Origin of the sequence: Alteromonas aestuariivivens (assembly GCF_003367475.1) — a bacterium.
In the GTDB taxonomy this organism is placed as follows: Bacteria; Pseudomonadota; Gammaproteobacteria; order Enterobacterales; family Alteromonadaceae; genus Alteromonas; species Alteromonas aestuariivivens.
Genome location: NZ_QRHA01000016.1, coordinates 1 through 57,671, shown reverse-complemented (window position 1 = coordinate 57,671; position 57,671 = coordinate 1). Strand labels below are relative to the sequence as shown.

The window sequence follows — 57,671 nt, the reverse complement described above, 5'->3', positions numbered from 1 at the left end:
ATAAGATCCGGGACCTGCACGCCTTCCATTTGGCTGATAAGCCCATTGACCAGTACATAATAATCCTGCTCACTGGCCAATTTCCCCTTTGCGCGTTCCATAACATCCATCATTTTATCGAGATACTGGGAAACAGGGCGAACAGAACTACCATAGTTTCCTTCACCTGGTTTGCCTTCCCGGTAATGCCGGACGTCTTCGTAGGCCTGCACAACTTGGCTACGTTGCTCTCGGGTTAGTTGCAAGGCATACCCGGTAAGCTCCTGATCATCAAACCCCAACTCCAGCGCCCGCTCAAAGGCCATATCCAAATCACCAGCAAAAAAGGTTTCCGCCAAGTCATGGGTTTGACTGACTAAATCGGCTATTGCTTCCAATTCTCCCTCATCCAACTCACCGTTGAGTGAGAAATGTATACTGCCGGATTCATAATGCTGATGGCTGTATTCCGCAGCGATGTACTGTTCGTTTTGATTTGTACCCTTTTCCTGCGATGCAAGTAAGTTTCTGGCATTGAGTTCAAATTGCTCAAAGCTTTCAAACCGTAATTGCAACTCATCACCATCCCTGGTTTTTATACGCAGGCTTCCCTCTTTCGAATCGCTCGCCAAAACCTCAATCTCAGCCCGGGTAATGGTATCAACTATTTCATCAGGAGAATCGCCTGCAAGTTGCTTTTCCAACTCATCCAGTTGCCGGGCGAGCAAAGAACGACTGCGCTCAATGCCTTCTGCAATCTGCGAATCCAGCAGGCCCCCTAGGTCTTTTTCTGCCATGGCAATCCCTCTTGCCACACCGGATCTCGCCTGTTCAAATAACCCGCCCAACTTTTCCGAATTTGCGCCATTTTGCGCTGCCGATCGAATCACACCACCGACAAACTTCATGACGTTACTCGCAACCTTCTCAAAATCAAACAACGAAGCCGGCTTTTCTTCAGGCTCAGTCTTCTCAGCGGGTAGCCGTTTTTCGTCCACTACCACTGAGGTTGAAAGCGAATGACTTAACACTTTCAGACCAATAACCGTTTGGGTACTGGTAACCTGGACAGAGCCAGCCTGACGATTCTGAAATTCCGCCGCCTGTTTCAATCCTTGTTCCTGTAACTGTTTTTTAAGCGCAATGTCCGGGTGTACGGGCGCCTTCGTGTTTGCTGGCGCAGCCTTAATCTGGTCCAAGTTCATATTCAGATCCTCACTATCCTCAGCATGGTTATCGGCGCGAGAACCAAATTGTTTAATTTTAATGCAATAATATAGAGGCTGAACGGATAGTATTGCAGATGCCTGCAAAGCCTCTACAATGCCCAGCCGTCCGAATACGCCAACCATGAGGTATGTATGTCTAACCAAGCCAAAATCGATTATGCCGAGCAGCTTGAAGAAAAAGTTCAGCGCTTGTCTGCCCTATTGGCCCCATTCAGTGCTCCGGATTTATCGGTATATGAATCCGCCCCGCAACATTATCGTATGCGCGCTGAATTTCGTGTTTGGCATGACGGCGATGACCTTTACCACATCATGTTTGATCAGCAGAGCAAAGAGAAATATCGGGTTGATCATTTTGCTCCGGCGAGTCGGACAATTAATGACATGATGCAAGCTCTACTGGAGCAGTTGAAACCCTCCCAGGTACTACGTGGTAAGTTATTTCAAATCGACTATTTGACTGGTTTGTCGGGTGAAATTGTCGTCAGCCTGCTGTATCACAAAGCGTTGGATGAGAATTGGATAGCCGCCGCACAGACGCTAAGAGCACAGCTCAGCAAAGATTTTAACGTCAGCATCATTGGCAGAGCCCGTAAGCAGAAGCACATCATTGGCAACGACTTCATCATTGAAACCTTACCCATTAACGGCAAGGACTATCATTTCAAACACATTGAAAACAGTTTTACCCAACCCAATGCCGAGGTTAACTGCCGTATGATTGAATGGGCGCTTTCCGTTAGCGCCCCTTCAAGCAGTGATCTTCTTGAACTTTACTGCGGTGCTGGAAATTTCTCCCTGCCAATGGCACAAAATTTCCGTAAGGTGATTGGTACTGAAATCGCCAAGCCCTCAGTTAACGCAGCTCAATACAATATCGAAACCAACCACATTGACAATGTGGCTATAGTACGGCTTTCTGCAGAAGAGTTTGTTGAAGCCATGAAGGGTAAGCGGCAGTTTTCACGATTGGGGGAAATCGACTTGAGCAGTTACAACTTCTCTACCGTGCTGGTTGATCCTCCCCGCGCAGGTTTGGATGAGGAGTCGGTTAAAATGATTCAAGACTACGATGAAATCATCTATATCTCATGCAATCCGGAAACACTGTGCGAAAACCTAAGAACATTAATCCAGACGCACCGCATTTCACACGCGGCGCTGTTTGACCAGTTCCCCTTTACCCACCATATGGAAGCGGGTGTCAAACTGGTCAAAAAATAGGGCAAGTGACCCTGTTGAGCACAGGTCAGCATTTAAATGACTAATTTAGCCTTGCCTATAATGTGGATTGCGTTCATTTAGGTTTGAAAACAGATGCGCCCATCTGAACCAGTCTTAATTGCATTTTAACCCGGTCACCGATTTGTTGTCGCTGAGCCGGGTCAGACTCCAGCGCCTCCGCCCCAGCGCTGAATACCAGCCTCACCATGGCTTCAGCCTGTAAATTTGCCATCTGGTGTTTTACCGATAGACGAGCGACGATGTAATCGGTCAGTTCTTCGGTAAAATGCTGGATTTCCCGCAACACCGCCATGCGATAAGCGGCAGAAGTACCGGTATGTTCTCTCAGCAGCAATCTAAACACGTTGGAATTAGCAGCGATGAACTCCATAAAGGTATCAACCGATGTATCTATGACACCGCCGCCCGAATCGATGCGCCTTCTGGCCTGACGCATCAGTTGCCTGAGGGTTAGCCCTGCCTCGTCCACCAAAGTGAGACCCAACTCATCCATGTCTTTAAAATGACGATAGAACGACGTTGGTGCAATACCTGCTTCGCGAGCAACTTCCCGTAAACTAATGGCCGACAGGCTGCGATTTTCATCCAGCAAACCAAAGGCAGCATTGATAATATTCTGACGGGTTTTTAACTTCTGTTCTTGACGGCTCACAAACATCGCCCTTTAAAACGGAACGGCTATCATACTCCAATTGGCTTTGCTTGTGCGATTTTAACTAAAGCCCTGTTTAGCACCTCCAACCAGGTCGCAAAAAAGACAATTCGACACCTATTATCCTTGCCTAAATTCGTTGAAAACGCTAAATTAGCGAACAGTTGTAAGCTGAGTTTTCCGTAATGAACAAACCCCCCTTAATATTAACCAACATACTGGTATTTATTATTACCACGGCTATCGCAGTGATTGGCGTGCCTCTATGGGCTCTGACTGTCGGAGTTGACAGCGCCGAGATCATCACTGCCATTGTGCTGTTTTTCTTCACCGGCATGTCCATCACAGCAGGCTATCATCGGTTGTGGTCACACAAAACCTATGATGCGAATATTGTTGTACGGGTCATTCTGGCAATTGGTGGTGCCATGGCGCTACAAAACAGTATTTTGCACTGGTCTTCTGACCACCGTATCCACCACCGCCATGTAGACGACAATGATAAAGACCCTTATTCAGCAAAGCGCGGACTCTGGTTTGCTCACATTGGCTGGATGCTGAGGGAATATCAGGCCAACCGGTACAGCGATTACAGCAACTGCCGTGATCTGCAAAAAGACCCGGTAGTCGTTTGGCAACACAAGCATTACCTGGCTATTGTACTGGCGGCCAATTTTGGTATCACCGGCTTTCTGGGCTATCTGAATGGAAATGTTCTGGGCATGATTCTCGTGGCTGGAGTTTTTCGGCTGGTCATGGTGCATCATGTAACGTTTTTTATTAACTCCTTGGCTCACTTTTGGGGCAAGCAACCCTACACCGACAGCAATACTGCCCGGGATAATGGTATCCTCGCCCTGTTTACTTTTGGTGAGGGCTATCACAACTACCACCACATCTTCGAATACGACTACAGAAACGGTATTCGTTGGTGGCAATACGACCCAACAAAATGGCTAATCCGCGGTCTTTCATTCTTTGGCCTCACTCATAATTTACGTCGCTGCCCGGAAGAGCGGATTGAAAAGGCCCGTGCGGCCATGCAACTTCAACGCGCCAGTGCACAGTTTTCACATCTTCCGAATGCTGAGGAAATCCTGCAGAAAATTCAACATGAGTACGATGTGCTGATGCAAAAAATGTCTGATTATTACGCCGCTAAAAAGCGCCTGCTGAATGCGCGAAGAAATGCACTGGCCAAGAGCGTGGAACAGTTAGAACTGGATTTCAGATACAAAGAACTGCGCAACGCATTACTTTTACAAAAGCAGAAGTGGCTCAAACTGCAGGATCTGTCTCTGCAGTTTGCCTAAACCTATGCCTGACCGCTGTGCGATAGTTTGTCCCACAGCGGTTCATTTTCAGTTCCCCCCGAAATCTTCATACTGTTTTACTTATTGTTTCCCCTCACAATCTTGCTAGACTGAGCCTCTGAAGATGCTTCAGTGTGATGTGACCCCCACCTTTTACCCTAATTATTAGGTAGTTAAAATCATCCATTGATGTGCCAGCAACTTTTACAGAGCGATCCTGATCGATGACTAAAAAAAACTCCCCTCCGCCAAAATCTAAATTTCAGTATGACGCAATCGTAATCGGAACCGGCCCCGGGGGGGAAGGCGTTGCTATGCAATTGGCCAAAGCAGGCAATAACGTCGCTGTGGTTGAAAAATATGAAGCCGTGGGCGGAGGATGTACCCACTGGGGAACCATCCCTTCAAAGGCGTTGCGACATTCCGTCAGCCGTATGATCGAGTACAACAACACCCCTTTATTTTCTGAAAACTATCTGGTTCGTAACCTGACTTTCTCTGAAATCATGAAACACGCCAGTGGCGTAATTCGTAAACAGGCCCGCTTGCGTTCCTCATTTTATGACCGAAACAGGGTTTCGCTTTACCACGGTGAAGCCAGCTTTGTTGACAGACATACGCTTAAACTGGTGCGCCCCGACGGTTCAACCGATACCCTTACGGCGAAGCAGATCGCCATCGCCACAGGTTCCAGGCCTTACTGCCCGAGCGACATCGACTTCAACCACCCACGCATTTATAACTCTGATACCATTTTGGATCTGGATCACGATCCTAAATCCATCATCATCTATGGAGCCGGGGTTATCGGTTCTGAATACGCCAGTATATTTCGCGGTATGGGTGTGAAAGTGGATTTGGTTAATATGCGCGACCGCCTGTTGTCCTTCCTGGATGCAGAGATTTCCGACGCCTTGAGTTACCACCTGTGGAATAACGGTGTCATGATCCGCCACAATGAAGTCTACAAGTCGGTAGAAGGAAGGGATGACTGCGTCGTCATGAACCTGGAATCAGGCAAACGCATGCGTGCTGACTGCCTGTTGTTTGCCAATGGACGAACGGGTAATACGGATATGCTGAAACTGGAAAACGTGGGGCTTAAAGCAGACTCCCGAGGCCAGTTAACGGTCAACAAAAATTACCAGACTGAGGTGGACAACATTTATGCCGTTGGGGATGTCATTGGATACCCCAGTTTGGCATCAGCTGCGTACAATCAAGGCCGCTTTGCCGCAGAAGCCATGATTGCGGGTAAACCAAATGCCGATTTGGTGGATGACATCCCTACCGGGATTTACACCATTCCAGAAATCAGTTCGGTCGGCAAAACTGAGCAGGAACTGACACAGCAGAAGGTACCTTATGAGGTTGGGCGCGCCCAATTCAAGCATCTCGCCCGAGCCCAAATAGCGTCAACCCAGGTTGGAAGCCTGAAGATCCTGTTCCACCGTGAAACCAAAGAAATTCTCGGCATCCACTGTTTTGGTGAACGGGCATCGGAAATTGTTCATATTGGCCAGGCAATCATGCAACAAAAAAACGGTGGCAATACCCTGGATTACTTTGTTAACACCACATTCAATTACCCTACTATGGCTGAGGCCTATAGGGTGGCTGCACTGAATGGCCTTAACCGAATTTTCAAGGATTAGTGCGACTTGCCTGCTTTTACGAGGCAAAAAAAACCGGCTTATCAGCCGGTTTTTCTTTGAAGTAGATTTGTCGTCGCATTATTGGTTACGAAATGCAGCCAATGTATTGTTTGCCTGTAACGCATCACGATGGGCCACAATATCAATCTGCATCTTGCGAGGATCGAAAGTCATGGTAGCAATGGCGTAGTCGCCATTATTTTCGCTGGCTACCTGGGCAACTTTGTCCTGGGCATCACGGTATCGCATGTTGCTGCTGATTTGATCAGCCACACACTGATTGTTCATTTCGAAGGTTTTCGCATCCATACAATTGAACAGCTGGTTTTGACCAGACTCCGCATGCGCAACACCAAATGAGGTCATTAACAAAAGACCGAAAACTAACTTACGCATGAATATCCTCCTGTGGTACAGTTCAAATGCTGTACTGTATGGATAAGCATACTGTAACCCCAGACACCGGTCAAATACAGATCATAGCTTTATGACATTAGTATGACAGTGACAAAAAAATCTAAAAAAAGCCTTAGCGACTTCCAACAACTGTTACAGGAAGTTCAACGTTGCGCTTTGTGCCAGCAACATCTACCGTTCACCGCAAACCCCGTTATCTCTGTAGGACAGACGGCAAAAATTATCATTATCGGGCAAGCGCCGGGTATTAAAGCCCATCAAACTTCTACTCCCTGGAATGACGCCAGTGGTCACCGCCTTCGCGAATGGCTGGGTATCGGCAATGAAATTTTCTACAACCCGGATCTGGTAGCGTTAATGCCAATGGGTTTTTGCTTTCCTGGCTATATAAAGGGAGCCGATGCCCCTCCGCGACGAGAATGCGCTCCCCAATGGCACAGCAAACTACTCGCGCACCTTAGCCCTGAACTTACGTTGCTGATTGGACGCTACGCTCAAAATTACTATTTGCCGCAATACAATAACCTTACCGACGCTGTGCGCCATCAGGGAGAGGAGTTCATCGGGCCATTTGTCCTTCCCCATCCTTCTGGCCGCAATAATCGCTGGCTTAAAATAAACCCATGGTTTGAAGAAGCAATCCTTCCCGGAATACGCAAAAAACTGCAAGCAAGCCTGAAGAACCAGGACACATTTTAACTATCCTGCTTGCTGTTTAGATAATCCATCAGTTCGACAATCGGCATAGGTTTGGCAAACAAAAACCCTTGAGCCTCATCGCACCCCAACTTGATCATGTAGCTGGCCTGTTCACGTCGCTCCACGCCTTCAGCAATGGTTGAAAGTCCCAACTTATTGCCCAGTGTCACGATGGTTTCAGCGATCACGGCACTTTTTCCGGGTTTGATGTCACTGACAAATGAACGATCCACCTTCAGCCTGTCCAGCGGTAACTTCTGCAGGTAACTCATTGAAGAAAAACCTGTTCCAAAGTCATCAATCGCAATTGCCACGCCATGTTCTTTAAGTGCCTTAAGCGCATCAATCACAATCTGAGGTTCATCCATCACAACACTTTCGGTTATCTCAAGCTCCAGTCGGTTGGGAGGACAGTTGTAAGTTGTCAGAGCATCTTTTACCCTCTGCACGAAGCCCCTATCACGAAACTGGGGAATGGAAATATTCACCGCAACTCTGAGCGTGTCATAACCAGCCTGCTCAAGCTGATTGATACACCGGCAGGACTCTTCCAGAACCCATTGACCAATATCCACAATTAACCCGGAGTATTCCGCTAACGGAACAAATTCTGAAGGGGGGATATAACCGCCGTTCCCATCCGGCCAACGCAGCAAACCTTCCATGCCCACAACGTTTTCAGTCACCAGATCGACCTGGGGTTGAAACCACAACTCTAGCTTTCGCTCGGCAAAGTCGGTTCTCAGACGACGAATCATATCCAGTTGACGAGTAGTGCGCTCCTCAATCTCCGGCGCAAAGTATTCGAAATTTTCGGTCAGCTTACCCTTGGCCCGGTTCAGGGCGATGTTGGCGCGCTTCAGCAACTCAACGCCTATTCCGCGTTCCTGCCCCAATTCACACAACCCAACGGTTACATTAACCGGTAACGTATGCTCACCGGTTTGAAATGACGACTGGAACACGCGACTGATAGCCTGGGGGTTGACCAGTTCTTTGGCACCAATCAAACCAAATACATCTGCGCCAATTCGGCTTTTCTTCACAGCCGTGCTGAAAGACGACTCCAACCGGTTTGCAACCGCCCTCAATAATTCATTGCCTGCCTCATGGCCAAGCCCATCATTAATATCGGAAAAATGATTAATGTCCACCAATGCAATGCAGCAATCTTCTGCGCCATACTGCGATGGCCTGTCGAGCATATTGATAAACTCATTGCGGTTGGGAAGGCGGGTCAGCCAGTCGCGAAACGCGGTATTGCGTAATTCATGGAACAGATTTACGTTTTCGTAGCCGATTGAAATACTTGATAAAAATATCTCAAGCAGTTGTTTGTCCAGCTCATTCAGCTCACGACTCATATTGACAAACACGGCTGCCTCAAATCCCGAACTGTTGATAAACAACACCGAACAGGAAGGTTCAAAAATATGCTTCTTGATTTTCAGACAACGGCTGACGTTTTCAACAATTTCAGGATGATGCAAGGTAGCAAGGGGCTGATTAATATAGCCTGCGAAATCACCGGCCGCGCCGAGGATATAAACCCCATTGTCATCGTGGTCCAGAACCGAACCGGCCCGGGCACACACCAACCCTTCCGCATTAAGACCGATCAGCGAACTTATTTGGGTCACAATTCCTTCACAAAACCCCTTAATAGAATGCTCTTCCAGCAAATTAGCGGAAGATCGAATGATTTTTTGTAATCCAACCCGGGCCTGATTGATCGTTAAAATCTGCTGATAGGAACGAATGGAGGAAATGACCGTTGTCAGCAACTTGCTACGGGTAAGTTCTGTCTTAGTCTTATAGTCATTGATATCGTAATTTTTGATGACGTGCTCTTCCGGGGCATAACCCGGCTGACCGGTACGAAGAATGATTCGCGGTTCTTCCATTCCCAACGCATCACGAAGATATTCTACAACGCCCAAGCCAGCATCATCGGTTTCCATCACCACATCGAGTAAAAGAATGGCGATCTCACGTTTGTATTCGTTGAGTATCACCTTGGCCTGAGCCGCGGAATAGGCATGTAAAAAATTCAGCTTGCGATCATTGATTACCAGGTCGGCGAGTGCCAAACGGGTGACAGTATGTATCTCTTCATCGTCGTCAACGATCAGAATATTCCAGTGCTTGTAAATTCTGGTATCCGCTTCTGGTTCGTCGCTTTCTTCCAGATACACCATTTCATCGTTTTCATAATCGGCTGGCGACATACTGCGAGAGACCTCCTACCCCAGTCATTTATAATTTATCCGGATTTGAGCTATCACGAAGCGGAACTAACAATGAATTTTCGCCCAAACGTCACCAAGTAATGGGAGTTGTACCAGCGAACAGTAATTAAGTCTAGATCTTCATACCTAATAAATCGACTTCTCCGACCATTAAGCCACTAAAACCCACAAAAGGTGGAATTTGAAGCACAAATCGGCAGAAACGACACCCTTGACCTGGTCGCTAAATCCATTTGAGGCGGGCAACTTTTCGCCCGAAGGATAGGTGATTTTTGTTTGGGTATCAGGCACTTGCTTGCAATAAAAAATTTACGTTGACCATACTTCAGGTCACCGTCAAACAAGTGCTGTTACCCGTCTCTGACATGCAGCAAAAGGCTATAAAGAATTTAGATCCCGTCGCCGAACTCGTGAAGACCACATTCACGTTTCAAACCGAAGAACCGGGTGTCCTGCTCATCCATTCCGTCCTGCAGTGACTGCGTAGTATGCCAGTCCCCAATGGAAACATAGCCCTGCTCCCACAACGGATGGTACGGCAAACCATGCTCTTTAAGATAGTAATGCAAATCCTTGTTGCTCCAGTCAATGATGGGATACACCTTGAACTGACCATTAACCTTTTGAACAACCGGTAATTTTTCACGAGAGTCAGACTGGCTTCGACGTAAACCTGCAAACCAGGTTCCGGCTTTCAGTTCAGTAAGCGCACGTTGCATCGGCTCAACTTTGTTCAAACGGTTATAGCGTTCGATACCTTCCAAGCCGTTTTCCCACAGACGACCAAAACGGGCCTCCTGCCAAGCAGCGGACATCTCCGAACGATACACTTTGAGGTTCAGCGACAACTGCTCAGTCAAATCATCGATAAACTGATACGTCTCGGGGAACAGGTAACCGGTATCCGTCAGCACTACCGGAATATCGGCTCGCGCCTGCGTTAACAGGTGCAACATCACCGCCGACTGAGCACCAAAGCTTGACGATAATATGTGATTTCCCGGCAGCGCTCTCAATGCCCAGCCAATTCGGCTCTGGGCATCCAGCTTTTCAAGCGCCAGGTTTATGGCCGCCAACGCTTCCTGACTGATATCAGCAGCAAGCGGAGCGTCAATATCCAGAACGGTGTTAGTCATAGAAATCTCGGGCAGAATCAATAACCGGCTTGATGATCTCAGTTCGGATCACAAAATCCCCAAATGCTTCGTCTGGCTGACGTTGAGCACTCCACTTACCGAGCAATTCATCCAGATGCGCCATGATTTCCTGCTCACTGATGTTCTCACGATACATTCGTGGGATCCGGGTTCCCTCACGGTTGCCCCCCAAATGCAGGTTGTACTTGCCCGGCCCTTTACCCACCAGCCCAACTTCTGCCAGCATGGCCCGCCCACACCCATTCGGGCAACCGGTTACGCGAAATATAATGCTGTCATTCGCCAAGCCGTGTTTATCGAGTAAGGCTTCAATTTCAGTCACTGCATCCGGCAAATAGCGCTCAGCCTCAGCCATAGCCAACGGACAGGTTGGCAGCGCCACACACGCCATTGAATCAAGCCGCTGTTTGGAAACAGAAGGCTGCATCAGGCCATATTGCACCGCTAAGGCTTCAATTTTGTCTTTCTGGTCAGCAGGGACGCCAGCCACAATCAGGTTCTGGTTGGCGGTAAGACGGAAATCGCCCTGATGTACTTTTGCAATTTCGGCACAACCGGTTTTCAGCGGCTTACCGGGGAAATCCAGAATGCGGCCGTTTTCGATAAATAAGGTAAGGTGATGTTTACCATCAATGCCTTCAACCCATCCAAAGCGATCACCACGACCGGTAAACTCGTAAGGTTTGCTGGCAGCAAAAGTAACCCCGGCACGTTTTTCCACTTCGGCTTTGAAATTCTCAACACCAACTCGCTCAAGGGTGTACTTGGTTTTGGCATTTTTACGGTTAACCCGGTTTCCCCAGTCCCGTTGTGTTGTTACTACCGCTTCTGCAACCGCCAGCGTATGCTCCAGTGGAATGAACCCAAAATCGTCTGCTTTACGGGGGTAAGTTGAGGTATCGCCATGAGTCATCGCCAACCCACCACCAACCAGCACGTTAAAGCCAATCAGCTTGCCGTTTTCAGCAATCGCAACAAAGTTCAGATCGTTGGCGTGCACATCCACGTCATTCTGGGGAGGAATAACCACAGTAGTCTTAAACTTACGCGGCAGATACGTATCGCCCAGAATAGGCTCCACTTCCTGCTCGGTTGACTCCACTTTTTCCCCGTCCAGCCAGATTTCGGCGTAAGCACGGGTTTTTGGCAGTAAGTGCTCACTTATTTTGCATGCCCAATCCCAGGCTTGCTGATGCACTTCTGATTCCACCGGGTTAGAAGTACACAGTACATTACGGTTTACGTCACCTGCTGTGGCAATAGAATCAATGCCGGTTTTGTTCAGCGTCTGGTGCATCAACTTGATGTTGGGTTTTAACACACCATGAAACTGAAAGGTTTGGCGCGTAGTCAAACGAATACTGCCGTAAATGGAATGCTCTTCGGCAAATTTATCGATAACCAGCCACTGCTGCGGAGTGATTACTCCTCCGGGCAAACGGGCACGCAACATCACGTTGTGCAAAGGCTCCAGCTTTTGCTTGGCCCGCTCTGCGCGAATATCCCGATCATCCTGCTGGTACATACCGTGAAAGCGGATCAGCTGGAAATTATCAGCGGTAAACCCACCGGTCAACGGATCCTGTAAGTCCTGTTCAATGGTGCCACGAAGATGCCGACTTTCACGCTTTAATCGCTCGTTGTCAGCCAGTTTACCTTCAACGACAAATGGGGATTTTGCGTCAGTCATTAATACACATCCTTCTGATAACGTTTTGCTTTACGTAGCGCCAACAAATACGCCTTGGCATCTTCTTCAGACTTTCCACCGTGCTCCTGAATGATGCTCAACAACGCAGCTTCGACATCTTTTGCCATGTGCATTGCGTCGCCACACACATAGAAATGCGCGCCTTGTTCCAGCCATTCAAAGACTTCTTTGCCATGCTCCACAAGACGATGCTGTACGTAAATTTTGTCAGCCTGATCGCGGGAAAATGCCAGACTGATATTGGTCAGCAGGCCAGACTTAACATACGCCTGCCATTCAACCTGATAGAGGAAATCCTGGGTAAAATTAGGGTTGCCGAAAAACAGCCAGTTTTTACCTTCAGCCCCCTGGGCTTCGCGTTCCTGCATGAATGCACGGAAAGGCGCGATGCCAGTGCCAGGCCCAACCATAATCACGGGTGTTTGCGGATCTGCAGGCAGGCGGAAATTGTCATTGTGCTCAACAAAAACTTCAACCTCGCCACCTTCCTGAAGGTACTCGCACAGGAAACCGGAAGCTCCGCCCTGATGACGGGAACCAAACGCCTGATAATCCACATGGGCTACCGTGAGATGCACTTCTTCCTCAACCTCTGCCTGGCTGGAAGCAATGGAATACAGGCGCGGATTTAGCGGGCGAAGTGCGTCCACCAGTTGCTGCGCAGTGATGGTCCCTGGATGATCACGCACAATATCAATGATCTGACGTTCTGCCATGTAAGTGCGCAATGTCGCCTTATCTTCCATCAGTGCAGCCAGCGATTCAGAGCCAGTGGCGGCCTGATAGGCCTTGATGAAATTGGGGTAACTCAAAGTCAGTTCCAGCTTGCGCGTTAAGGCTTCTTCAAGCGACAATTCCTGCTCGCCGACAGTTACAGTTTGCGATCCGTCAAGTTCCACCAGCGCAAGTAAGTCTGCTACCAGCTTGGCTGAATTCAGAAACCACACACCCAAAGCGTCGCCGGGCTGATACTGAATGCCGGAATCTTCCAGGCTGATTTCAATATGGCTAATGTCTTTTACCGAGTCACGGCCAGTAATTTTTTGCGACTCAATCAAGGACGCTTTAAAGGGTGATTTTTTGCTGTAGACCTGGCCTGCAACAGCCTGAAAGGAGGCTCCTGGTTGAGCAACCAAATCGGGCCCGCTAGCGGCGGATGCAAAATCGGTTTTCAGAGCTTCAATCAGTTTTTCGCCCCAAACCTTCGCATCGGTTTCATAATCCACATCACAATCCTGGCGGGGAACCACTGCTGCAGCACCCAGCTTACCGAGACGCTCGTCGAAATCCTTACCGGTTTGGCAGAAAAATTCGTAGCTGCTGTCTCCCAGCCCCAGCACGGCATATTTTAAGCCCTGGAGTTTCGGGGCCTTTTTACCGCCCAGAAACTCGTGCAATTCCGCAGCGTCATCAGGTGCATCACCTTCACCATGAGTACTGACAAAAACCACCACATGCGTTTCACTTTTCAACTGGCGAGGCTTGTAGTCAGCCATACTAACCAACTTGCTGTTGTAGCCGGCGGCCTCAGCCTGTGCCTGAAAGTTCTGGGCCACACCCTTTGCATTGCCGGTTTGTGAACCATACAGAATAGTCAATTGTGCCGCGCTGGAAGAGGGAGCCGGGCTGATTGCCGGAACAGCGGCACCAGCAGGTTGGCCTGCAGCCATGCCTGCAGCATAACCACTTACCCAGGTCAACTGGTCACGATTGAGCCCAGACAATGCCTGGGTGATCGCGTTCCACTGCAGATCATTAAGCACCGCACCCGGCGCTGTTGTGAGATTCGGTTTTTGTGACATAACTCGATAGCCTTATTTAGTTGGCTTAAGGCTACCGAGTTTGAAGAGCGAGAGAAAAGAATAAATATAACTTTTTTATTACTGAATGTGCTTAAGCAAGCACGTTTTGGTCTAGAAGTGAATTTCCAGGCCGGCAAACGCGCCGTCAAACGTCATATCAGCATAAATATCATCAAGATCTTCGATGTTAATTTCAGCGTTGCGGTAACCCAGTTGCAAGGTCATATCAATCGCCAGACTTTCAATAAATGAGTAGGTCAATGCAACCTGATAATCACTTACTTCATGATCGTCGAAGCTAAGATAACTGCCCTCTGCATAAGCCCCCAGGCCAGTGAACGGCAAACCGACCTGAACCCTGGAATACAGCATTGGGATCACACCTGAAAAATCCTGTGTCCCCATGGTATTACTGGCGGACTCCTCAACCGAGAAGGTACCATCAATGTATTTACCGTTCACGCCGATGTCGAAGCTGATCAAATCGTTATCAAACAATTCGTAGTAGAGGATAAAATCGGTAGTTGTGAGTTCCGCTACCGTCATTACCTCGGTGCCCGCAGGAAATAGTTCCCCATCAAAGGTAAAGTTGTCATTGAGCGAAGTACTTCCACCGGTGTCCATGGTGGTGTAGTTCAGTTTAATGTTCGGCACCAGTGGAATTGGGTGCTCCAGCGCAATATAAGCAGCTGAGTTGGTTTCATCATCAAAGTTGAAACTGCTAACACTGTTACTGTCAGCAAAACCGCCCGAGGTATCCTGCTGCCATGCCTGTGCGCCAACGTACAACCCGGCCAGAGTGTCTCCCATAGCAGGTGCAGCAACTACAGCGCCCGCTAACGCGATGGCAAAAACCTTTGTTTTCATTCGTTATCCTTGATTGAGTAGTTCAGACAATTCAATTAAAGCAGCGTTGGCCCGGGAAATATAGTTCGCCATTACTAACGAGTGATTAGCTAACATACCAAAGCCTCCACCGTTGAGTATCATTGGGCTCCACACTGTTTGCTGCGTGGCTTCCAGTTCACGGATGATTTGCTGCAGGCTTACCTTGGCATTTTTCTTTTCCAGTACCTCAGAAAAATCAACCTCAACAGCTTTGAAAAAGTGAAGCAGCGCCCACGTAGCCCCTCTGGCTTCATAAAAATTGTCGTCCAGCTTCCACCAGCTGGTTTTTGTAAAGGTTTGTGAAGGTAGCGGGGTAGACTGGCGGGCGGAACTGTCCCCGGCCAAGTCGGTATTCACCCGTGCAGAGCCTACACTGGCGCTGAGGCGCTGCGACATGCTTCCCATGCGCTTTTCAACCTGCTTTATCCATTCGCGCAAATTGTCTGCCCGGGTGTAAAACTGACTGTCACCGTAAGATGGGTCAACCAGATCCTGCCTGTACTCCATGAGCAGGTCGATGGCTTCCTGGTACTGAGACTCCGCCGACGGCAACAACCAGCTGCGATTATCAATATTAAACTTGGGGTGCGCTTTAATCAGATAGCTATTTTCCAACGATTGAGATTGTGAACGGCTGAAATCCTTGCGCATAACCAGAGAGAGATCACGCACCATTTCCAACGCGCCAAATTCCCAGCTTGGCATATTGTCGAGCAAAATCCCCGGTGGCATTACGTCGTTAGAAAGATACCCGCCGGGCTTATCCAGTAGGGTCTGGGCAACCGTGATAAGGGATGTAGTCATCGCATAACCGGGAACTTCAAGATTAGCGTTACCTTTTTCCTGCTCACGAATATCAAATGTTTCTGGCTCGAAACTCCAGATAAAGCCTATCACCCAAAAAAGGATAAAAAGTAAAACAAATCCAATGCTTATCCATTTTCCATTCAGATACTGTCTCATGCCACCCTCTGTCTGTTCCCTATTCAATTCGCCGCACCGCGGTTGAACTGCAGTTTACCCAGGTGTTACACCAGCGAAAGCATTTACATTTCATCAGCGTAATTACGTTTGTTACGTTGCAGCCAGTATATTACTGCCGCAACCAGCAGCAGTGGCCACAAGGCCGTTACGCCCAGCACCAAAATACTCAACAGTGCTGCAGCTACCCCTAAAATAATGGCACCTACAACGCTTATCGCCACTATAAAGCCTATAATCACAAACACAACTGCAATAGCAGAAAAAGCCAGCAGGTTTTCAAACGGAGACATCAGGCCATCGCTCATCACAAAATGCACACCCCACCAATCGCTGGCAACCGAGCCAAAAACATTCACCAGTACAATGGCTATGACGATGGCCAATATAAAGTTTTTCATCCTGCTCTCCGGGGCACGAGTATCACGGCTGCGATATAGGCAATCAGCGTCAGCTTCGGCATGCAGATAAGAGCTGCAACAGCGGCGAGTCTCACCCACACGCTGTCTATCTGCAGGTAGCCCGCAACACCTGCACACACACCCGAAATGACTCCCTGGCGGGTATCTCGATATAAACGCTTGTCAATGTGTTGATATTTCATGAGTGATTCCTCAGGTTGGTGGCCCACTGATAGTGGGCCAGTCAAAAACTAGGCTGCTTTATTCTTTTTCAGAGCAGCCAGTTCCTGCTCGATGGTGTCTTCGTGTTCCAGTTCCCGGAACTGGGTTGCCAGGCTGTTGCTGTCAGCGGCGTTGCCTGATACAACGTCATAGGCATCCACTTGGGCTTCAAGGTTGTCAACCCGTTGCTCATACTGTTCAAAGCGGGCCATAGCCGACTCAACCTTGCCACTGTATTCCACATTTTTAGCTTTCAACCGCACTGCTGCTGACTGTTTTCGCACCGCCAAAGACTTTTGCTTTTGCTTGGCCTCCGCCAATTTCGCGTTCAATCTGCCAGTGTCATCCTGGATTTTTCCCAGTACTTCACTGAGTTGTTCATACTGAGAGCGTAACGTAACGGCTTTCTGCACATACCCTTGCTTTTCGACTAACGCCGCACGAGCCAACTCTTCCTTGTCCTTATCCATAGCCAGCTGAGCTTTTGCCTGCCATTCCTGTGCATGCTTGTCTAACTGGGTCAGTTGTCGGTCAAGGTACTTCTGCTCAGCAATGTGTTTGGCCGCTTCTGAGCGCAACTCCACGAGTGTCTCTTCCATCTCCTGAATGATGAGGCGAATAACTTTTTCAGGGTCCTCAGCCTTATCAAGCATGGCATTTAAATTGGCTTGCACGATGTCACTCATTCTGGAAAACATGCCCATTGTCTTTCCTCCAAATTTGTTTTGAGATTGGGTTCAGGTTTCTTCTGTGGATTACAATTCACATGCCATTTATTTAACTAATTGTTTTAAATGTAATTATTCACATTTCTCAGATTTCAAGAAGGTTGCCTTATCTCAAAATCAATTCAGATTAGTGTTTTTGACCACATTGATTGGTCAATATAACCACCCGCCAATCAGCGTTTAATTGGGGTGTTAAAAGCCAGGCCCGAGGGGGATACCAAAGTGCTGGTCCTCCAGGCAGTGGAAAAAAACAAGCATCTCTTCAGCACAAGCTTTATAGGATCAGCAATTGGAAATTAAGTGAAATGTGAGCCCAGCAAGGCCTAAAGATACTCTGGAAGGTAAAATGCAAAAAACAGATAACCGCCGGGCGAATTATCTGTTTTTATGATCGAAGGTATGAAAGTTTGTCGGCTTTGGTGACTTTTTCAGGCTGCGACTGGAAAGCAGCAAACCTCCAAGAGCAAAAGTGACCACCGGCATCAGCATGATGAAAAACAAATTGACGTGCTGATACATGGCAATACTATCAGTCACCGGATGTTACGTTGTGCTCTGCACTGGTGCTTTCATCTGCTGATTGCAGAGCGGTCGCTAAATCCGTCACAGTCACGGTTCCGGAGCGGGTATTTTGCTGCGGATCAAATGCGTGAGCTGTGTTGGCTATAGCTTGCCGAACACCCATTTTCAGCTCATATCCTGTTGTAGTAACAGCATGAGTAATAAACTGACTGAGCACACGCTCGACAGATGACTCCTGAGCGAATACCTGACTGCTGAATGCAGCAGAAAGTAGCGCTGCAGCAATTAAAGATTTGGATTTCATGATACGTCCCTCTTAAGTTGGTTGATTCAGTCGTGAACTGCCTCTCGCGACTGGTTGCTTTACGTTTGCGAAAGCTATGCCAAACTCAAAAAGAACTCTAAGGTACTATATTTGCTACTTTTTTTATCCAACGGACTTTAAGGAGTTTTCGCCCCAACTCCCCTGAAGCTAAATTTTAGTCAAAACAAACACTACACTGGCGAAATTAGCTAACACGAGAGGCAACATCTTCCCGCGCCTGTTGAACCTGTGCCAACCCGTTGAGCAGGAGATCAGGATCCGGCGTTCTGCCCGTACCATTCTGACTAAGATACCTGCGCCAAATTCGCCCACCAGGCTGACCCTGATATAACCCAAGCATATGTCGGGCAACGTGCCAGGGCTTGAACCCCACTTGCGACTGACGTTCTATATAGCTCTGCATGTTAAGCACAATCTCGTCACGGCTTATCGGTAAGCCATTGCAGTCATACAGACGGCGGTCCACTTCCGCCAGAAAATACGGGTTGGCGTAGGCCTCACGCCCAACCATGACACCATCAACATGTGCGAGGTGGTCCTGAACTTCGTCCAAAGATTTCACGCCACCGTTAAGGCTGATATTCAACTCCGGTCGCTCTGCCTTCAACTGATACACTCTGGGGTAATTGAGTGGCGGAATTTCACGGTTTTCCTTCGGGCTCAACCCCTGCAACCAGGCTTTCCTTGCATGCACAATAAAGGTATCACACCCAGCATTCGCTACAGTGTCGATAAAACGGGAGAAGTCCTCGTATTCATCCATTTCGTCTATCCCGATACGGCATTTCACGGTAACTGGAATATCAACTGAAGCCTGCATTTCACGCACACAATCAGCAACCACTTCGGGCTGAGCCATCAGGCAAGCGCCAAAACTGCCATTTTTAACCCGATCAGAAGGACAGCCAACATTGATGTTAACTTCATCGTACCCGCGCTCTTGAGCCATCACGGCACAACGGGCCATATCGGAAGGATTCGAACCGCCAAGCTGCAAAGCAACCGGGTGTTCTTCATCATTGAATGCGAGATAATCGCCCTTGCCAAAAATCAGCGCCCCGGTTGTCACCATCTCGGTATAAAGCAAAACCCGATTGGAAATCAGGCGCAAAAAATAACGACAATGCTGATCGGTCCAATCCAGCATTGGGGCGACAGAGAAGGTTCGGTTGATGGGGGATGCTGACACAGCAATTACCTTATTGATTTACAAGAGAAAAACGGCAAAACCCGTCATTTCCGCCGATTTTAAAAATAGCGACATTTCCGCTGTATTCCGGTGTTTTTCACCCTTCAGGAAGACAATAGGAATACAAAACTATGGCGTCCTACACCATAAATAAGTGGTTTAGCGGCGAACGGACCGTGTATTTTACCCCTGTAACACCGAAAAACAAAGGCAACGCGTCAGAAGCCATACATGGTGCGCAACCAGCCAGGCCCCAAACTGGCGACCCTCGACCACCGGCCCACCCTCACACCTGAACATCTCGCCATTTTGTTGCTGGTGAATCAGCTAACGCCATATTTTTCAATTCAATAGAAAAAACGTCTTTTAGCTTATATTCAGATACATGGCTGCAAGTGTACGGTTTCCAGCAAAGCGATGAAGTGTTTGCCTCAGAATATTTTCTCAAAATCCTGCCAGTCCAGCCGATCTTCAGGAAGCGAGAATTCCCCGGCCTCAACCGGAAGAAAGCAACCTAACAGTTCAGAATCGCTTTTTTCACACCTCTTTACGATAACTGGTTGACCAGAAAAGCCTGTAAAGTCATAAAATTAGTTTCATTATTCTGGTTTTGATAATCCCCACAGCTTGTACTAAAGTGGAAACCGAGAGGCTTCAAAGCAGTGAAGCCCGGGCGCTATCCATTAGCTTTTGTTCATTATGCCGGGCTTAAACTGAGCGTTGTACTACACCTTCCGCTGTAGCAATAACACAATGCATTTCAATTGAATGGACTCTGTTGAATATTCTGGCTGATCAACGAGTGTTGCTATGAAAAAAACCTGGTTACAAAACAATGTGATGGACGCCGCGACTGTCATCAAAAATTTTTTGGACCATCCGTCCCTCCGGGCACAGAAAATTTCCCAGCATGCCCAGCTAAACCAAATTCAAGATCAGGAAATTGACGCGCTTGCACCCACCATATTTCACGAGCGATGGTGGCTGGAAATAGCCACAGGTGGAAAGTACCAAGCCGTCGATTTTGTCGAGAATGGCAAGGTATTTGGCAGGCTACCCTATTTCACGCGTAAACAATTCGGGTTCACCGAAGTTAAGCAGGCACCGTTGACCAATTTTCTCGGGCCAGCCATCAATGATGGTGAAGGAAAACCCAACAAGAAGTTTCTGCGTCGGCTACAAATAGTGCAGGGGCTTATCGCACAACTTCCCAAAGCCAGCTCCATCTACATAAAATGTCATCGCGATGTCATGGATGCAGTCGCTTTTCAGGCAGCTGGGTTTAAGGTTTCGGTGCAATTCACCCATGTGATTGAACCCGCTCCGGTTGATGAGCTTTGGGGTAGCATGCGCAGCAAAGTTCGCTCCAGTATTCGGGGGGCGAGAAGAAATTATCGGGTAGCAGACTGCACGGACTCAGCTGCATTTCTCAATTTCTATAACCAGAACATTGAAAAACGCCAGCTCCAGAACATGATGAACGGTAAGGTATGCAAAAAATTGATCGATGCCGCCCTAGAGAAAGGTAGAGGCAGAGTTTTACAATCAATCCATAAAGATACCGGAAAAATGGACGCTGCCATCTTTTACGTTTGGGACAAGACTTCTGCCTATTTCCTGATGACCACACACAACGCACGTGCATCTCACCGTGGTGTGCTGAAAATTTTGATTTGGGAAGCGATTCAGGATGCCGTCTCCCGTGGGCTTGTTTTCGATTTTGACGGTGTAAGCAGTATAGGTTGCGCCCGTTCGGCCAATGACTTTACTGCCGAAGTGGTGCCCCGATACATTATCACCCGTGAATCCGGCCCAATTCAGATACTGCGTGCAGTCGAATCCCTATGGGTAAAACAGAATACTTTCTACTGATTCGACAGCTTACAGCCAGATACCTTACACAAATAAATCGATGCGTTTGAAGGTGTTTGCTTCGTATACCTGACTAACCGGATTTTTTACAGAGGCCGCGGCCTGAATGATTTTTTCCTGCGGTATGTCTTCCACACCAATTTTCAGGGAAATTGCCCACTGCACACACCAGCGGCTGGCAGGCCGATTTGAAGCAATACCGTTACTTCTGTGGCCAATTTCAAAATGACGTTTTTGGAACAACGCCTGCCCTTTAGAGGACAAAGAAAAGAGCCTACCTTGCGATTTGCTCATGCTGTATTCCTTCCTAAGGTACAACGGTTTGAGACACGAATCACAAAAAGCAATACAAAAGACATTGGTTGATGCCTGTTGCCAACAACGACACGAAAGTGATGGATAGCACAATTGCAGTTAATGCAGGGAGCAAATGGCAGTGCAGGTGTTAAAACAGGTACTGTCTATCCATGTCAGTACTCTTTTCATCCTAGCGCATAATTTTTATCCCGCCCAGCATTACCGGCCTGATTTCCGAATAATTCCCGATGGCTGGCGGTATCTACAGCAACCCAAGATGACTGGCATGAAACTCCAGATGCTCATCAATAAAGCTGGCGATAAAAAAGTAACTGTGATCATATCCCTCATGCATATTAAGCGTCAGCTGAGTACTGGAAGTACGGGCTGAACAGAGCAATGTTTCAGGCTTTAGCTGTTCCGTCAGGAACTGGTCATTGCCGCCCTGCTCCACCAGAATGGGAAGGCTGTACCGCTGTTTAGCCAACAGCATACTGGCATCGTAATCCGACCACTGCTCGGGAGCGCCACCCAGGTAAGCCGAAAATGCTTTATTTCCCCACGGGCACTTTGTCGGATTGGCAATAGGGCTGAATGCCGAGACCGACACATACCTCTGTGGTTGCCGCAATGCAACAACCAGCGCACCATGCCCGCCCATTGAGTGCCCGCTGATGGCCCGCTCCCGGGTAACCGGAAAAGCACTTTCAACCAATTCTGGCAATTCTTCAGTCACATAGGAGTACATCTGATAATGCTGTTGCCACGGAGATTGGGTAGCATCAACATAGAACCCCGCACCAAGCCCCAAATCGTAGGCGCCCGCTGGATCGTCCGCCACATCATCGCCTCTTGGGCTGGTATCCGGAGCCACTATCGCCAGTCCCAGGCGGGCCGCCAACTTCATCGCACCGGCTTTCTGCATAAAATTTTCATCGGTGCAGGTCAACCCGGACAGCCAGTACAACACCGGTACGGGTGTCTGCTGACTGGCAAATGGCGGCAGATAAATGGCAAAGGTCATGTCACACTGGTTGACTTTTGAGGTATGACGATAACGACAGTGGCGCCCGCCAAAGGCCCGGTTTTCACTGATAAGTTCCATGAATTCTCCCGCTAGAAGTGAATCACGCTGCGTATGCTTTTCCCCTGATGCATCAGTTCGAAAGCCTGATTGATATCTTCAAGTGGCATGGTGTGGGTAATGAAATCATTGAGCGGTATTTCCCCATTAAGGTACTGCTCAACTATTCCCGGCAGTTCTGAACGCCCTTTCACGCCACCAAACGCCGTTCCCCGCCAGACTCTGCCTGTGACCAACTGAAAGGGGCGGGTGGAAATTTCCTGCCCTGCTCCTGCTACGCCAATGATCACGGACTCGCCCCAACCCTTGTGGCAACATTCCAGCGCAGACCGCATTACCTTTACGTTCCCAATACATTCAAAAGAGTAATCCACGCCGCCATCGGTCATTTCAATGATGACTTCCTGAATCGGTTTTTCGTAGTCTTTTGGATTGATGACATCAGTTGCGCCGAGTTTTTGTGCCAGGGCAAACTTGTCCTCATTAATGTCAATGGCCAGGATCCGGGAGGCTTTGGCCATCACCGCCCCAATCACTGCCGATAATCCTATCCCTCCCAGACCGAATATGGCTACGGTTGCGCCTGGCTCAACCTTTGCGGTCTTCAGCACCGCTCCCATCCCGGTCGTTACACCGCACCCCAGCAGGCACACTTCCTCAAGTGGCGCTTTGTGGTTTACCTTGGCCAGTGAAATCTCGGGCAAAACGGTATACTCAGAAAAGGTTGAGGTGCCCATGTAGTGATACAGGGTTTCTCCGTCTTTGGAGAACCGACTGGTACCATCCGGCATCAGCCCCTTGCCCTGGGTGGAGCGGATCTTTCCGCACAGATTGGTTTTGCCGGATTTACAGAACTTGCATTCTCCACATTCCGGGGTGTAGAGCGGAATTACATGGTCCCCTACCGCGACACTGGTAACACCCGCCCCAACAGACTCAACGATGCCGCCGCCCTCATGCCCTAAAATGCTCGGAAATACTCCTTCCGGATCATCTCCTGACAAAGTAAACGCATCCGTATGGCAAACACCCGAAGCAACAACCCTAACGCGCACCTCACCCGCTTTGGGCGGAGCGACATCAATAGTTTCAATACTCAGAGGCTGGCCAGCAGCCCAGGCCACAGCGGCTTTACAACTTATCGTTTTTCCCTGCATGTGCGTTCCCCTTTGGTGATGTCACCTACAATCAATAACCGATGTATCGGATTTTAGTTCAACTTCGTTTAAACTAGCGTTCAAATTATAGAGGTTACCTGACATGTTCAAATCATTCGTCCACCTTTCTGTGGGCTGTGTCTCCGTATTTTTTTATTTTTTGAACACCCTGTTCTGGTGCGTTCCCATTTTAGTTCTTTCGCTGTTCAAACTGATCCCACTGCCAGTATGGCAACGATTTATTTCTTACCTTCTGGACAGTTGTGCCACAGCCTGGATCAGCATCAACAATATCAATCAGAAGGTCACTGGTAACACTCGCTGGCAAATTCATGGGCTGGAGGGACTGACCCGGGATGACTGGTATCTGGTCATTGCCAACCACCAGTCGTGGGTTGACATACTGGTGTTACAGCGGGTTTTTAATCGGCGCATTCCATTTCTGAAGTTTTTCCTCAAAAAAGAATTAATTTGGGTGCCCTTTCTTGGTCTGGCGTGGTGGGCACTGGATTTTCCCTTTATGCGCCGTTATTCCAAGGCTTTTTTGGCCAAAAATCCACACCTGAAGGGAAAAGATCTGGAAACAACCCGGCAGGCCTGCGAAAAATTCAAATTCAAGCCGGTCAGCATCATGAATTTTGTTGAAGGGACCCGTTTCACCCAGGTCAAACACCGGCAACAGCAGTCACCGTTCAGTCACCTGCTGATGCCGCGTGCAGGGGGTATTGCGTTTGTGCTCAGTGCTATGGGCGACCAGTTACACAAACTGATTGATGTTACCATTGATTATCCTTCCGGCATTCCAACGTTCTGGGATTTTGTCAGTGGTAAAGTAAAGAGTATTCGGGTAAACGTAGCCGTGACTCCGATACGGGAGTTGATTCAGGACGGTTGGTTCTCCGAGAGCTATTTTGATAGTCCTGAGCAGCGCCGGCAATTTCAGACCTGGTTAAACCAGCGCTGGACGCAAAAAGACCAACTACTGAAATCCATCAACTCATCTCAAGTGCCACTATGAAGTATCTGTTAGCACCCTTTATTTTTGTCATTCACACCAGTCTTCAGATAAGCAATCTGGCTCTGTGGGGAAGCCTGGTTATATTGTGCGGCCTGATTAAGCTGGCTCTGCCCCTGAACAACGCACGCCGCTGGCTGGCGGAACTTATGCACGGATTCATGTTCTGTTTCGGAAAGCTCAGTGTCGGGCTTATTCGCCTGTTCAACCCCATCAAACTGGAGTATCGAATACATGGAGACTTGTCCCGGCAAAACTGGTACCTGATTGTTGCCAACCATCTGAGCTACCTGGATATCATACTGCTGATTGAATTTGCCGGTGGCCGCATTCCTGCACCGAAGTTTTTCCTCAAACAGGAACTTATCTGGCTACCGTTTGTGGGTCTGGGAGCCTGGGCACTGGACATGCCGTTTATGCGCCGTTACTCCAAAGCGTATTTGCAAAAACACCCTCACAAGAAAGGCAAGGACATCGAAACCACCAAACGGTATTGCCAAAAATTCAAAACTACCCCGACAACGGTAATCAATTTTGTGGAAGGCACGCGCTTTACCCCCAAAAAGCACCAGGCTAAGAGTAGCCCGTTTCAGTATTTGTTGCCCCCAAAGGCAGGTGGCGTAGCTTTTACGCTTGCCACAATGGGCAACCTGTTCACCAATATTCTGGATATTTCCCTGCTGTATCCCCAAAACAGCAAGCACCCGATGATGGCTATGCTGTCCGGCCAAATGCGTGAAATCATCGTCGATGTAAACGTGATTGATGTACCTGAACAGGCGATGGGCGACTATTTCAGCGATGAGGAATACCGAGGCAGTTTTCAAAACTGGCTGAACGGCTTGTGGGAAGAGAAAGATCAGCGCATAGGTAAACTACTGGAGCAATAATATGGAACTGGCGCTGCCACTCAGAGATCGATTTTTGCAGCTGTTGAAGCAGGTGCTGCCCAACCTCACCTCCGACTCCGTGCTTTACCATCTGATTGCGCTTTGCACTATTTTATTGTTTGCGGCGACTTTGTACTTCGTATGCCGTTGGCTGCTTATTATACAGATATCGGCCTGGGTGAAACGAAGCAAAAACAGCCTGGACGACACCATGTATTCTCATGGTCTGTTCCGCCGCCTGCTGCACCTGATCCCGGCACTTACCATCTTTCTTTTGACCTCGGTTCTTCTGCAACCGGAGAGTCTGTTAAACGGCTTTCTGAACAAAACATCAATGTTGTACATGCTGCTGGCCACCATGGCTGCAATTTACGCTCTGCTGAATACCGTTGAAGACAAATACAACGAATCCCGCCTCGCACAGAAAGCCAGCATTACCGGTTTCATTCAGGTCGCCAAGCTGTTTGTTGCTATCGTGGTGCTGCTGCTGAGCGTATCACTGGTGATAGACAAGAGCCCGCTGATCATCGTTTCAGGCCTCACTGCGCTGGCGGCCGTATTGCTGCTGATATTTCGGGATACTATTCTGGGGTTTGTTGCCGGGATACAAATTACTGCCAACCGCATGTTTAACACCGGTGACTGGATCCAAATCAATAAATTTGAAGTGGACGGAGAGATCCAGGAAATCGGCCTGACCAACGTCAAAGTTCAAAACTGGGACAAAACCATCTCAACGCTGCCAACCTATTCGCTCACCAACGAAGCGGTAAAAAACTGGCGGGGAATGCAACAATCAGGGGGGCGAAGAATAAAACGGGCGATTTTTATCGACGTTCATTCCATTCGGTTATGCAGTGGAGACATGCTCGAACGATTCGGAAAAATTCGTTTTATTTCCGAATACATCGAACAAAAAATTGAAGAATTGCGGACTTACCACAAAGACAGCTCCATTGATGAAAGCGATCTGCTAAACGCGCGCCGCCTGACCAACATTGGCACCTTCCGGGCTTACCTGGAAGCCTATCTGAGAAAACATCCTCAAGTAAATCAGTCACTCACACTGATGGTTCGGCAACTGCCCCCGTCAGAACTTGGCCTGCCACTGGAAATTTACTGTTTCAGTGCCGACAAGGACTGGGTTCGCTATGAAAAAATTCAGGCTGACATTTTCGACCACGTGCTGGCCATGCTTCCGCAATTTGATCTCAGAGCCTTTCAGCGGGACACCCATCAGGCAGCAGTGATGCCAATTAGCCAGCAATAACCAGTCTCAGCGGTTCTCCAGCCGGTTGTAATCCAGCCAGCCTGCCTCCAGTGGGCTGTCATGCGCAAACTGCCTGTTTAAGGTATCGCTGAATTGCCAAAAATCTTCGGCCGTGCGCCGCACGCCAAAATCATCAAGAAAAGCGTGATAATCGGATTCCGTTTTAAGTTTCCCGGCGCGCTCTACCAGCCTGCTTAACTGCTGTTCAGGAACTAGCCAGAAAGCATTGGGGTAGCTGCCCAGTAACCCCCTGACCAGGGTAAGATCGTCACTGGCAGGGTCGCGATTTTCATCTTCGTTGAACAAACTGCTAATGTTGAAGTGGGCACTGTTTCGAATCAAGGTAAACAACTGAGGTTCGCCGGAACGCGGCATCACCATCAGCATAGTTAACTCCGGAAACAATGTAGCCTGCTGACCCCGAATTTGCGCTAACTTTTCCAGTAAAGCCAGGCTTTCATCACTCAACTGACTTTGATTGATCCGGTATTCCTGTGTCTGTACCGCATTGAGGTACTCCCCCAGCATTCCAAAGAGTTCAAGCTTTGGCGATTGAGTTGTGTAGGTAATACCAGCATCCTGCTGAAAAGGGTTGATGTCGCCCTCAATAAAATCGGTTAAATCCGAGTCGGCATGCTGGTACCAGTCCTTTAACTCTGCCCGGCGGGTTTCGGGCGGCAAAAATGACAGAAAATTAGACTCACCCTCCATCCGTAAAAAATCCATGTACAGACGGGTCAGTAGCTGGTGCCCATAGTTGCCATAAACGTCAAACCCTGCCACCAATAAGTAGTGTATGCGTTCAAGGAGCGAATAGTCTATCACCCAGGCCGTTTTTGGTGGTGCCCCTACCAGCCCTTTCACCACAGTAGCATTGTCAAAATGGCGGAATACCGTAAGGCTCGCGTTCTGATTGCTGCCGTCTCCATCCCAGATTGCGTCCAGGGTCAAATGTTTACCCTCAGAGAAAACCCCGTTCAGAAAATCGGTTCTCGCTCGCATGTAATCCCCCTGCAGTTTGGCGTACTTCAGCCAGTTAACCGCAAAGGCGGTACTTTCCTGCTCGGCTGGCAAGTGGAGATTATCTATCTGGGAGGCATAAAACTGGTTAAGTTTTTCAGAACTGGAAACCTTTGGATCCAGGAAATACACCCAGAACCGGTCGTTGATCACATTCAGCGCCACCTGACCACGACAGACTGGCCCCTTTATGAAACCTTCAATGGTATTCTCTGCACGCTCCAGCATAAAGCGGTAACGCGCGTTCACCGGCAGCTGAATAAACGCCAACAGTGGGTTTGCCGCTACTTCAGGCTCATAGCCAGGCAGTTCACTGACTGAATAATCGGGCGCAAGAAACCATTTCTCCCATTTAGCCACCAGCGAAGAATTTATCGCATAAGGTTGATGGGTTTTGTTGACGATGGTGGATATAACAGGGCGCAACCGATAGTAAACTCTTGCAATTTGTGGGTCATCAAACGGTCTTCGGGTGGCAATAACCTGGATTGGCTGGCCTGGTGGCGTGGATGACCGCACCATTGAATAATACTGAACAGGCTGAGCTTGTGCAGTCTGATCAAAATATAAATGCGAAGTAAACAGGTGTTCGTAGATATAACGTGCCATCAGTTGTGCTTTCAAGGACGACTGGTTAAGAAAGGCCTCCAGTTCCGCTGCCGCCTTTTGCTCCTCTTGCGTCAACTCGACAGGCTCGGGAATGGGAGCGCCTGCCTGGATCCACCTCATCAGCACCTGATACTCTTCGATTTCAAGTTCCGGCAAACCGAACGGCATCCCCCCAAATGGCTGCTCCTTTGCGTAATCATCAAATTCTTCTATGGTGGGACACTGCTGTTCCCTGTCCAGACTGAAATCAAAACGATCATCCAGAACTTTCTGCTCAGGCAGCGGATGCTGCTGTTTGAGCATAAGCATGCGTGCCAGCACTGAAGCCTGGGTATTGGCTTCAGGTGTCTGCTGGCGTTCGTTCAGAACAGGAAAGAAATCACGCTCCCGCCATTGCCGGGTTGTTTGAGCATCGTCAAACATCCGTTGCGGATCGGCGGCTACCAAACGCGCGCCCTGATACACCATTTCTTTGCTGGCTCCACGGTCAATTGCTGCAGCTGAGGACATTTTCAGTTGGCAGGGGGCATCGTAGCAGGCGTGACAAACAACACAGCGGCTATCGATGACTGGCTTCACCGACTCGTGGTAAAAACCTTGTGGCAACTCTGCTGACAGTTCAGGCAATTTCGCTGCGGCATCACGATTGGTTGAATCTGCCTTGCCGTAGCGCTCATCCATATTCATGGTAGCCAGAGTCGAGCAACCGGCACAGAATGCAAGCAGAAGGGCAAGACGGAAACGATAGAAATTTTGCATCGCAACTCCTTTTGGGGCGCAAAGGTGCTCCAGGCACCGGGGCGGTAAGTTACATAATGAATAACTACAAGGGAATTTGCCTGATGGATTAATGTCACTATAAAACCCATAAATGCAAAATAACAGTGCTCGTCTGGGCTCAGGGCTGCAAAAACACAAAAGCCACTCATTTGAGTGGCTTTTGTACTAATTCAGATTTTGGATAATATCAGGCGAGTGCGTAACCCATCAGCACACAAACAATCAAACCAGACACACCAAAAAAACCGTACTCGATTTTTTCCTGCATGCCTTCGCCACCCTTTTTACCAGACATAAAGCCCATAATAATGCTGGACAGGCCCAAAGCAAAAGCAACCAAGCCGATGCCAAAGCCTACTGCATTCAACCAATCGTTCATAATTAAACCCCTATACTGATTTCATTAGTTATTCTGGGGGTGTGCAACACCATGGACTTCAATACGCAAAGCGTACTGAAATTCAAATTGAATAACTAATGAAATGAGTAGTTTGAAGCGTCGGTATTATGCACCAAACGAACGTCGAAAGGTATGCCTGAGTGCGATTTATTCGTACCGATTGATCTTGGTCAATTTAACCAAATAGTGCCTTATTATACCAAATACTGGGATGAATATATGCGATCCGCCTCTCTAAATAACCATAAGCCATTGTTTCTTAATTGCTTTTAAGTTTGGCGCAGGCTTTGCGTAAGCTTCACAACATCGTAAGGATATGCATAACAAAGCTGTTCTGCACTTAAGAGGACTACCATGAAAAAATCCACTTTGTTTTTCGTTATTTCAACCAGTCTTGCCGTTACCGGTACGGTTGCCGCTCACGACGGAAGCAGCAATGACTGTAATGTCGATTTACAGGGCGACCTTGAATATTACCAGGGCGTACTGAGCGTCAATATGGACGACGGCAGCTCCATGAGCATCAACAACCAGCACCAGCTGACAGTAAATGGTGAAACTGTCAATCTGGATAAAGACCAGCAACGTTGGGTTAGCGACTACTACGACAGCATTGATACTGCCATTCCCATGACGCTGGAGATAGCTCATGACGGCCTTGAAATTGCCAGCGCCGCAGTAGGTGAAGTGTTAGGCGAATTACTGGGTGAAGACGATGAGTTTACCGGGGAGTTTCGTGAACTGTTCGACAGCCTCTCAGACGAAATGCACAGCAAATTTTATGACCAGAATGGCAATATTCGCGTCGACTCCGGCACGTTTGACGAACAAAGCTGGTTCGATAATGCGTGGGAGTCCGAATTTGAGCAGCGCGTGGAGTCACTGGTAACCCAGTCGATGGGAAAAATCATGATCGCCGTTGGTACTCAAATGCTGTGGGGCGGCGGCGACATGGAAGCCTTTGAGGCTCGAATGGAAAATTTTGGTGAGGATATTGAACATCGTTTCGAGTCTTCAGCTGACGCACTGGAACTCAAAGCCAATGCTTTGTGTGAAATACTGGCCAAGGCTGACTATGCGGAAAACCATATGCAGCAATCCATACCTGGATTAAGTGAACTCAACTTACTCGACGTCAACGACAGTTCTTTGAAAATGTAGCGGGTAGAGCCGATCGGGCTGTGTTAGCATTATTACATCAACCCACTACACAGCTTGATTATGTTCAATGGCGTCACCCTTTGTGGATGTGGCTGGCTGGGCACCCAGCTGGCCAGTTATCTTTCTGCCACAACCAGGATAACCGGCACGACACGCAGCAGCGAGAAAGCCAGTGCTCTCAGAGAGATGGGTATCTCTCCCCTGCTTTTTGAGCTTGGCGATCCCCCCTCTGAACTTGCCCGACAATGCGTCGGGTCCACGGTAGTGCTGAACATCCCGCCTGGCAGAAAACACCCGTTCGGGCCGGAATTTGCAGATTATATGAACCGCCTCATCGACGCATTCATGCAGCATCGGGCGAAACACCTCACTTTTATAAGCACCACTTCAGTTTACGGTGAGTCCGTAAACGGCGCTGTGACAGAAGTGTCAGATCTCAATCCCGAAACTGACTCTGCCAAAGCCCACGTAGCCATTGAGCAACATCTTCAAACCTACCCGCAAAAGCAGTTCAGTATAATTCGACTCGCCGGGCTGGTGGGCACCAATCGCCATCCTGTCAGATATCTAAGTGGTAAATCATTGCTCAAGGGCGAACGGCGAGTCAATCTGGTGCACGCGGATGATGTGATCAGTGCGCTAGCGGCGCTGATTCAGCAGGGAGGAAAGGGCCAAACGTTGCATCTTTGCAGTAACAGTCACCCCACTCGTGGAGACTATTACCAAACCAGTGCAGAGCGACTGGGACTGGCCCTGCCAAGATTCAACGACTATCAGGGTCTGCCTCCGGATGGCAAATACATCGACGCTACCCTGAGCTGGCAAGCGTTAGGCATTACACCCCGCTACACCAGTCCCTATGACATGCTTGATGGAATAATGCTTTAACCAAAAAAGCTGAAGCTGAAGTACTTGAGTGCCACGGTATTGGCAAAAATCACCAAAAGGATTGCCGGAATAATAGTCCCCACAGACCAGTCCACATAGCGCTCAAACAGGCTGCCTTTATAGCTCGGAGCCCCTTGATCGAGAGCCGCGTTGAAGTTTGCACGTTTCCAGCGGTAACTGACGAACACACATATCAGGAACCCGTTCAGCGGCAAAATAGTGTCGTAGAACACATCGTATATCACGTCAAAGAAAGACTTTGGCTGACCGGCGTAAGAGGTAAACGATGTGAAAAACTCATTGGAGCCAAACGACACGGCACAGAAACTGGCCAATACCACCAGTATCACCCCCAACAACAACAGCGCAGGCTTTCTGCCGATGCATTTTTCCTCCATTAGAGCAGCTACCGGCACTTCAAAAATCGACACCAGCGAGGTAATGGCAGCAAAAAACACCAACAGGAAAAAGGCAGTGGCAACAATTGATGCCCCGACATAGCCAATTCCGGACTGCAGAGCCAGAAATATTTGCGGCAGGTAGCTGAATATCATGCCTATTGAGGACTCACTCAATTCTGCCGGATTGGTTTCAGGGTTGAAGGAAAATATCGCAGGCAAAATCATTAAACCGGCGGTGAAAGCCACCGCGGTATCGGTAAGTGCCACCAGCTTTGCGGAGCCGGGTACATCAGCACGGCTATCGATATAACTGCCATAGGTGATCATGATCCCCATACCCAGAGACAACGAAAAAAATGCCTGGGACAACGCACCATTGACCACCGAAGCCGTGATCTTGGAAACATCCGGGATCAGATAAAATTTAACCCCAGCCATGGCATTGTCCTGAAACAACACAAACACCACCAGCACCAGCAGCATAATAAACAAGGCTGGCATCAAAAGTTTGGCGGCCTTCTCAATACCCTGCTTTACCCCACCCTGCAGGATCAGGTACACAATACCAAGCACTGCGGCCATGTAGGCAAAGACGGCAGGACTGTTTATAAAGGTTCCGAAAGTTTCAGGGTTAGCCAACGCGGCCAAATTGCCAGTAGCAGCTTCAAACAGATAACCAAATATCCAGATGGTGATGATCAGGTAAAACACCGCAATCATGAAAGGCGTTACGATAGATAACCAACCAGCCGTCTTCCAGCGGGTTGAATCGTTGCTCAGTTTTCGATACGCACCGAGGGGATCTTTCCTCGCCGTACGGCCGACCGACATTTCAGCCAGCATCACGGGAAGACAAATAGCGAATACAAATATGGCGTACATAACCAAAAACGCGCCACCACCATTTTTTGCAGCGCCAACCGGAAATCCAACCAGGTTTCCGATCCCCACTGCTGAACCAGCCGCAGCGAGAATAAAACCGATGCGCGATCCGAACTGTTCTCTCGCCCCGCTCATACCCTGAATCCTCTTTTCAATTTATTGTTTTCGTCATTCACAGGGATGCTGATTTGCATTACCGCTTGGGTGTTTCATCGTCCGGTACTGGCTGTAACCGAATCGGCAGACGCGACTATCCGGACTTGTGTCCGACCGACTAAACTCTTACCGGACAAGCCCTGCAGTCAATTCACAAGATCGTCTGTTTACACCTAGCGTTCCCCAGACAGCATGGTAACAGCAGAGAAATGAAAAGTCTTGAAGTACAGCAATGGCGTGCGCCGATTGCAAAATTACCAGTCAATGGGCTGCCCCTGCCAGTCAAGATACGCGGGGCTTTGCTCAGGCGTCAGCCTCTCAATGATAGTAAGCAGACACTCTGCGGTGAAATCGGTGCTGAACAATTTGTCTGCCGGTACGCGGCTTTGAAAGGGTTGGGACAGCCCGGTATCAACCGTTCCCGGATGGTAAGCGAGCAGGACCGTATTCTCACTTCGTCTGCGGTACTCAACGGCAGCGGTTTTAATCATCATGTTTAATGCCGCTTTTGAAGCCCGATAGCCGTACCAGCCGCCCAACCGGTTATCACTTATGCTGCCAACCCGGGCACTCAGACACGCCAGCACTGAGCGCTGAGGCTCCATATAACCCAACAGGTGCTTCATCCACAACGCCGGAACCAGTGTATTTACTCTGAAGTAGTGCTCCATCTGGGTGGTATTAACGTCTTCAAGTTTTTTCTCAGGCCCCCAGTCAGGCGCGTCATGCAATACGCCCACGGTACAAACAGCAATGCTGACCGTGTCTGCACTTCCCAGATTCTGGGTTACCCAGGCGGCAATTGAGGGCTCATCTCCGGTATCCACCGGATAACACTCAACCTGCTCATTCCAGCCCGGTTCCCGAAAACCTGAACGGGACAGCGCATGAATTCTGCTCTGTGGATAACGCCGCATACACGCATTCACCAGAGCCCGCCCTATGCCTCCACTGGCTCCGATGATTACAATAACTTTTGCCATAGAATTCTCCGTCTTTACACAATACGGCGAAAAATCCCACCTGGATGACTTGAAGTTCCTGGCTTCCGCTCCCACTATTTAGCGGTAATCCAAATAGGAGCCACCATGGCGAACAAACAATCTGCCACTCTTGCCGGAGGGTGTTTCTGGTGCATTGAATCGGCTTTCAACAGTGTTGAAGGGGTATTGAGCGCCATATCCGGCTATGCCGGAGGACATGTCGATGCACCCAGCTACGAACAGGTCTGTAAAGGTGACACCGGCCATGCCGAAGTCGTTCGTGTGGAATTCGATGCCGACGTGATCAGTTATCGGGAAATTCTGGAAATTTTTTTCGCCTTACACAATCCAACCCAGCTGAATCGTCAGGGTAACGACATTGGAACCCAGTACCGCAGTGCGATTTTTTACCACAACGATGAGCAGAAGCATCTCGCTGAGCAAATTCTGCAGGAAATGACCGATGAGCAAATCTGGCCAGACCCCATCGTAACGGAAGTGACCGAACTGGCTAACTACTTCGCAGCTGAGGATTACCATCAGAGTTACTTTAAAAATAACCCTCAGAACCAATACTGCGCGATGGTTGTGGCCCCCAAACTGGCCAAGTTCAAAAAGACCTTTGCGGCCCGCCTGCGCTAGGCCAACCAAGAACGGGCCCGTTTTGGGCCCCACTTTTTGAGTCAGCCTTCAAACCAATGGTTCTGGAGTTCAACACCAAACAACAGCGGAGCCATGGCTTCATAATGCGGCTGATTAGAAGGACACTGAAGGTTTTTAAGATAATTCACTTTCCAAGGGTCATTCACCATCCACAGGGTGTTACCGGCGACCACCAGCCCCTCAATTGAGGCATTGTCCATCAACTCAGCGGCTTCGCAATCTGCGCCTCGCTGTTCAACTGGGGCATAAAAACGCATCAGCACGGTACGCGCAGGCAACCGGCCAGCGGCGTCAATGATCCACAGTTCGTTGTCGTTGCGGGCTGCGGCCAGCAAATAATGGTTGTCAGAATTTTCAGGCTTATAATAGGCAAGACCATTAATCGGGTGATTGCCCTGCTGATAAACCGGAAGCTTTAAACCCGGGTCCTGCACTTCTGCGAAGTACTGAGTCTTCCAAAACTCTTCGTCCAGTGTCACCGTAAAAATTCTCGGTAGGCCTGCAGCGTCTTTCTCCAGCCCGATGTACAAAGTCCGATCCTCTGCCATAGCCAGCCCTTCAATCCCGTCATTCGGGAAATTGCCAACGTTTAATTGGGCAGGAAACTGAAGTGGACGCACATGGGTGATGTGAGTTTCACCAGAATCATTCAACTGCAGACGCAACAGCAGGGAAGGATAATCGGTGGAACCAGTATCCTGGTATTTTTGCTGACAGCGCATAGACAGTGCACCCGTGCGGGTTGCATCCTCGGTAACCGTATAAAACACATTTGGGTCTGCCGGATCGGCAACAATTGCCTCCAAATCCGGTTCATTAGCCAGGTACTCGCTAAAACAACTGCGTCGGACTGTATAGTCCATCGTCATCTGCGCGCCCGCAGGAGCAAGCGTCGCCGATGCCGGCTCAATCAGATGCAAACGCCTTTGCTGGTGAGGCAAGGCACTGCCATCGGAGATGCTCACAAGCTTGTCTTGCCACAAAGTCAATCCGGATGTTTGCGGGTCCTGCATTATCGTACCGTCAGATTCCTTTATCCACTTCCCGTAAACATTCACTACAGGGTCGGCGGGCGGGCTGGAAACCATGGTCGGGTCCGGTTGCCTGGTACACCCCGTTACACAGATAACCATCGTAATAAGAAAAATCGCCTTGTTACTCATTAGGTAAACTCTCAAAACCATTGATGTGTGCTGTGCCAATAGTCCATCAATCCCCCCAACAGCGCAACCTTGTCGGCAGCCTTGCCGGCGCAGGGTTGTTGCTGCGCTGTGGAGTCAACCCGAGTCACCACCTGGCCAATGACTCCATCACATCAACGCCCAGTGCAGTCCGGAAGGGCTTTGTGTCACGGCGGAGAAACGGTAGAATTCCGCACCAGCGTAAGCCATAAATCCACATAACAGTTACAAAGGACGCATTCGCATGTCTGAACCCGCACTAACCATTGGCCTGTTTTACGGTTCCACTACCTGCTACACCGAAATGGCTGCAGAAAAAATACAGGTACAGTTAAACGCGCTGTTTGAAGCGCCGGTGGTTAAGGTGCATAACATTCAGGACGTACCGCTAAAACAAGCAGAACAGTTCGACATCGTCATATTTGGCATATCCACCTGGGATTTTGGTGAATTGCAGGAAGACTGGGAATCCCAATGGGAAGATGTGTACACACTCAATTTGTCCGACAAAGTCGTCGCTCTGTTCGGTCTGGGTGATCAACTTGGGTATGGTGACTGGTTTCAGGATGCACTGGGTATGCTGCACGACGCCCTTTCGGGATCCGGTTGCAGCATAATTGGCTATTGGCCCAATAAAGGTTACGAATTTACTGCATCCAAAGCCCTGACGGATGACGGGACATGCTTTGTAGGCCTTTCTCTGGATGATGAAAACCAGTACGACCTGACTGACGAACGCATTCATGCCTGGTGCCATCAACTGCTTGAAGAACTGAGTGAATAAAGGCCGCCTTCACCAAAGCTTTTACCGCAACGGCCCATCACACCGGGATGGGGCCGACGTAAGCTTTCACGATATCCGCAAGCTGTTCAACTTTGCCAGCATCACGGTGGGCCGCTGGGTCACCGCACTGGAGCAACAACTGGCTGCAAATCTGTTTTTCGATGCACTGTGTGACCTGATGACTATCCTGAATGTCAACGAACAGGTACTGTCACTCAATGGCAGTCTGTCGCTCGCCTTTGGCAGCGGTGGTCAAAAGCATTCCAGCGCCCACTACAATAGCGCGAAGCGTCAGTTGGCGCTGGCAAAAAATGCCGGCGGCGGAGCCCTGGCCCACGAATGGTTTCAAAAACGCTAGGTGGATCTTTTTTTCTATTTTTGTATCTTAAGAATTGATTTTTAATGCCAGATAAACCATATATAGACCATTGTGTTTTTTGTATCCTTGATTTCTGTGTATGTCGGACATTATTAAGGTCACGTCGCGAAAATATGGTAGTGACGTTTTCTTTGACGCTGACAACTGCGTCTTGCTTCTGCCCACACTTTTTAGTTTACACGCGAGCAGGACGGGTAAAGTTTTCTCATTTCATTCTTACCTAGATGAAAACGGTGTGGCACAACGGCGCTCAACTCTGAAAGCATTTTCATCAATAACAAGGAATATCTACGCCAATCGGTTGCATCAATTTTTGAACTGGCTAAGTGATTATGACAAAGATAACGGTACATCGCGTCTTGCCACCCACAACAATCTCCCAGCCGAATTCATTAATAAAGAATACATCGATAATCATCTATGTATTGTGATGGGAGCGGGCAAAGCTGCGATTACACACCATGAAGCTGCGTTACAGCACTATTACAACTATTTATGCGCAGCAAGGCTCTCAAAATATAAACAGATTCACCATAGTCCTAAATTAAACACTGCAATTGAAAAAAACACTAAAGCCCGAACAGCACTCAAATATCTGTCCAAATCGCTGAGATTATTTATTTATGAGAACGCGACATCACTGCGCGACGAAATACTTCTTAGAAATGGAGGGGAGCTTGGCCTGAGGACAAGAGAGAACCTTGGTCTACTTCTGAACGATTTTGATTTCGGCGGCAAAAAAGAACAGGGTTTAAAGTCGCTGTGGTTGGAGATGCAGGCGAACAAAGAGAAACGTTCTTTTAGATACTTACTGCAAGGCCAATACACAAAAGGAGCGCAGGGAAGAGGTGGTAAGTCACGTGAGATTTTCATCCCTCGTCATCTTCTCCAAATGTACAAGCGGTATTTTGAACGTGAGCGCCCCACCACAATTGCAAATCGCCTACTCGTCAACAACGCTGCAAACGCAAACGGCACACCGATTAAGACAAATAAAGGAAGTGATGTGTTCGCTCGCTTGAGGGACGTTGCTATGGAAAAACAATACAACGGATCGGAAGCCGCGGATATACAAATGTTGGAAGCCGGCCATACCTATCATTGTCTAAGACACAGTTTTGCCACAGATAAGTTCGTACAATTCTGCAATGAAGATGGCACGCCTATAGAAGAGGCCTCTTCTGATTCACGCGCATTCTTAAGAGTTGCCCGGTTGATGGGGCATAGCCTCAATGCAAAAACGACAGCAAGTTATATTCAGCTTGCTCTCGACAAACAATCCATCGAAAAAAAGGTCGAGTAAATGGACAACAATCCACTATTGTCAGCGGAGGAAGAGGCTGCGCGGGAATACGCTGCAACTCAGAAGGTCACGCGAATAGCACTCAAAGATAACATCGAAGACTTTCATGTTATCGACGAGCGTGGAGAAGTGAAGGCTTCGTTTCTGCTTAACAACGTAGATTGTCCTTGGAAGCACATCATATTCCGTGCTCTGAAAGCTACATATAACGAGATCTTTATCCACGAAACCACCGCTGAATCGAATAAAGATGTATTTTTGGCTCATGCACAAGAGTTCTGGGTATTTGTTAGACATTACCCAACATCAAAAAGCGCGTTACGCGTTAAGATCATTAAGAATTATGAAGCCTATAAGATTGGCGCATATAAGCTTAAGCCAATAAGTACAGGCATGAACGTCATAAAGCGATTCATTAACATTGCGCTATCGGTCTCAGACTTCAACAAAGCACTCACCTCTGTTGAGCGGGATTTTCTTTACGCGATTACCGAAGTTAAAGCTACACCCAGTTATCATGACATAAGGCCAATCAACCTAAATACGTGGTTCACACAACATGCTTGGCTTAGAACAGATGAGTACGGCATCGGTCATGCTGATTACACATCATTAAGCATACCTAAGCGGTTAATGTCTTCTTTCACTGTCACTACCGTAACAGCACTTGAGCTAATACAAGACGCAAAGGTGGCTTTGTTAGCTTTTTTTGAAAAGGCAAACATCACCAGCAAAGATATGCCGGTCATGAAAGACAAAGGTGAGTTTGAAACGGCGAATCTTTTCAACACTCATAAAAAAGAGTGTAGCCAACAGTTAATCGATACGATCCTGAAAAATAAAGATACAGCTAAAGAGATACCTAACATTGACAATGCATTGAAATTGTTTTTTCACAGTAACTGCAACGAAAGGCACATAAAACAGTGTGCAGAAGAATTTGGTTCAACGCCGCCTTTGGCTTCGCTTATCACCGACCATCCCATCTTTCATTTTAGTTTTATAGTGAAGCTGGTTAAGCATGCTGAAAAAAGAGAGAGAAAATGTGACGCCATCCCTGTTTGCAGAGCAGAAGAAATATTCTTTTGCTGGCTTATGGCAGTACTCAGCGTGCAAACAACGAATATTTGTGGGCGTAACGGTTTAAAGCTCTCCGACTTCAGGTTTGCAAGAAAAGCTGATGGTCGTATCACACATATCAGTTGTAACTACTTTAAGACTCGTGCAGGTAGAACACACCGCACATCTACTCTTACAACAAATAGATACATGGGCAAGGTCGCGTTGCGCTATATTCGGGATGTCACGGGTTTAGTTGATGATGACACAATGCTTGTCAATAAACCCTATGGCAACCCTGTTTTCTCTAAGACAGGCGATGTCTCAAAAGCAATTAACGTATTTGCAATTGATACGCTGCGCCATGAACTAGAGCGACAGCTCACTAAGTACCAGACGTCGAATATATTCTATGATGCTATTTGTGCTCTATTGAAAAATGGAGTTCGAAAATTAGACGTCAATCGTCAAAAGCTTGAAGATGCTGAAATAGAGACTGAAGTAACAGGCACCTTTTTTGGTTTGAGTATGATCAAAACGAGTGCCGTGTATTCACGTTCAGCCTCGTTCAACCCTGATGCCTTGCTAAATTTTAACTCTCACTCAAACGAAACAGAAAGACAGAGTTATCTCACAAAAAATAATGTTGAGTGGCTTAATAACTGCGGGAGAGTAACACGTTCAGTCATTACCGATCTGCTTGTTAATGTGTTTAGGCCCAGTCTAGAAAAACAGGTGAAGTTTAATACTGAGTTCGCCAAAGCATTGGACTTCATCAATAACAAAAAAGACGAATCACTTGCATTGCAAGTTTTTGTGCCTGAAGACGATGGTAAAGCCAACAATACTAATGAAATTGGTGTGGTAGACCGAGATTCTGGATTTGGGGAGTCTGACAAGATTTATGTTGAAGACTCTAAGTGGACGGTTATGAAAATGCTGCATTACAAGCACCAGGTAAAGGAGAAGCACAAGCGTCTCTGGGAACAATCCTCAACATATTTGTTTTCCACGGCTTTACCGACGTTGGAGTGGATAGAAGAGATCTTAAAAGGGGAATTTTTCAGCCACGAAAATATAGAACAAGGTGAATCGCTTTTTGAGCAATACGGGAAAGAGCTTCCTCCATTATTTACAGCTAATACTGGTTAGGAAATACGATGGCTTCAAAACTTCAGCAAACGAAAACATCAGAATTTTTATTGTCTTTCGAAGACAAGATCAATGCGCTTGATCTGCAAGCACCCACTTCAATTGACGATGATATTTGGCTACTTAATGCTTCTGATGGCGGGACAGCAACAGTTGACTTCTATGACTTTGACAAGAAGTCGCTCTGCTTCACGGATAGCACAGATATACATTACGATAAGGAAACTCTCAGTTTCTCGCCAAAAACCTTAGCAAAAATACTGTTTGTAGGTATTGTGTCGGGTCTCTCCAACCAGAGAGCAGTTTCCATTGGAGCAATGCATTCAATTAAAATGCTGTTCTACTATCTCACTCAAAAAAAGCTGGATTCAATGCAAGCTAACGAGATTGAACCCTTCTTTTGCTTTTACTTACTTAACGACATGGAGGGCACTGAACTCAAGGCATTAATCTCTCCTCTTTCGTACACGAATCGACCAATCCTGAATCATTTACGTAAAATCAAAAGCACATTATATCGATATGGCATTAACGGCTTCATTGATACCCTTCCTGACAGCGAACTCAATAGTAAAATGAATTCAGCGTGCGAAGCCATGCTCGATATGACTTTTAATGATTATCGGGAAGGAGGCTCGTTTAATTATCTAGGTTTGGATGTTGGTAAGCATTACGTTGACCATTGTCATTCATTCTTCGAAGAGCATTTTCTCTTCACCTCGGCTATGGAGGCCACTCTTCAAGCTACCTCTAAGGGGAAATGGGGAAAAACTCATAGAATGCTTTCTGCGAAGGTACTCCTGGGGCTAACGCTTTCTGACGAAAAACAGGCTTCTCTCGTTCCTCTAAAAACAAGACTTCACTGTGAAAAACTTGTCCACGACATATTTAGACAAGCTTACGGAAGCAATGCAAAGCTGTCCTTGCTCTTTAAATTGAGCACGGTTTCACACTTTGTTAACTTGATTGGTTTGCCTGATCGTTATGATGCGCAGGAGTTTATCAGATCCCTTTTTCTCGTAGAGATATTTGGCCGCCAAGCCGGAAAAACAAAAAAATCCATTTGGGCAGAGTACAAAGCAGCTGTAAAAGCGCAGAGCGAAGAGTTATTGGTTTCTCTTGATGAGTTTGAACAACATTTACGTGACTTTATTAATAAAAACGACTGTGTCCTACCAGCGACTCAGGAGTCTTTAAAACACTTCTTGAAAGAAAAAACAAGTCACTTATTAAGCGTGTTTTCATTGTCCGGAGCGCTGGGTAAAAAAGCTTTACAGTTAATATGTTTGAAAGTACGCCAAGTCGGCGCATTATGTTTTCTTGCAGCAACTGGGTGGCGAAGGTCAGAATTTGGTTTTACTTTTTCTGACATTAAAATAGGTAAAAATAATGATGGATTAGACAACTTTTATATCCCGTGGAGATTCCATATCCGCTGGATGGTTCCTAAGACGAATGGGATGTCCAAAACCGAGCGCGAGATAACTTCAACATCATTTATTCTCCTCTCCCAACTCGCTTGCTTTCTTCCCAACAACCAAGATGAACCTTTAATGGGGAGTGGTGATTTCATATATGAAGCATCAAAGTTATTATGGTCTGATTTTATTCAACACTATGAATGGTTTGATGAAAACGTCTCATTCGCTGAAGATAATGTCGCTGCAATCAAAGAGATTAAGTACGAAGTCCGGCGTACCTTTCCTCTTTATCAGCTTGCGAATACATCAGGTGACTTCAAAGATATCCTGAAGAGTTATCGACGGGGCAGCGTTAGTGAGGAGCACAGACAACTACTGGAAGATAACCTTCCTCAAGCCATGTTGGATAAGCTCTCCGAGCCTGGTATCGAGTTTACCTCTAAGAATGTTTCAGCAATTAAAAACGCACTTCTTCGTGACGTTAAATATCCCTCTTCGCATGCTTTCCGTCATATGTGGGCAGAGGCCGTGTTAATGCGTTACAGGGGGCCTGTCGGCAGTTTTATTCGGGCGAATTTTCAACACATGGATGAACGTTTCTTTATGGCGTACCTTCGAGATAAGGATATGAAGTTAATTAACGAGAATGCCGAACGAAGCTTCATCAGCTATGTCAGCCAGCAATACGCCGAGTTAGGCAGGGACGCTTTTGGTGAAAGTGTCTCACAATTACCACGTTACATTGAATTATTGGTGAGTAAAACATCGGTTCTCTCTCATGAAAAATATCTCAAAAAAGTGGCGACAGTCGCTAACGAGAGGATTGAGTCAGTAAAAGCCAATCCTTGGGGTACGTGTATTCGCAGGGCAGGCACAGACTTTCGTGCAGCTTGTTCCCAAGGTGGCATTCCGCATACACATGATGCCTCCCCGAAATTGTGCCTTGGTTGTACAAACGTTGATATCACCAAAGCGAACCTCAGAGGGATAATGGTTTACACGAGGCAAGAGGTTGAGGTGTGTCTCAATCCTAATTTGCCACCACAACTGAAAATGCCATACATCGATACGATCAGAAGGGCAGTCTCAGCGGTTAAAAAACTCAAAGCAAGAAGCAGTAACCCATCGCGATACGACAAAGCGATAGCAGATTTTGAGAAAGCACTATCGGCGGCAAACGCTTATCAGGAGGGTGTATGACAGATTTGGATTATTTTGATCAGTTTGACGATGAGGGAGCTGAGGAAAGTGTTAGCAAACGGGATTCGTTACCAGACTGGGTGTCTGACTCAAATTCTTCTCTTGCTGCATACCAGGCTATCCAATCTCTGTACAAAGAAAAGATGCAGTATATTAGGAGTCACAGCAAGAAATCGCACTATACGAAGAAAAGTTCGTACCACATCAGCAAATCAAAAGTGGCGCGTGCAGCCGGGTTAGCTAAACCAAATGCCATTTTTCATTCGGTGGATTACGCCAGCAAGTTGACGAAAGAGCTTAATGATAAAAATGCACTTCTATTGGCTTCAAAAGAGAAGGCATTACTCTCGCGCAGTAGCAGTAGAAAAAATATGTCCAGAAAAGAGTTAGAGACTGAACTAAGAGCGCGTGACAGGTATAAAGAAATCTCAGAATTAAAAGTTGATGAGATAGTAGACCTCACGCTTAAGCGTCTGCCCTTGGCCGTCAAGAGACAACTGCATCTTGCTTGAAATAAATTACCAAGGGTTGATGCTAACTATGTGCGCATGCAATATTTGCTCAAAACAAGAAAAACAAAAAGGTTTATTTGTGGGAAGATGGAGCAAGCAGGGCTGTATCAGTTCAGCGCGGGACTATGATGACTTAAAAACTTGGATACGAGAAAGAAAAACGGCGTATTTAGCAGCAAGGGATAATGGATGGCTGGATGAGTGCTGCAAGCATATGAAATATGGCAAAACTATTACATGGACGCTAGGTGAATGTAAAGACTCCGCAGCTAAATACGAAACACGTGGTGCGTGGTATAAAGGCGATCGTAACGCATACGGTGCAGCTCGAAGGAATGGCTGGCTGAATGACTGTTGCCAACACATGGAGGCGGCGCACGAAAGCTGGACGCTACAGAAGTGCAAAGCTTCCGCAGCCAAGTACAGTACTCGCTGGGATTGGGGTACAGGCGACTCTAAAGCTTACCAGGCGGCTGTCAGGAGTGGTTGGCTAGATGACTGTTGTGAGCATATAGAAACTTTAAATATAAATAGAAGAAGGTGGACGCTAGGGGAATGTAAAGCATCGGCATCCAAATATAGTACCAGCAATGCGTGGCAGAAAGGCGACCCTAATGCATACCGCACGGCACAAAAGAAGGGCTGGCTGTATGAGTGCCTTGAACACTTTGATTCTTTGCTACGAGAAACAACATATGATGAATGCCTCGCGGACGCCTCCAACCATGACAAGTGGGATGAGTGGTCGAGCTCAGATAACATTTTTTATTTAAAAGCTAAATCGTGTGGGTGGGTAATGATATGCAAGGATACCATCATGCAAAATTCAGTCGTAAAATGGTTGAAATTAAAAGGAATGGTGCCTTCGTGAATGAGCCTAGAAAAATTTGAGAAAACTAACGGAATTAAAAAACAGTTTTATCGGAATGGCCCAAGTCATCGTGATGGCGCAGATGTTACATTTGGTGACATCGTAAAGATATTTAAATTTCGAACCGCGAAGATAGGCGCTTGGGTAAATAAGCAAGAACAGCAAGTCGCAGCCAATCTTTTTTTTGACGCGCTTTGCGATCTAATGACTATTCTGCAGGTTAATGAACAGGTTATCTCCTTACGTGGCACCTTATCCATTGCTTTTGGCAGTGGTGGCAACAGGTACAGTTCAGCTCATTACAACTCCGCAACACGGACCATTGCTCTGGCAAAAAACGCTGGTCCAGGCTCCCTTGCACACGAGTATTTTCATGGATTCGACCACTTCATAACAAGCCGATTTTTCAAAAAAAGCGGTACAGATGATTTCGCATCATCCTTGTGGCTTCAAAGAGGTATGGTAGTTGAACATCCACTAAACAACCTACTCGAGTCGTGTTATCAACATATTTTCCTCAAGCCTGATAGTGATGAGCCAAGCGATGTTTTCAAAAGAAGTGTGCAAGCGGACAAGGCGCTAGGGTCTTATTACTATGCGCTTCCACAAGAGATCAGTGCTCGTGCATTTGAATCTTTTGTACAGGACAATCCAATAAAGAACCAGTTTCTTGTGAGAGGAACGAAGCAGTCGGTTGAAGCTAGGTTAGGAGTCTACCCTTCAGGAAACGAGAGAGAAATAATCAGTCGACACTTCAGCAACTATTTTTGCATGCTGGGTAAAGCAGTTGAAAACACAGAGGTTTTACGCAATTAGAAATGACTCTACTTAATACATTTTCTCTGAAATAGCTATTAATGGGGTCTAGAGAACGCATGCGGTAGTGTTCTGCCAGGGAAATTCAAATGCCGTTTCAACGCTCATAAGGAGCTAAAATGCTAAGCCAGCTAAGCAAATAGCTGGACGCTTCGACATGCATGCTTGAACTTAGTTTAAGAAGCAACGGCTTCGGGCGCATACCTAGCAGTAAAATTGTAAGTTCTTTTAAGTTAAATAATTTAATTTTAACTAACAAATTACTATTTTGACTGATAGTTTCTGTTATCCTAAACGCTCACTTAAATATGAAAAGATAGGGGCACAGCCATGATTCGCTGCCATCTCGCTCGTATGATGGGGGAACACAAGATGCGTATTGCTGACGTTGCCAGAGAAACGGGATTGAGTCGCGCTACCATAACGCTGCTCTACAAAGAAACTGCTCAAAAAGTAGATCTAGAATCCATTGAGAAGCTGTGCCTGCTGTTTGAATGTCAGGTAGGGGACCTCCTCGAACTGACTTAGCAATGCCCCCCTTAAAGATAACGAACAAACAATTATAAACAGGAAGACTACATGACAAGCATCCAACAACGTGCCGCCCTTCAACGTCAAATCTGGGCCATCGCCAACGATGTGCGCGGTTCAGTCGATGGTTGGGACTTCAAGCAATATGTCCTCGGCACCCTGTTTTATCGCTTTATTAGCGAAAACTTCTCCAGCTACATCGAGGCCGATGACGAGAGTATTAATTACGCAGCACTTAACGATGATGTTATCACGCCAGACATCAAAGACGACGCAGTTAAAACTAAGGGCTACTTCATCTACCCAAGCCAGCTGTTTGTGAATGTCGCCAAAAATGCAAAGACAAATGAGAGCCTGAATACGGACTTAGCCGAGATCTTTGCCGCTATAGAAGCATCTGCCAGCGGCTACCCATCAGAGGGCGACATAAAAGGCTTGTTTGCCGATTTCGATACCACCAGTAATCGTTTGGGAAATACGGTAAAAGAAAAAAATAGTCGTTTGGCTGACGTACTTAAAGGCGTGGCAGGATTGGAGTTTGGCAAATTCGACGCGGCTCATATAGACCTATTCGGCGACGCCTACGAGTTCCTCATCTCGAACTATGCTGCCAATGCAGGTAAGTCAGGTGGCGAATTTTTCATAATGTCACCTTCATTATTTACTAACGAATGCCACCTTCATAAAGCAGCTTAAACTGTTACCCATTCAATTAAGATCATACCAATAATATTTCTTTAACTGCTAAGCGCCAATCTTTGTATGCTGTAATTACAGTAGATGATTTATCCATCATTTGTTGCACCAATGAGTCATATTTCGGCCCATCTTCCCAAGCACCTGCTCGATCACAATTTAATTGCGGAGCTAAGCACATTCTAAAGTTTGTTTTAGCTTGTCCGTATGGGTACTCATCAAATTCTTTGTTAATAAAAGAAAGTAGATCATTAAGTGAAGTAGAGAGTGTAGACATTTGTTGTTTTAGTTTTTCATCAACAAACTGATTTGTAGTCTCTGTTGTATAAATCAAAAAATTTCTCAGTTTTTGAAAGTCATCCCACATAATAGCGTCACTTGTGTGCATATAATCAAACAGGTTATTTATATATGTCTCATCTATCATAGCATTTAGAGATTGGAAGATTTTTATGTCATGCTCATCTCTTTTTAAGTTATAGATTTTCTCTTTTTTTGATAAGACAAACTCGTGAAGTCCTGTGTTTATAAGGTGATAAATTAAGCCAACTAGAACTAGGCAAAAACCCCAAGCAGTATCAGATTCTTCAGTTATAGAAAATTGAAAACCTGTTTCAAATATTAAATTTATCAGTGTTAACCACAAAGGCTTAGACATCAGACCTAAGCCGCTGATTACTATTAGCCAAGTTAGTTTGTTGTAGAATTTAGGACGTAACAACTCAATGAGTTTTAAGAGCCTGTCCCACCACAAATCAAGTGATTTATTCATTCAAATACATCTCCGCCATTTCATCTAATTTGGCTTTTACTTCTTTCCAGTTTGGCATTACTTGGTTTAATAAACGCCAGAAGCGCTCGCTGTGGTTGTGTTCAGCAATGTGGCAAAGCTCATGTAATATCACGTAATCAATGCATTCTTTCGGTGCTTTAATTAGGTGAGGATTGAGCATTAAGTTGCCTTTTGTTGAGCAACTACCCCACTGCTTTTTCATTGCCATCACACGAAAGGAAGGAATGCCTGTTACCCAAGTGGCTTTCGGAAGTAGTTCGGCTAGTCGCTCGTGGAAAATGGCTTTTGCTTTGTGTTGATACCACTTGTCGATTAGCGGCTTAAGTTTCACCAACCGATCATCTATATCTTTAGTGACTTCCTGCTTGATTGTTACGTTCAATTTGCCACGGCTTAGCTTTACGTTAGGTACTTGCTCTGCATCATTGATGATCTTTAATACATAGCGCTTACCTAAGTAAAACTGTGTTTCACCACTCACGTAACGCTTAGGTAAAACCGTATCTTTTTGCTTAGCAAACTCATCAATGCTTTGCCAAATCCATCTGGCTCGCTTATGCATGGCATCTTGAATAGCATCATCACTTGCATCATGTGGCACTGTAGCCACAACACGCTGATCAGGGTGAACCTTAATAATTACCTTGCGTGCTGTTTTTCTAGCGTTATCAGCAGGCTTGGTTTTACGAATAACATCATAGTGAATGGTGTCGTTACCATAGGTAAAAACACCTCGTTCATTGGTTGTTGTTCGGATCTCGGCAGCAACGGCTTGTTTACTCACTCTCGTTAGCCCCTTGCTAAACCTAAGCGAGTAATCTTAAGCACTTCTTCAATCAGCTTTTGAGCGTTTTCAAGGCCAAGATCAGCAAATAACAGCGGCAACAGCTTCATGTGAATAGCGTTTTCAATCTCCGCAGGATTGATTGAATACTCAGCAACAGCGGTATTCACTACATCATCAATGCTAAACGCCAACGCTACGAGTTTATCGTTATCTAAGGCTTTGTCATTCAAGAATTCAGCGTCAAATAAGTGCTTAAATAAACCAAAGTAGGCTTGTGCATGTTTATTTAACTTGCCGGAGTCATTTACAAACTCATTGGGAACATCAGCAACTTTGCGGTCTTTAACTTCCTGCTCAAAATCTGCAAAAAGGATGTATTGCTTAACAGGAGCATCAAACATCGCTCTGGCATCTTCAATCGCCTTTTTAAGCATCTTAGAGAAATACTCCTGTGCATAAGGATCATCTGCTAAGTCTTGCTCAATCATCTTAGTGATTCGGCCTGTGATTTTATCAGTCTGGTTACGAGCCTCGTCATCGCTCATATCCTGTGGCTTAACGTCCTTCCCTAAATTACCTACCAAGTACGCACCATCAGGCTCTTTTACTTCAATACCAGCAATGTGCTTGTCTAGAAGGCTGCGAATATCTTCAGCGTATTCGTCATAATTAATGGTTTCGTCAGCATCTTCACGTACTTGTTTGCGCAAATCGACAAAGGCTTTTAGATCACGTTTGTACAAGTCACGCTTATTATCAAAAGACTTATCTTCAAAGTAGGTTGCTGATTGCAATGCTACTTTCATACAGTTTGAAAAAGCGGTTAGAGCAGAATAAAAGTCATCACGTTTTTTAAGATTAGTATCAACAAGCTTGCCATCGACATCTTGCACCTTTGGCGCTAAAGCTTGGCGAAGTGCTGGGCCATCTTGTTTGTTTTTAACACCATCAAATATTGCCCATAAATCACTGTGTAGCCCCGGAAGCTTTTTGTATTCCGTATCCATGCGGTTATACAAACCTTTCAGATCATCAATATCAAAGCCGCCTTGGGTGCGTTCTGCAAGGTCTTGGTACTTTTCTATCGTGGTATCAAGCTCTTTTAATATGCCTCGGTAATCGATTAAGTAACCAAACTGCTTTTTGCTATGTAATCGGTTAACACGCGCAATTGCTTGGATTAGGTTGTGCTCTTTAAGTGGCTTATCTATATAAAGCACAGTGTTTTTTGGCTCATCAAAGCCTGTCAGGAGCTTATCTACTACGATCATGATGTCAGGGCCATCATCTCTACCAAAGTCTTCAATAATGGCTTTGGTGTAGGCTTTTTCGTCCATTTTATTAACGTTAGCCTTCCACCAATTTTGTACGATGTCCTTACTTTCCTGATCAACCGCCTCGTGACCCTCACGAGTATCTGGAGCTGACATCGCCACAACGGATGTTACCGTACCAATTTTGTCCAATGCCTTCTTATAACGAATTGCAGAGGCTTTGGAATCACAAGCTAGCTGACCTTTTAAGCCTTGCTGCTTAAAGTTCTGGAAGTGGTCAGCAATATCGTATGCGATTAATTCAATGCGACCTTCGGTTTGATAGATCTGACCTTTCTGTGAAAACTTCTTCTTTAGATCGGTTTTTTGTTTGTCGGTTAGTTTACTGGTACTGCGTTCAAACCATGCATCAATAGCTTTGTCATTAACGTTCAACTCTGGAATACGCTCTTCATACAACAGAGGAGTAACGGTTTTATCTTCAACTGCTTGCTGCATGGTGTAAGAGTGGATGATCTTACCGAATTTGTTTTCGGTCTTATCGTCTTTTAATAAGGGCGTACCAGTAAAGGCAATGTAGGCAGCTTTAGGCAGCGTCTGCTGCATACGGATATTATTTTCACCGTTCTGGCTACGATGGCCTTCATCTACAAGTACAATAATGTTTGGGCTGTCGTTGTAGCATTCTTTGTACTTAATCGCTGAGCCAAATTTGTTAATGATCGAGAAGATAACTCGCTCATTCCCTTTACCTATTTGTTCAGCTAGTCGCTTGCCAGTTGTCGCCATTGCATCTTTTTTATCTCGGTCAGTTAATACACCGCCAGATGCAAAGGTACGGCTTAGTTGATCTTCCAAGTCCACACGGTCTGTAACTATGATCACACGGCATTGAGCTAGCTCTTCAAGCCATATAAGCGCTTTGGATAAAAACACCATAGTAAATGATTTGCCGCTACCTGTGGTGTGCCAAATAACACCACCTTCACGAGCGCCTGAGTCATCAAAGGTGTTAATTCGCTCAATAAGTGCTTTTATGCCAAATACCTGCTGGTATCGAGCTACAATCTTGCCAGCTTTTTTATCAAACAAGGTAAACAGGCGAGTCATATCAAGCAAGCGTTCAGGACGCAGCAAGCTGACAATAAGCCTATCTTGATCAGTAACGGTTAAGTCACCCGCAGCAACCAATGATAGGTAGTCATCTTTCGCTTTGGCAGGACGATGCTTAAATAGGCCATCTAATTGTTCATCGCTTAACTTGTGATTTTTTAGCCTGATAAATTCCGCTTCGGGTATTTGTTCTTCCTTCCACTTCGCCCAAAACTTTTCAGGGGTGCCGCAAGTTGCATATAAACCTTCATGCCCATTTACTGCTAGTAGCAATTGGCTATAAGCATACAAGTGAGGAATTTCAGCCTGACCCTGATTCCTAATATTCTGAGAAATCGCCTCTGCATTGGTCGATTTACCTTCTTTATTTGAATCCGGGCGCTTCGCCTCGATAACCACTAGCGGCAAGCCATTAACAAAACACACAATATCTGGAATGCGATTACCAGTGCATTCGGCATTTTGAACCACTAATTCTTCAGTAAAATGGAATTGGTTATTATCAAGATTGTGCCAATCAATGAGTTTAATGGTGGGGGAGGCTTTTTTGCCATCGATAAATTCAGTAACGCTAACGCCATACATTAAGGCATTGTAGATTTTCTCATTAGCCGCTTTTAACCCTAAGTTCATAGCAGGGTTTAGCTCATGCATCACTTTATCAATGGCTGCTTCAGATAATGTATGTTGCTTACCCGCAAATGAGAATGTTTGCTTGGCTAAAAAATCACGCATTACAGGTAATAAAATAACCTGATGAGTGCTTTTTTTCTCGCTTGCTAGAGTATTACCACGTAACGCTTCACATTCACTTGGTGGAATAAAGGTATAGCCAAGGTTTGTTAATAGAGTCAGAGCAGGGATTTTTGCGCTGAATTCTTCTTGAAAGTTAACTGTCGTAGTCATTTCTGATCCTTTAGCACATCGTCAGTGTTTGAATCGCTTCAACGCAAATAGATGCGAAATCATCTGTTCGCCAATATGAACCACGAAAGTATTGAGCACTTTCTTCTTTCCATACATCGACATCTTCAGTTGGCGTAAAATGCTCTTTATTATGTAAAGCAGTATACCCAAGCATATAACAGATTAATTCCTGCTCATCAGGACGACCTTGAATGTTATTTGACAAACTTGATATACCAAGACAGTTACCTATATCCTTCGCATCAAGTCTTTTTTGTAGTATCGACAAAGCTACTTCGGGCTGAATACTATAAATAGCTATAGCTAGTATGGTGAGCACTTTATACCCAAAAACTGTATTGCTCTGAAGGTTATTCGACTGAGCTAGAGTTACATAAACTTCTATATGTCGAACAACCGTCTCAACTTCTCTCAGCGACAATCTATTGGCAATAATAATTTTTTCTATTGTTCTAATTGATCCGCATTCAAATAGCTTCAAACCTTCCAATACGTGGCTAGATATAACTAAGTTTTTATAGTGTTCAATTGCAGCAATACTTTCACGGTGAGCATTGGTATCGACTGTTTCTGGAAGAGTGATTGTAAATTTAACAAACTTATCCAAATACCGTTGAGCGTCCACTGACTGCCCATAACAATGATTTATTGATGCCTTGAGTTGCTGAGTATTAGTAATCAAAACAAATTTCACACCCTCTACATCAAAGGTATGTTTTATAATCTCAAGCATATCGACAGCAAAATTTGGTCTACATCGATCTAATTCATCAATAAACAATACGATAGGTTTAACAGCCGTAATTTCCTTTAATGCCGCTTGTAATGCTTTTAAGTTTTTATCTGCTTTTACGTGATCTTTTAATACGGCTTCGACAGTCGCATCAATAGCCTTGTCTGCGGTTTTCTGGATTTCTTTGTCAAAATCATCTGCAACATCTGCTATATCTTGCCTAAGAAGGTGTGAGACACCCGCTTTTGCAATTGTCTTTAGTCCATATCTCACTGTAGGCAAAGCCTTTTTGATGAAACTTTGTTTACTGTTTTCATCAGGTAAAACTTTAATTACCTCAGCCAGAACAGTCATTAATGGCTCATCGGCATGATCAGCTTTAAATGCATCAATATAAATTAAATGATGTGTGTCATTACCTTGCATCAGGTTTATCAGTTTATGACAAAATTCAGTTTTACCTGTACCCCAACTACCATCGATCACCATAGGGGAAATATCGATTTCCGCGTGTAATAATGAAATAGCTTTTTCAGCGATGCTTTTACGCTTAAACTCATCTCGCTCATCAAATGTTAAATCTGTAATATCCATATCGTTATGCGACCTCCTTTTCGTCAACTATCACTCTACGCTTGCCTGTTAACAGTTGCTGCATCAGCGATTTCTTTTCTTGTTTTAAGTCAGCAAGTTGTTGTTGTAAGACTTCAATTTCTTTTTCTGCATTTGACAAACAGGCAGCGATTGCATTTATTTCGTTTTCATCTGTCGGAATGGAGAACTTGAATTTATGCAGATCACTCGTATTAATTGAATTTATGGTCGCCCCTAAATTCATATTTACTTGCCTAAAAAACTCATCCGATTGAAAAAGTTGACTCACATATAGAGGGTATTTACCTCTAAAGAGTGTCATAAATGCACCATGAGCTTGCCCAATAGCTCGGCCTTTAATTAGAGTGCTTTTACCAATGAGATTTTTACTGCCGTTTCGAACACAAACTAAAATATCGTTTTCTTGAGTTTTTGATTTAACTTTTAAGTTAGCATTTACGAAAACGTTATCTTCGAAAGCAAGCTTACTGTCTTGTATGTTAGATGAACGAAGTACAAGTATTCCATCATCAACAGTATCAGACGGTTTATAAGTTAGACCTGTAATACATTTACCTATGTCGCCTAAATGGATCTGCTTCCAGTCTTTAGTAAATCCAGCAAAGCGTTTTTTGCCAGTGAGCAGTTGTTGCATCAGGGCTTTTTTCTGCTGTTTGCTGTTGTTGATTAAGCGCTCGGTGGTGCTAATCGCTTTATCCCAAGTGGATAGGATTTTGGCGATTTTGCGTTGCTCAGGGAGTGGGGGGAGTAAGACAGGAACTTTTCCTACCAATTTAAAAGAAACTGCGGGCATCGTTGATGATGTCGAACTACCGAATAGAAAATGCTTAATTTTGGGTTGTCTAAGAAAGACCCATAGATAGTCTTTTAATAGTTTCTGTTCATTTGGGATGACTCGAAAAAGGTTATTTGCAATTATTCCTGATAAGCCTCGCACCAAATCTCCTGCTCCAGCACTTCCATACCTAACCATACTCAAATCTGTTTCAGTCACAAAAAACTTCGCCCCCGGATTTTTCACGTATCGAGGCTTTTCGTTGGGATTTACGAAATCCATTATTCGTAGAAATCTCACCATTCCTTGTGATGGATTTTCAAATTGACTATCTACATCGACCTGCACACCTTGAGAAAAGCTAGCTAATTTCTCAAGGTGGCAATTTCTCCAGCCATTAGGCACCATAACCCAACTCCTTCAAATAACCTTCCATTTCCGCTTCAAGGGTTTGCAGCTCATTTTTTAATTGAACACGCTCAGTGCGCACTGCCACTAAATCAATCTCTGCTTCTTCTTCAAATGTATCAACATAACGAGGGATGTTTAGGTTAAAATCGTTTTCTTTGATTTCATCAAAACTGGCTAGATATGCGTATTTGTCAACGCTTTCACGAGCCTTGTAGGTGTCGATGATCTTTTTAATATTATCGTCAGTTAGCTGGTTTTGGTTTTTACCTGACTTAAACTCACGACTGGCATCAATAAACAATACGTTTTTATCGGTCTTGTGTTTTTTGAATATCAAAATCGCTGCTGGAATACCTGTACCAAAGAACAGCTTTTCTGGAAGGCCAATCACGGTGTCGAGCAAGTTTTCTTCAATCAGTTGTTGACGAATTTTGCCTTCGCTTGATGCTCTAAATAACACACCATGTGGCACTACCACACCCATGCGACCCGTTTCAGGGTTTAACGTTTCAATCATGTGGCTGATGAATGCATAGTCACCTTTGGTTTTAGGCGGAATACCTCGTCTAAAGCGCCCGTAAGGGTCGTTGCTGGCATCGTCATGTCCCCACTTATCAAGTGAAAATGGGGGGTTGGCTGTCACCACATCAAAGTGCAGTAAGCCGTTTCCGTCTTTCTCTTTTAGTAATGGGTTACGAATGGTGTCGCCCCATTCAATACGGTGGTTATCTTCACCGTGGAGGAACATGTTCATTTTGGCTAGCGCCCAAGTGGAACCAATCGCTTCTTGTCCAAATAATGCGTATTTTTTTGAACCAGAGTTTTTACGTACCATAGCGCCACATTTTAGAAGCAATGAGCCACTGCCTGTACACGGATCGCAGATTTGGTCGCCTTCAACTGGCTCTAAAACCGTTGCTAAAAGAGTCGAAACTTCGGGTGGGGTATAATATTCACCAGCGGTAGCACCACTGCCAGCAGCAAAGTGTTTGATAAGGTATTCATAGGCATTGCCGATGATATCTAAACTGCCCACACGCTCAGAGCTTAAATCTAAAATGTCTTTACCGAAGTCTTCGAGCAAGTGGCGAAGTAAGTCATTCTTTTGTTTTTCTTGGCCTAGGCGGTCAGTGTTAAAGCTGATGTCTTGGAATACGTTTTTAAGCTTACTGCCGTTGGCTTCTTCAATAGCATGTAAGGCTTTATCGATTCGCTCACCGTTGCCTGCTTCATAACGCTTTTCATATAGATCCCAGAAGCTTGCGCCTTCTGGTAGTACAAAACGCTGTTTCGACATCATGGCGTGAATAAGCTCAGGGTTATAACCATACTGCGCAACTAGTTTGTTGTATTCATCTTTATAAACATCAGAGATGTACTTTAAAAACAACATAGTCAGGATGAAGTCTTTATAAGTATCGGCACTGATAACACCACGGAAGGTGTCACAAGCAGCCCATACTGCTTTATTGATATCATCCTGATTGATTTGATTGGTTGTGGTCATATTTTTTAAGTCCTTATTATTAATTTTTAATTCTGTTTTGTGTTAGCCAACGCTTTCAAGTGCGTGAATAGCAATGGCTTCTAGTTGTTGTTGCCTATTTTCAATAAGCTTTTGTAATACTTTTTGCTCTCTAACACCGCAGCGATGCATTGCAGCGAGTTGTTTTTGTTTCTCTAACTTAAGTACCTTAATAGGCACATTCTCCAACACTTGCCTGCGAATACTTAGGTACATTGAACCCTCGGCAGTCGCTTTGAAATAACGCTGTGCAGGTTGTTGGTTGAGTTGCCAGCACAAGAAATCGGGCACAATCACATCTTTAAACTCAGGCTTTAAACGCACCACAAAAAAGTGTGGTGAGCAGACTGTGCGTTCTAATACCTGTTCTACTAATACGCTGTAATGTTTTGCCCCTTTAGCGACAAATAACACATCACCATTTTGTAACCAGTCGGGTTGTTTCTTCGTATTTAATACGGTTTCAACCATAGTGTATTGATTGATCTCACCTGTTGGCTCGGTATCCCTTACCTGAACAACATTTACGTCACCATTGTCGTATTGCTTCACCGTGCCACGAAAAGGATGGCCTAAGCGGATATCGGCAATATCACTCAGGCGCAGCTCTTCTGTACCTTGGCGCATTTTTGCATTCATGAACGTTAAGCCTTGGTTGTGTTCAGCAAACCGATTTCTCCAAAAAGCAAATAAACGCCAATGGGATATGACCAACTGGCGTTACAAAATCGGATTTAATTTAATGAAAATTATTGTGGCTGACATTGTTTGTTAGGTCAATTTATTTTTGCAGTAATCAAATACTGCAACTTTTTGTTGACATACAAAATAACCAGCCCTATATTTTGCAGTATTGTAATGGAGCATTTAATTTGAGTGGCAATTATCCCAAAGTTGTAAAACAAACTGTAAATTTAGGCAGCCTGCCTTACGTATCGAGCGTTGATGAAAAAGGTCAACGCACTATCGCTTTTCATGAAGATCATGTTATTGAGCGCTTCCCCAGAGTGTTATCACTGGTTCGAATTCAGGACGCTCTCGAAATCAATTTATTCCTAGAGCACAGATATAAAGGGCTTTTTATGCCGCCTAAACGTGGTGGTAAAAAGAACCCTCTTGGTGGCGTGTCGCTTATTACTGTGCAGTCATTGGCAAATTCGATGAGTTTGTTTTTGCAATGGGTTGAGAAGAATAACGTGGACTGGCATGAGGTTTATGCCGTAAGTGACAGTGATAAAGCTAAATATTGGTTGCCTGTTTATCGCTATCGCAAGCACCTTATAGAACAAGTGATTGCAAAGGATATCGACCGAGATACGGCAAACCTATACATCAACCATGTTAGGCAGTTTTACGAATGGGCAAGAAAGCAACGCAGAATTGATAAAGTGCCATTCAAATATAAAACCAAGGTCATTAAGAAAAAGCGCAAAGATGGCAGCTTAGACTTGCTATTTACCGACTACGGTAGCGAGGAAAAAGGCTTTACCATTACCACCACTGATTTGCTGATCCCTAAAAAATATAAGCAAAAGAAATCAGGCGATGCTGGTTTATCACCTTACAGCCAAGATGAATTGAAGCTGCTCTATGCCAGCAATGAACTGACAAAGCATGGTACAAAATTGCGAGTGGATTTAGCTGTGCAATGCGGCTTGCGTGCGGAAGAAGTTGCCACTTTCACCGCCAGTTATGTTGTTGATCCCGACTTGGAAAATAAAGCGATTTATTACGTAACCATAATTGGCAAGTATGACAAAGAGCGCACGATAATGGTGTCAAAAGGATTAATGACTGTAGTGGCATAGTGAATTTGGCCACCTAATTAGAGCTGCTATGATAGCAGCATAACAAAATTAGGTGACAAGATGGCAAAGAAGAAAGGCTCGAATTTTAGTCCTGAATTCAGACTGGAGACAGC

At 46.2% G+C, this 57,671-nt stretch carries 49 protein-coding genes and 2 pseudogenes (1 of these 51 running past the window's edge); 22 read left to right on the top strand and 29 right to left on the bottom strand.

Translation table 11 applies throughout. The features are described 5' to 3' along the window. Nucleotides 1-1,184 carry the 5' portion of a DUF5610 domain-containing protein gene (locus DXV75_RS16355; RefSeq protein WP_115594505.1) on the bottom strand. It extends 79 nt beyond the left edge of the window, so 1,184 of the gene's 1,263 nt are visible here — the first part of the coding sequence; the start codon lies at nucleotides 1,182-1,184; its stop codon lies beyond the left edge, outside the window. A gap of 156 nt (nucleotides 1,185-1,340) precedes the next feature. Between DXV75_RS16355 and trmA the strand changes: the two genes are divergently transcribed. Beyond that, entirely contained in the window at nucleotides 1,341-2,432 is a 1,092-nt protein-coding gene (trmA, locus tag DXV75_RS16350) for a tRNA (uridine(54)-C5)-methyltransferase TrmA (RefSeq protein WP_115594502.1), read from the top strand. 73 nt (nucleotides 2,433-2,505) lie between these two features. Here the strand turns inward: trmA and fabR are convergent, their stop codons facing one another. After that, nucleotides 2,506-3,105: an HTH-type transcriptional repressor FabR gene (fabR, locus tag DXV75_RS16345; RefSeq protein WP_115594504.1), complete on the bottom strand. Its 600-nt coding sequence runs from the start codon at nucleotides 3,103-3,105 to the stop codon at nucleotides 2,506-2,508. Nucleotides 3,106-3,290: 185 nt separating this feature from the next. Between fabR and DXV75_RS16340 the strand changes: the two genes are divergently transcribed. After that, complete coding sequence (locus DXV75_RS16340) at nucleotides 3,291-4,418, top strand: acyl-CoA desaturase (RefSeq protein ID WP_115594501.1); 1,128 nt, start codon at nucleotides 3,291-3,293, stop codon at nucleotides 4,416-4,418. Between the two features lie 224 nt (nucleotides 4,419-4,642). Beyond that, nucleotides 4,643-6,073, top strand: coding sequence for a Si-specific NAD(P)(+) transhydrogenase (sthA, locus tag DXV75_RS16335; protein ID WP_115594500.1), 1,431 nt, complete (start codon nucleotides 4,643-4,645; stop codon nucleotides 6,071-6,073). Nucleotides 6,074-6,151: 78 nt separating this feature from the next. Here sthA and DXV75_RS16330 read toward each other — a convergent pair whose 3' ends face one another. After that, nucleotides 6,152-6,469: a pyridine nucleotide transhydrogenase gene (locus DXV75_RS16330; RefSeq protein ID WP_115594499.1), complete on the bottom strand. Its 318-nt coding sequence runs from the start codon at nucleotides 6,467-6,469 to the stop codon at nucleotides 6,152-6,154. A gap of 102 nt (nucleotides 6,470-6,571) precedes the next feature. On the opposite strand from DXV75_RS16330, the gene DXV75_RS16325 reads away from it, so the two are divergent. Continuing rightward, nucleotides 6,572-7,189, top strand: coding sequence for a uracil-DNA glycosylase family protein (locus tag DXV75_RS16325; RefSeq protein ID WP_115594498.1), 618 nt, complete (start codon nucleotides 6,572-6,574; stop codon nucleotides 7,187-7,189). Here the strand turns inward: DXV75_RS16325 and DXV75_RS16320 are convergent. From DXV75_RS16320 to dusA, 11 genes are all read right to left on the bottom strand, one after another. Further along, entirely contained in the window at nucleotides 7,186-9,417 is a 2,232-nt protein-coding gene (locus DXV75_RS16320; RefSeq protein ID WP_115594497.1) for a bifunctional diguanylate cyclase/phosphodiesterase, read from the bottom strand. The genes DXV75_RS16325 and DXV75_RS16320 overlap by 4 nt on opposite strands. 410 nt (nucleotides 9,418-9,827) lie before the next feature. Then, the gene (locus DXV75_RS16315; protein ID WP_115594496.1) at nucleotides 9,828-10,574 is read right to left on the bottom strand and encodes a phosphoadenylyl-sulfate reductase; all 747 of its coding nucleotides are present in this window, start codon (nucleotides 10,572-10,574) and stop codon (nucleotides 9,828-9,830) included. Continuing rightward, nucleotides 10,567-12,285, bottom strand: a complete 1,719-nt coding sequence (cysI, locus tag DXV75_RS16310) for an assimilatory sulfite reductase (NADPH) hemoprotein subunit (RefSeq protein WP_115594495.1) — start codon at nucleotides 12,283-12,285, stop codon at nucleotides 10,567-10,569. The genes DXV75_RS16315 and cysI overlap by 8 nt, the downstream gene beginning before the upstream one ends. Beyond that, the gene (locus DXV75_RS16305; protein ID WP_115594494.1) at nucleotides 12,285-14,108 is read right to left on the bottom strand and encodes an assimilatory sulfite reductase (NADPH) flavoprotein subunit; all 1,824 of its coding nucleotides are present in this window, start codon (nucleotides 14,106-14,108) and stop codon (nucleotides 12,285-12,287) included. The genes cysI and DXV75_RS16305 overlap by 1 nt, the downstream gene beginning before the upstream one ends. 111 nt (nucleotides 14,109-14,219) lie before the next feature. Continuing rightward, nucleotides 14,220-14,975, bottom strand: coding sequence for a TIGR04219 family outer membrane beta-barrel protein (locus DXV75_RS16300; protein ID WP_115594493.1), 756 nt, complete (start codon nucleotides 14,973-14,975; stop codon nucleotides 14,220-14,222). Between the two features lie 3 nt (nucleotides 14,976-14,978). Beyond that, nucleotides 14,979-15,959 (bottom strand): DUF2333 family protein, encoded by a 981-nt coding sequence (locus tag DXV75_RS16295; RefSeq protein WP_115594492.1) that lies wholly within the window; start codon nucleotides 15,957-15,959, stop codon nucleotides 14,979-14,981. 83 nt (nucleotides 15,960-16,042) lie between these two features. Further along, a complete protein-coding gene (locus DXV75_RS16290) occupies nucleotides 16,043-16,378 on the bottom strand; it encodes a hypothetical protein (RefSeq protein WP_115594491.1) in 336 nt (111 codons plus the stop codon). Further along, nucleotides 16,375-16,581 carry a PspC domain-containing protein gene (locus DXV75_RS16285; protein ID WP_115594490.1) on the bottom strand — a complete coding sequence of 69 codons (207 nt, stop codon included), beginning with the start codon at nucleotides 16,579-16,581 and terminating at the stop codon, nucleotides 16,375-16,377. The genes DXV75_RS16290 and DXV75_RS16285 overlap by 4 nt, the downstream gene beginning before the upstream one ends. 48 nt (nucleotides 16,582-16,629) lie before the next feature. After that, nucleotides 16,630-17,304: a phage shock protein PspA gene (gene pspA, locus DXV75_RS16280; protein WP_115594489.1), complete on the bottom strand. Its 675-nt coding sequence runs from the start codon at nucleotides 17,302-17,304 to the stop codon at nucleotides 16,630-16,632. A gap of 553 nt (nucleotides 17,305-17,857) precedes the next feature. Next, a complete protein-coding gene (locus tag DXV75_RS16275; protein WP_115594488.1) occupies nucleotides 17,858-18,154 on the bottom strand; it encodes a hypothetical protein in 297 nt (98 codons plus the stop codon). A gap of 205 nt (nucleotides 18,155-18,359) precedes the next feature. Next, nucleotides 18,360-19,322, bottom strand: coding sequence for a tRNA dihydrouridine(20/20a) synthase DusA (gene dusA / locus DXV75_RS16270; protein WP_245953271.1), 963 nt, complete (start codon nucleotides 19,320-19,322; stop codon nucleotides 18,360-18,362). A gap of 852 nt (nucleotides 19,323-20,174) precedes the next feature. Here dusA and DXV75_RS16265 point away from each other — a divergent pair. Beyond that, a complete protein-coding gene (locus DXV75_RS16265; RefSeq protein WP_115594486.1) occupies nucleotides 20,175-21,236 on the top strand; it encodes a GNAT family N-acetyltransferase in 1,062 nt (353 codons plus the stop codon). A 24-nt stretch (nucleotides 21,237-21,260) separates the two neighbouring features. On the opposite strand, the gene DXV75_RS16260 is transcribed toward DXV75_RS16265, so the two are convergent. The 3 genes from DXV75_RS16260 to DXV75_RS16250 form a co-directional block, all read right to left on the bottom strand. After that, complete coding sequence (locus DXV75_RS16260) at nucleotides 21,261-21,530, bottom strand: hypothetical protein (protein WP_115594485.1); 270 nt, start codon at nucleotides 21,528-21,530, stop codon at nucleotides 21,261-21,263. A gap of 265 nt (nucleotides 21,531-21,795) precedes the next feature. Continuing rightward, entirely contained in the window at nucleotides 21,796-22,638 is an 843-nt protein-coding gene (fghA, locus tag DXV75_RS16255) for an S-formylglutathione hydrolase (protein ID WP_115594484.1), read from the bottom strand. A gap of 11 nt (nucleotides 22,639-22,649) precedes the next feature. Further along, the gene (locus tag DXV75_RS16250; RefSeq protein WP_115594483.1) at nucleotides 22,650-23,774 is read right to left on the bottom strand and encodes an S-(hydroxymethyl)glutathione dehydrogenase/class III alcohol dehydrogenase; all 1,125 of its coding nucleotides are present in this window, start codon (nucleotides 23,772-23,774) and stop codon (nucleotides 22,650-22,652) included. Nucleotides 23,775-23,877: 103 nt separating this feature from the next. Here DXV75_RS16250 and DXV75_RS16245 point away from each other — a divergent pair, with 103 nt between their 5' ends. Genes DXV75_RS16245 through DXV75_RS16235 form a run of 3 tightly spaced genes read left to right on the top strand, consistent with a single transcriptional unit; the run spans nucleotide 23,878 to nucleotide 26,949 of the window. Beyond that, nucleotides 23,878-24,792 carry an acyltransferase gene (locus DXV75_RS16245; RefSeq protein WP_115594482.1) on the top strand — a complete coding sequence of 305 codons (915 nt, stop codon included), beginning with the start codon at nucleotides 23,878-23,880 and terminating at the stop codon, nucleotides 24,790-24,792. After that, on the top strand, nucleotides 24,789-25,679 hold the full coding sequence (locus DXV75_RS16240) for an acyltransferase (protein ID WP_115594481.1): 891 nt from the start codon (nucleotides 24,789-24,791) through the stop codon (nucleotides 25,677-25,679). Before DXV75_RS16245 ends, DXV75_RS16240 begins: the two co-directional genes overlap by 4 nt. A 1-nt stretch (nucleotide 25,680) precedes the next feature. Then, on the top strand, nucleotides 25,681-26,949 hold the full coding sequence (locus DXV75_RS16235) for a mechanosensitive ion channel family protein (RefSeq protein ID WP_115594480.1): 1,269 nt from the start codon (nucleotides 25,681-25,683) through the stop codon (nucleotides 26,947-26,949). A 6-nt stretch (nucleotides 26,950-26,955) separates the two neighbouring features. On the opposite strand, the gene DXV75_RS16230 is transcribed toward DXV75_RS16235, so the two are convergent. Continuing rightward, nucleotides 26,956-29,337: a fatty acid cis/trans isomerase gene (locus DXV75_RS16230; protein ID WP_115594479.1), complete on the bottom strand. Its 2,382-nt coding sequence runs from the start codon at nucleotides 29,335-29,337 to the stop codon at nucleotides 26,956-26,958. Between the two features lie 208 nt (nucleotides 29,338-29,545). Continuing rightward, nucleotides 29,546-29,737 carry a hypothetical protein gene (locus tag DXV75_RS16225; protein ID WP_115594478.1) on the bottom strand — a complete coding sequence of 64 codons (192 nt, stop codon included), beginning with the start codon at nucleotides 29,735-29,737 and terminating at the stop codon, nucleotides 29,546-29,548. A gap of 375 nt (nucleotides 29,738-30,112) precedes the next feature. Between DXV75_RS16225 and DXV75_RS16220 the strand changes: the two genes are divergently transcribed. Both DXV75_RS16220 and DXV75_RS16215 read left to right on the top strand, forming a co-directional pair. After that, nucleotides 30,113-30,919, top strand: a complete 807-nt coding sequence (locus tag DXV75_RS16220; protein WP_115594477.1) for a YggN family protein — start codon at nucleotides 30,113-30,115, stop codon at nucleotides 30,917-30,919. 60 nt (nucleotides 30,920-30,979) lie between these two features. Further along, the gene (locus DXV75_RS16215) at nucleotides 30,980-31,807 is read left to right on the top strand and encodes an NAD-dependent epimerase/dehydratase family protein (RefSeq protein WP_115594476.1); all 828 of its coding nucleotides are present in this window, start codon (nucleotides 30,980-30,982) and stop codon (nucleotides 31,805-31,807) included. On the opposite strand, the gene DXV75_RS16210 is transcribed toward DXV75_RS16215, so the two are convergent. Both DXV75_RS16210 and DXV75_RS16205 read right to left on the bottom strand, forming a co-directional pair. Continuing rightward, nucleotides 31,804-33,225, bottom strand: coding sequence for a sodium-dependent transporter (locus tag DXV75_RS16210; RefSeq protein WP_115594475.1), 1,422 nt, complete (start codon nucleotides 33,223-33,225; stop codon nucleotides 31,804-31,806). The two genes, DXV75_RS16215 and DXV75_RS16210, sit on opposite strands and share 4 nt — an antisense overlap. 275 nt (nucleotides 33,226-33,500) lie before the next feature. After that, the gene (locus DXV75_RS16205; protein WP_115594474.1) at nucleotides 33,501-34,229 is read right to left on the bottom strand and encodes an SDR family NAD(P)-dependent oxidoreductase; all 729 of its coding nucleotides are present in this window, start codon (nucleotides 34,227-34,229) and stop codon (nucleotides 33,501-33,503) included. 105 nt (nucleotides 34,230-34,334) lie between these two features. Here DXV75_RS16205 and msrA point away from each other — a divergent pair, with 105 nt between their 5' ends. After that, complete coding sequence (gene msrA, locus DXV75_RS16200) at nucleotides 34,335-34,871, top strand: peptide-methionine (S)-S-oxide reductase MsrA (protein WP_115594473.1); 537 nt, start codon at nucleotides 34,335-34,337, stop codon at nucleotides 34,869-34,871. Between the two features lie 41 nt (nucleotides 34,872-34,912). Here msrA and DXV75_RS16195 read toward each other — a convergent pair whose 3' ends face one another. Continuing rightward, nucleotides 34,913-36,055 (bottom strand): esterase-like activity of phytase family protein, encoded by a 1,143-nt coding sequence (locus DXV75_RS16195; protein WP_181898455.1) that lies wholly within the window; start codon nucleotides 36,053-36,055, stop codon nucleotides 34,913-34,915. 262 nt (nucleotides 36,056-36,317) lie between these two features. Here DXV75_RS16195 and fldB point away from each other — a divergent pair, with 262 nt between their 5' ends. The 10 genes and pseudogenes from fldB to DXV75_RS16145 all read left to right on the top strand — a co-directional run. Further along, a complete protein-coding gene (gene fldB, locus DXV75_RS16190) occupies nucleotides 36,318-36,857 on the top strand; it encodes a flavodoxin FldB (protein ID WP_115594471.1) in 540 nt (179 codons plus the stop codon). Further along, nucleotides 36,850-37,203: pseudogene (locus DXV75_RS16185) on the top strand (CLCA_X family protein); the annotation flags it as partial. The gene fldB and the pseudogene DXV75_RS16185, both read left to right, overlap by 8 nt. Nucleotides 37,204-37,315: 112 nt before the next feature. Further along, nucleotides 37,316-38,539 carry a site-specific integrase gene (locus DXV75_RS16180; protein WP_147291847.1) on the top strand — a complete coding sequence of 408 codons (1,224 nt, stop codon included), beginning with the start codon at nucleotides 37,316-37,318 and terminating at the stop codon, nucleotides 38,537-38,539. After that, entirely contained in the window at nucleotides 38,540-40,750 is a 2,211-nt protein-coding gene (locus DXV75_RS16175) for a hypothetical protein (protein WP_115594469.1), read from the top strand. An 8-nt stretch (nucleotides 40,751-40,758) separates the two neighbouring features. Next, nucleotides 40,759-43,371 (top strand): hypothetical protein, encoded by a 2,613-nt coding sequence (locus tag DXV75_RS16170; protein WP_115594468.1) that lies wholly within the window; start codon nucleotides 40,759-40,761, stop codon nucleotides 43,369-43,371. Continuing rightward, on the top strand, nucleotides 43,368-43,883 hold the full coding sequence (locus DXV75_RS16165; protein WP_115594467.1) for a hypothetical protein: 516 nt from the start codon (nucleotides 43,368-43,370) through the stop codon (nucleotides 43,881-43,883). The genes DXV75_RS16170 and DXV75_RS16165 overlap by 4 nt, the downstream gene beginning before the upstream one ends. After that, a complete protein-coding gene (locus tag DXV75_RS16160) occupies nucleotides 43,876-44,754 on the top strand; it encodes a hypothetical protein (protein WP_147291846.1) in 879 nt (292 codons plus the stop codon). Before DXV75_RS16165 ends, DXV75_RS16160 begins: the two co-directional genes overlap by 8 nt. Next, nucleotides 44,755-45,570, top strand: a complete 816-nt coding sequence (locus tag DXV75_RS16155; protein ID WP_115594465.1) for a CLCA_X family protein — start codon at nucleotides 44,755-44,757, stop codon at nucleotides 45,568-45,570. A 330-nt stretch (nucleotides 45,571-45,900) separates the two neighbouring features. Then, on the top strand, nucleotides 45,901-46,098 hold the full coding sequence (locus DXV75_RS16150; RefSeq protein WP_115594464.1) for a helix-turn-helix domain-containing protein: 198 nt from the start codon (nucleotides 45,901-45,903) through the stop codon (nucleotides 46,096-46,098). Between the two features lie 51 nt (nucleotides 46,099-46,149). Further along, nucleotides 46,150-46,743, top strand: a pseudogene (locus DXV75_RS16145) (type I restriction-modification system subunit M N-terminal domain-containing protein); the annotation flags it as partial. A 76-nt stretch (nucleotides 46,744-46,819) separates the two neighbouring features. On the opposite strand, the gene DXV75_RS16140 reads toward DXV75_RS16145, so the two are convergent. The 7 genes from DXV75_RS16140 to DXV75_RS16110 are packed head-to-tail and all read right to left on the bottom strand — an operon-like array spanning nucleotide 46,820 to nucleotide 56,389. Beyond that, nucleotides 46,820-47,569, bottom strand: coding sequence for a hypothetical protein (locus tag DXV75_RS16140; protein WP_115594463.1), 750 nt, complete (start codon nucleotides 47,567-47,569; stop codon nucleotides 46,820-46,822). Then, nucleotides 47,562-48,374 carry a M48 family metallopeptidase gene (locus DXV75_RS16135; RefSeq protein ID WP_115594462.1) on the bottom strand — a complete coding sequence of 271 codons (813 nt, stop codon included), beginning with the start codon at nucleotides 48,372-48,374 and terminating at the stop codon, nucleotides 47,562-47,564. The genes DXV75_RS16140 and DXV75_RS16135 overlap by 8 nt, the downstream gene beginning before the upstream one ends. A gap of 5 nt (nucleotides 48,375-48,379) precedes the next feature. Further along, nucleotides 48,380-51,670: a type I restriction endonuclease subunit R gene (locus DXV75_RS16130; protein ID WP_115594461.1), complete on the bottom strand. Its 3,291-nt coding sequence runs from the start codon at nucleotides 51,668-51,670 to the stop codon at nucleotides 48,380-48,382. A 10-nt stretch (nucleotides 51,671-51,680) separates the two neighbouring features. Continuing rightward, on the bottom strand, nucleotides 51,681-53,018 hold the full coding sequence (locus tag DXV75_RS16125) for a KAP family P-loop NTPase fold protein (RefSeq protein ID WP_115594460.1): 1,338 nt from the start codon (nucleotides 53,016-53,018) through the stop codon (nucleotides 51,681-51,683). A gap of 4 nt (nucleotides 53,019-53,022) precedes the next feature. Continuing rightward, nucleotides 53,023-54,222, bottom strand: coding sequence for a restriction endonuclease subunit S (locus DXV75_RS16120; RefSeq protein WP_115594459.1), 1,200 nt, complete (start codon nucleotides 54,220-54,222; stop codon nucleotides 53,023-53,025). Continuing rightward, nucleotides 54,212-55,732 carry a type I restriction-modification system subunit M gene (locus DXV75_RS16115; protein WP_115594458.1) on the bottom strand — a complete coding sequence of 507 codons (1,521 nt, stop codon included), beginning with the start codon at nucleotides 55,730-55,732 and terminating at the stop codon, nucleotides 54,212-54,214. Before DXV75_RS16115 ends, DXV75_RS16120 begins: the two co-directional genes overlap by 11 nt. A 42-nt stretch (nucleotides 55,733-55,774) precedes the next feature. Further along, nucleotides 55,775-56,389 carry a restriction endonuclease subunit S gene (locus DXV75_RS16110; protein WP_115594457.1) on the bottom strand — a complete coding sequence of 205 codons (615 nt, stop codon included), beginning with the start codon at nucleotides 56,387-56,389 and terminating at the stop codon, nucleotides 55,775-55,777. A 233-nt stretch (nucleotides 56,390-56,622) separates the two neighbouring features. On the opposite strand from DXV75_RS16110, the gene DXV75_RS16105 reads away from it, so the two are divergent. Further along, nucleotides 56,623-57,558 (top strand): hypothetical protein, encoded by a 936-nt coding sequence (locus DXV75_RS16105; protein ID WP_115594456.1) that lies wholly within the window; start codon nucleotides 56,623-56,625, stop codon nucleotides 57,556-57,558. Nucleotides 57,559-57,671 lie beyond the last annotated feature (113 nt).

Coding starts and splice junctions, on each gene's coding strand:
- DXV75_RS16215 (WP_115594476.1), top strand. CDS start 30,980: ATGTTCAATGGCGTCACCCTTTGTGGATGTGGCTGGCTGGGCACCCAG.
- DXV75_RS16140 (WP_115594463.1), bottom strand. CDS start 47,569: ATGAATAAATCACTTGATTTGTGGTGGGACAGGCTCTTAAAACTCATT.
- DXV75_RS16235 (WP_115594480.1), top strand. CDS start 25,681: ATGGAACTGGCGCTGCCACTCAGAGATCGATTTTTGCAGCTGTTGAAG.
- sthA (WP_115594500.1), top strand. CDS start 4,643: ATGACTAAAAAAAACTCCCCTCCGCCAAAATCTAAATTTCAGTATGAC.
- DXV75_RS16250 (WP_115594483.1), bottom strand. CDS start 23,774: ATGCAGGGAAAAACGATAAGTTGTAAAGCCGCTGTGGCCTGGGCTGCT.
- DXV75_RS16125 (WP_115594460.1), bottom strand. CDS start 53,018: ATGGATATTACAGATTTAACATTTGATGAGCGAGATGAGTTTAAGCGT.
- DXV75_RS16155 (WP_115594465.1), top strand. CDS start 44,755: ATGAGCCTAGAAAAATTTGAGAAAACTAACGGAATTAAAAAACAGTTT.
- cysI (WP_115594495.1), bottom strand. CDS start 12,285: ATGACTGACGCAAAATCCCCATTTGTCGTTGAAGGTAAACTGGCTGAC.
- DXV75_RS16110 (WP_115594457.1), bottom strand. CDS start 56,389: ATGAATGCAAAAATGCGCCAAGGTACAGAAGAGCTGCGCCTGAGTGAT.
- DXV75_RS16240 (WP_115594481.1), top strand. CDS start 24,789: ATGAAGTATCTGTTAGCACCCTTTATTTTTGTCATTCACACCAGTCTT.
- DXV75_RS16300 (WP_115594493.1), bottom strand. CDS start 14,975: ATGAAAACAAAGGTTTTTGCCATCGCGTTAGCGGGCGCTGTAGTTGCT.
- DXV75_RS16170 (WP_115594468.1), top strand. CDS start 40,759: ATGGCTTCAAAACTTCAGCAAACGAAAACATCAGAATTTTTATTGTCT.
- dusA (WP_245953271.1), bottom strand. CDS start 19,322: ATGCTGGATTGGACCGATCAGCATTGTCGTTATTTTTTGCGCCTGATT.
- DXV75_RS16180 (WP_147291847.1), top strand. CDS start 37,316: ATGTCGGACATTATTAAGGTCACGTCGCGAAAATATGGTAGTGACGTT.
- DXV75_RS16340 (WP_115594501.1), top strand. CDS start 3,291: ATGAACAAACCCCCCTTAATATTAACCAACATACTGGTATTTATTATT.
- DXV75_RS16305 (WP_115594494.1), bottom strand. CDS start 14,108: ATGTCACAAAAACCGAATCTCACAACAGCGCCGGGTGCGGTGCTTAAT.
- DXV75_RS16260 (WP_115594485.1), bottom strand. CDS start 21,530: ATGAGCAAATCGCAAGGTAGGCTCTTTTCTTTGTCCTCTAAAGGGCAG.
- DXV75_RS16225 (WP_115594478.1), bottom strand. CDS start 29,737: ATGAACGATTGGTTGAATGCAGTAGGCTTTGGCATCGGCTTGGTTGCT.
- DXV75_RS16165 (WP_115594467.1), top strand. CDS start 43,368: ATGACAGATTTGGATTATTTTGATCAGTTTGACGATGAGGGAGCTGAG.
- trmA (WP_115594502.1), top strand. CDS start 1,341: ATGTCTAACCAAGCCAAAATCGATTATGCCGAGCAGCTTGAAGAAAAA.
- DXV75_RS16275 (WP_115594488.1), bottom strand. CDS start 18,154: ATGAAATCCAAATCTTTAATTGCTGCAGCGCTACTTTCTGCTGCATTC.
- DXV75_RS16230 (WP_115594479.1), bottom strand. CDS start 29,337: ATGCAAAATTTCTATCGTTTCCGTCTTGCCCTTCTGCTTGCATTCTGT.
- DXV75_RS16330 (WP_115594499.1), bottom strand. CDS start 6,469: ATGCGTAAGTTAGTTTTCGGTCTTTTGTTAATGACCTCATTTGGTGTT.
- DXV75_RS16290 (WP_115594491.1), bottom strand. CDS start 16,378: ATGAAAAACTTTATATTGGCCATCGTCATAGCCATTGTACTGGTGAAT.
- pspA (WP_115594489.1), bottom strand. CDS start 17,304: ATGGGCATGTTTTCCAGAATGAGTGACATCGTGCAAGCCAATTTAAAT.
- DXV75_RS16315 (WP_115594496.1), bottom strand. CDS start 10,574: ATGACTAACACCGTTCTGGATATTGACGCTCCGCTTGCTGCTGATATC.
- DXV75_RS16120 (WP_115594459.1), bottom strand. CDS start 54,222: ATGGTGCCTAATGGCTGGAGAAATTGCCACCTTGAGAAATTAGCTAGC.
- DXV75_RS16205 (WP_115594474.1), bottom strand. CDS start 34,229: ATGGCAAAAGTTATTGTAATCATCGGAGCCAGTGGAGGCATAGGGCGG.
- DXV75_RS16245 (WP_115594482.1), top strand. CDS start 23,878: ATGTTCAAATCATTCGTCCACCTTTCTGTGGGCTGTGTCTCCGTATTT.
- DXV75_RS16295 (WP_115594492.1), bottom strand. CDS start 15,959: ATGAGACAGTATCTGAATGGAAAATGGATAAGCATTGGATTTGTTTTA.
- DXV75_RS16285 (WP_115594490.1), bottom strand. CDS start 16,581: ATGAAATATCAACACATTGACAAGCGTTTATATCGAGATACCCGCCAG.
- DXV75_RS16150 (WP_115594464.1), top strand. CDS start 45,901: ATGATTCGCTGCCATCTCGCTCGTATGATGGGGGAACACAAGATGCGT.
- DXV75_RS16175 (WP_115594469.1), top strand. CDS start 38,540: ATGGACAACAATCCACTATTGTCAGCGGAGGAAGAGGCTGCGCGGGAA.
- DXV75_RS16320 (WP_115594497.1), bottom strand. CDS start 9,417: ATGTCGCCAGCCGATTATGAAAACGATGAAATGGTGTATCTGGAAGAA.
- DXV75_RS16325 (WP_115594498.1), top strand. CDS start 6,572: ATGACAGTGACAAAAAAATCTAAAAAAAGCCTTAGCGACTTCCAACAA.
- DXV75_RS16210 (WP_115594475.1), bottom strand. CDS start 33,225: ATGAGCGGGGCGAGAGAACAGTTCGGATCGCGCATCGGTTTTATTCTC.
- DXV75_RS16195 (WP_181898455.1), bottom strand. CDS start 36,055: ATGAGTAACAAGGCGATTTTTCTTATTACGATGGTTATCTGTGTAACG.
- fghA (WP_115594484.1), bottom strand. CDS start 22,638: ATGGAACTTATCAGTGAAAACCGGGCCTTTGGCGGGCGCCACTGTCGT.
- DXV75_RS16130 (WP_115594461.1), bottom strand. CDS start 51,670: ATGACTACGACAGTTAACTTTCAAGAAGAATTCAGCGCAAAAATCCCT.
- msrA (WP_115594473.1), top strand. CDS start 34,335: ATGGCGAACAAACAATCTGCCACTCTTGCCGGAGGGTGTTTCTGGTGC.
- fldB (WP_115594471.1), top strand. CDS start 36,318: ATGTCTGAACCCGCACTAACCATTGGCCTGTTTTACGGTTCCACTACC.
- DXV75_RS16265 (WP_115594486.1), top strand. CDS start 20,175: ATGAAAAAAACCTGGTTACAAAACAATGTGATGGACGCCGCGACTGTC.
- DXV75_RS16115 (WP_115594458.1), bottom strand. CDS start 55,732: ATGACCACAACCAATCAAATCAATCAGGATGATATCAATAAAGCAGTA.
- DXV75_RS16220 (WP_115594477.1), top strand. CDS start 30,113: ATGAAAAAATCCACTTTGTTTTTCGTTATTTCAACCAGTCTTGCCGTT.